The sequence below is a fragment of the Oceanobacillus jeddahensis genome (assembly GCF_000750635.1).
GTDB lineage: Bacteria > Bacillota > Bacilli > Bacillales > Amphibacillaceae > Oceanobacillus > Oceanobacillus jeddahense.
In genome coordinates, this window is sequence record NZ_CCDM010000005.1 from 57,672 (window position 1) to 115,342 (window position 57,671).

48 protein-coding genes (2 of these 48 cut by a window edge) are annotated in these 57,671 nt (G+C 37.7%); 37 read left to right on the top strand and 11 right to left on the bottom strand.

Features of this window, described 5'->3' with window-relative positions:
- From BN986_RS18950 to BN986_RS18975, 6 genes are all read left to right on the top strand, one after another.
- On the top strand, nucleotides 1-1,998 hold the 3' portion of the coding sequence (locus BN986_RS18950) for an efflux RND transporter permease subunit (protein ID WP_187378588.1). Its footprint begins 78 nt before the window's first position; 1,998 of the gene's 2,076 nt are visible here — the last part of the coding sequence; its start codon lies off the left edge, out of view; its stop codon occupies nucleotides 1,996-1,998.
- A complete protein-coding gene (locus BN986_RS18955) occupies nucleotides 1,982-3,787 on the top strand; it encodes an X-X-X-Leu-X-X-Gly heptad repeat-containing protein (RefSeq protein ID WP_040983091.1) in 1,806 nt (601 codons plus the stop codon). Before BN986_RS18950 ends, BN986_RS18955 begins: the two co-directional genes overlap by 17 nt.
- Before the next feature lie 533 nt (nucleotides 3,788-4,320).
- Nucleotides 4,321-5,034, top strand: coding sequence for a FadR/GntR family transcriptional regulator (locus tag BN986_RS18960; RefSeq protein WP_040983093.1), 714 nt, complete (start codon nucleotides 4,321-4,323; stop codon nucleotides 5,032-5,034).
- Between the two features lie 295 nt (nucleotides 5,035-5,329).
- Complete coding sequence (locus BN986_RS18965; RefSeq protein ID WP_040983095.1) at nucleotides 5,330-6,073, top strand: (Fe-S)-binding protein; 744 nt, start codon at nucleotides 5,330-5,332, stop codon at nucleotides 6,071-6,073.
- A complete protein-coding gene (locus BN986_RS18970; RefSeq protein WP_040983097.1) occupies nucleotides 6,070-7,494 on the top strand; it encodes a LutB/LldF family L-lactate oxidation iron-sulfur protein in 1,425 nt (474 codons plus the stop codon). Before BN986_RS18965 ends, BN986_RS18970 begins: the two co-directional genes overlap by 4 nt.
- Complete coding sequence (locus BN986_RS18975; protein WP_040983099.1) at nucleotides 7,494-8,198, top strand: LutC/YkgG family protein; 705 nt, start codon at nucleotides 7,494-7,496, stop codon at nucleotides 8,196-8,198. Before BN986_RS18970 ends, BN986_RS18975 begins: the two co-directional genes overlap by 1 nt.
- A gap of 61 nt (nucleotides 8,199-8,259) precedes the next feature.
- On the opposite strand, the gene BN986_RS18980 is transcribed toward BN986_RS18975, so the two are convergent.
- Entirely contained in the window at nucleotides 8,260-9,039 is a 780-nt protein-coding gene (locus BN986_RS18980; RefSeq protein WP_040983101.1) for a ChbG/HpnK family deacetylase, read from the bottom strand.
- Between the two features lie 350 nt (nucleotides 9,040-9,389).
- Between BN986_RS18980 and BN986_RS18985 the strand changes: the two genes are divergently transcribed.
- From BN986_RS18985 to BN986_RS25840, 6 genes are all read left to right on the top strand, one after another.
- The gene (locus BN986_RS18985) at nucleotides 9,390-10,061 is read left to right on the top strand and encodes a flagellar brake protein (protein ID WP_040983103.1); all 672 of its coding nucleotides are present in this window, start codon (nucleotides 9,390-9,392) and stop codon (nucleotides 10,059-10,061) included.
- A 242-nt stretch (nucleotides 10,062-10,303) separates the two neighbouring features.
- Entirely contained in the window at nucleotides 10,304-10,429 is a 126-nt protein-coding gene (locus BN986_RS27935) for a hypothetical protein (protein ID WP_262362486.1), read from the top strand.
- A 464-nt stretch (nucleotides 10,430-10,893) separates the two neighbouring features.
- Nucleotides 10,894-11,412 (top strand): GNAT family N-acetyltransferase, encoded by a 519-nt coding sequence (locus BN986_RS18990; protein WP_040983105.1) that lies wholly within the window; start codon nucleotides 10,894-10,896, stop codon nucleotides 11,410-11,412.
- Nucleotides 11,413-11,618: 206 nt separating this feature from the next.
- On the top strand, nucleotides 11,619-12,386 hold the full coding sequence (locus BN986_RS18995) for a class I SAM-dependent methyltransferase (RefSeq protein WP_040983107.1): 768 nt from the start codon (nucleotides 11,619-11,621) through the stop codon (nucleotides 12,384-12,386).
- A 156-nt stretch (nucleotides 12,387-12,542) separates the two neighbouring features.
- Nucleotides 12,543-13,433 carry a cupin domain-containing protein gene (locus BN986_RS27445; RefSeq protein WP_244445049.1) on the top strand — a complete coding sequence of 297 codons (891 nt, stop codon included), beginning with the start codon at nucleotides 12,543-12,545 and terminating at the stop codon, nucleotides 13,431-13,433.
- Between the two features lie 187 nt (nucleotides 13,434-13,620).
- Nucleotides 13,621-13,986 (top strand): hypothetical protein, encoded by a 366-nt coding sequence (locus tag BN986_RS25840; protein ID WP_052400934.1) that lies wholly within the window; start codon nucleotides 13,621-13,623, stop codon nucleotides 13,984-13,986.
- Nucleotides 13,987-14,036: 50 nt separating this feature from the next.
- On the opposite strand, the gene BN986_RS19010 is transcribed toward BN986_RS25840, so the two are convergent.
- Nucleotides 14,037-15,038, bottom strand: a complete 1,002-nt coding sequence (locus BN986_RS19010; protein ID WP_244445050.1) for an AEC family transporter — start codon at nucleotides 15,036-15,038, stop codon at nucleotides 14,037-14,039.
- Between the two features lie 53 nt (nucleotides 15,039-15,091).
- On the opposite strand from BN986_RS19010, the gene BN986_RS19015 reads away from it, so the two are divergent.
- Nucleotides 15,092-15,544, top strand: a complete 453-nt coding sequence (locus BN986_RS19015) for a GNAT family N-acetyltransferase (protein WP_040983111.1) — start codon at nucleotides 15,092-15,094, stop codon at nucleotides 15,542-15,544.
- A 49-nt stretch (nucleotides 15,545-15,593) separates the two neighbouring features.
- On the opposite strand, the gene BN986_RS19020 is transcribed toward BN986_RS19015, so the two are convergent.
- Nucleotides 15,594-16,907: a lysine N(6)-hydroxylase/L-ornithine N(5)-oxygenase family protein gene (locus tag BN986_RS19020; protein ID WP_040983113.1), complete on the bottom strand. Its 1,314-nt coding sequence runs from the start codon at nucleotides 16,905-16,907 to the stop codon at nucleotides 15,594-15,596.
- 252 nt (nucleotides 16,908-17,159) lie between these two features.
- Here BN986_RS19020 and BN986_RS19025 point away from each other — a divergent pair, with 252 nt between their 5' ends.
- From BN986_RS19025 to BN986_RS19035, 3 genes are all read left to right on the top strand, one after another.
- Entirely contained in the window at nucleotides 17,160-17,498 is a 339-nt protein-coding gene (locus BN986_RS19025; protein WP_040983115.1) for a hypothetical protein, read from the top strand.
- Nucleotides 17,499-17,727: 229 nt separating this feature from the next.
- Nucleotides 17,728-18,189, top strand: a complete 462-nt coding sequence (locus tag BN986_RS19030; protein WP_040983117.1) for a DUF5946 family protein — start codon at nucleotides 17,728-17,730, stop codon at nucleotides 18,187-18,189.
- A gap of 62 nt (nucleotides 18,190-18,251) precedes the next feature.
- Nucleotides 18,252-19,013: a MerR family transcriptional regulator gene (locus tag BN986_RS19035; RefSeq protein ID WP_040983119.1), complete on the top strand. Its 762-nt coding sequence runs from the start codon at nucleotides 18,252-18,254 to the stop codon at nucleotides 19,011-19,013.
- Between the two features lie 525 nt (nucleotides 19,014-19,538).
- On the opposite strand, the gene BN986_RS27155 is transcribed toward BN986_RS19035, so the two are convergent.
- Complete coding sequence (locus BN986_RS27155) at nucleotides 19,539-19,724, bottom strand: hypothetical protein (protein WP_148417173.1); 186 nt, start codon at nucleotides 19,722-19,724, stop codon at nucleotides 19,539-19,541.
- A 495-nt stretch (nucleotides 19,725-20,219) separates the two neighbouring features.
- On the opposite strand from BN986_RS27155, the gene BN986_RS19040 reads away from it, so the two are divergent.
- The 3 genes from BN986_RS19040 to BN986_RS19050 all read left to right on the top strand — a co-directional run bounded on the left by BN986_RS19040 (nucleotide 20,220) and on the right by BN986_RS19050 (nucleotide 25,426).
- Nucleotides 20,220-21,173 (top strand): hydroxyacid dehydrogenase, encoded by a 954-nt coding sequence (locus BN986_RS19040; RefSeq protein WP_040983121.1) that lies wholly within the window; start codon nucleotides 20,220-20,222, stop codon nucleotides 21,171-21,173.
- Nucleotides 21,174-22,038: 865 nt separating this feature from the next.
- Nucleotides 22,039-23,397, top strand: coding sequence for an MFS transporter (locus tag BN986_RS19045; RefSeq protein ID WP_052400936.1), 1,359 nt, complete (start codon nucleotides 22,039-22,041; stop codon nucleotides 23,395-23,397).
- 34 nt (nucleotides 23,398-23,431) lie between these two features.
- Nucleotides 23,432-25,426 carry an oxidoreductase gene (locus BN986_RS19050; protein WP_040983123.1) on the top strand — a complete coding sequence of 665 codons (1,995 nt, stop codon included), beginning with the start codon at nucleotides 23,432-23,434 and terminating at the stop codon, nucleotides 25,424-25,426.
- A gap of 365 nt (nucleotides 25,427-25,791) precedes the next feature.
- Here the strand turns inward: BN986_RS19050 and BN986_RS19055 are convergent, their stop codons facing one another.
- Together BN986_RS19055 and BN986_RS19060 are read right to left on the bottom strand one after the other, a co-directional pair.
- Nucleotides 25,792-27,804 (bottom strand): oxidoreductase, encoded by a 2,013-nt coding sequence (locus tag BN986_RS19055; protein ID WP_040983125.1) that lies wholly within the window; start codon nucleotides 27,802-27,804, stop codon nucleotides 25,792-25,794.
- A gap of 432 nt (nucleotides 27,805-28,236) precedes the next feature.
- On the bottom strand, nucleotides 28,237-29,025 hold the full coding sequence (locus BN986_RS19060) for an aspartate/glutamate racemase family protein (protein WP_040983127.1): 789 nt from the start codon (nucleotides 29,023-29,025) through the stop codon (nucleotides 28,237-28,239).
- Between the two features lie 1,875 nt (nucleotides 29,026-30,900).
- Between BN986_RS19060 and BN986_RS19065 the strand changes: the two genes are divergently transcribed.
- From BN986_RS19065 to BN986_RS19100, 8 genes are all read left to right on the top strand, one after another.
- Nucleotides 30,901-31,596: a CoA transferase subunit A gene (locus tag BN986_RS19065; RefSeq protein ID WP_040983129.1), complete on the top strand. Its 696-nt coding sequence runs from the start codon at nucleotides 30,901-30,903 to the stop codon at nucleotides 31,594-31,596.
- Nucleotides 31,571-32,221: a 3-oxoacid CoA-transferase subunit B gene (locus tag BN986_RS19070; RefSeq protein ID WP_040983131.1), complete on the top strand. Its 651-nt coding sequence runs from the start codon at nucleotides 31,571-31,573 to the stop codon at nucleotides 32,219-32,221. Before BN986_RS19065 ends, BN986_RS19070 begins: the two co-directional genes overlap by 26 nt.
- A gap of 64 nt (nucleotides 32,222-32,285) precedes the next feature.
- On the top strand, nucleotides 32,286-33,131 hold the full coding sequence (locus BN986_RS19075) for a 3-hydroxyacyl-CoA dehydrogenase NAD-binding domain-containing protein (RefSeq protein ID WP_040983134.1): 846 nt from the start codon (nucleotides 32,286-32,288) through the stop codon (nucleotides 33,129-33,131).
- A gap of 9 nt (nucleotides 33,132-33,140) precedes the next feature.
- The gene (locus BN986_RS19080) at nucleotides 33,141-33,923 is read left to right on the top strand and encodes an enoyl-CoA hydratase/isomerase family protein (protein WP_040983135.1); all 783 of its coding nucleotides are present in this window, start codon (nucleotides 33,141-33,143) and stop codon (nucleotides 33,921-33,923) included.
- 12 nt (nucleotides 33,924-33,935) lie between these two features.
- Nucleotides 33,936-35,087, top strand: a complete 1,152-nt coding sequence (locus BN986_RS19085; RefSeq protein WP_040983137.1) for an acyl-CoA dehydrogenase family protein — start codon at nucleotides 33,936-33,938, stop codon at nucleotides 35,085-35,087.
- Nucleotides 35,088-35,099: 12 nt separating this feature from the next.
- Nucleotides 35,100-36,290 (top strand): thiolase family protein, encoded by a 1,191-nt coding sequence (locus tag BN986_RS19090; RefSeq protein ID WP_040983139.1) that lies wholly within the window; start codon nucleotides 35,100-35,102, stop codon nucleotides 36,288-36,290.
- A 183-nt stretch (nucleotides 36,291-36,473) separates the two neighbouring features.
- Nucleotides 36,474-37,427: an NAD(P)-dependent oxidoreductase gene (locus BN986_RS19095; RefSeq protein ID WP_040983750.1), complete on the top strand. Its 954-nt coding sequence runs from the start codon at nucleotides 36,474-36,476 to the stop codon at nucleotides 37,425-37,427.
- A 211-nt stretch (nucleotides 37,428-37,638) separates the two neighbouring features.
- A complete protein-coding gene (locus BN986_RS19100; RefSeq protein WP_040983141.1) occupies nucleotides 37,639-38,397 on the top strand; it encodes an IclR family transcriptional regulator in 759 nt (252 codons plus the stop codon).
- 966 nt (nucleotides 38,398-39,363) lie between these two features.
- Here BN986_RS19100 and BN986_RS19105 read toward each other — a convergent pair.
- From BN986_RS19105 to BN986_RS19115, 3 genes are all read right to left on the bottom strand, one after another.
- Complete coding sequence (locus BN986_RS19105) at nucleotides 39,364-40,860, bottom strand: aldehyde dehydrogenase family protein (RefSeq protein WP_040983143.1); 1,497 nt, start codon at nucleotides 40,858-40,860, stop codon at nucleotides 39,364-39,366.
- 115 nt (nucleotides 40,861-40,975) lie between these two features.
- The gene (locus BN986_RS19110; protein ID WP_040983145.1) at nucleotides 40,976-42,139 is read right to left on the bottom strand and encodes an LL-diaminopimelate aminotransferase; all 1,164 of its coding nucleotides are present in this window, start codon (nucleotides 42,137-42,139) and stop codon (nucleotides 40,976-40,978) included.
- Nucleotides 42,140-42,647: 508 nt separating this feature from the next.
- The gene (locus BN986_RS19115; protein WP_081922267.1) at nucleotides 42,648-43,850 is read right to left on the bottom strand and encodes a sugar diacid recognition domain-containing protein; all 1,203 of its coding nucleotides are present in this window, start codon (nucleotides 43,848-43,850) and stop codon (nucleotides 42,648-42,650) included.
- A gap of 697 nt (nucleotides 43,851-44,547) precedes the next feature.
- On the opposite strand from BN986_RS19115, the gene BN986_RS19120 reads away from it, so the two are divergent.
- The 10 genes from BN986_RS19120 (at nucleotide 44,548) to BN986_RS19165 (ending at nucleotide 55,971) form a co-directional block, all read left to right on the top strand.
- Complete coding sequence (locus BN986_RS19120; protein WP_040983149.1) at nucleotides 44,548-45,714, top strand: NAD(P)/FAD-dependent oxidoreductase; 1,167 nt, start codon at nucleotides 44,548-44,550, stop codon at nucleotides 45,712-45,714.
- A gap of 174 nt (nucleotides 45,715-45,888) precedes the next feature.
- Nucleotides 45,889-46,323, top strand: coding sequence for an aspartate/glutamate racemase family protein (locus BN986_RS19125; protein ID WP_052400938.1), 435 nt, complete (start codon nucleotides 45,889-45,891; stop codon nucleotides 46,321-46,323).
- A gap of 433 nt (nucleotides 46,324-46,756) precedes the next feature.
- Nucleotides 46,757-47,863: a YkvI family membrane protein gene (locus BN986_RS19130; protein ID WP_052400941.1), complete on the top strand. Its 1,107-nt coding sequence runs from the start codon at nucleotides 46,757-46,759 to the stop codon at nucleotides 47,861-47,863.
- Nucleotides 47,864-48,000: 137 nt separating this feature from the next.
- Complete coding sequence (locus BN986_RS19135) at nucleotides 48,001-48,774, top strand: electron transfer flavoprotein subunit beta/FixA family protein (protein WP_040983151.1); 774 nt, start codon at nucleotides 48,001-48,003, stop codon at nucleotides 48,772-48,774.
- A gap of 27 nt (nucleotides 48,775-48,801) precedes the next feature.
- A complete protein-coding gene (locus BN986_RS19140) occupies nucleotides 48,802-49,779 on the top strand; it encodes an electron transfer flavoprotein subunit alpha/FixB family protein (RefSeq protein ID WP_040983153.1) in 978 nt (325 codons plus the stop codon).
- Between the two features lie 178 nt (nucleotides 49,780-49,957).
- Nucleotides 49,958-50,734 carry an NUDIX hydrolase gene (locus BN986_RS19145; protein ID WP_052400943.1) on the top strand — a complete coding sequence of 259 codons (777 nt, stop codon included), beginning with the start codon at nucleotides 49,958-49,960 and terminating at the stop codon, nucleotides 50,732-50,734.
- Nucleotides 50,735-50,773: 39 nt separating this feature from the next.
- Nucleotides 50,774-52,225 carry a nicotinate phosphoribosyltransferase gene (locus BN986_RS19150; protein ID WP_040983155.1) on the top strand — a complete coding sequence of 484 codons (1,452 nt, stop codon included), beginning with the start codon at nucleotides 50,774-50,776 and terminating at the stop codon, nucleotides 52,223-52,225.
- A gap of 157 nt (nucleotides 52,226-52,382) precedes the next feature.
- A complete protein-coding gene (gene nadE, locus BN986_RS19155; RefSeq protein WP_040983157.1) occupies nucleotides 52,383-53,210 on the top strand; it encodes an ammonia-dependent NAD(+) synthetase in 828 nt (275 codons plus the stop codon).
- Between the two features lie 238 nt (nucleotides 53,211-53,448).
- Nucleotides 53,449-54,960 carry a xylulokinase gene (gene xylB, locus BN986_RS19160; protein ID WP_040983159.1) on the top strand — a complete coding sequence of 504 codons (1,512 nt, stop codon included), beginning with the start codon at nucleotides 53,449-53,451 and terminating at the stop codon, nucleotides 54,958-54,960.
- Between the two features lie 69 nt (nucleotides 54,961-55,029).
- Nucleotides 55,030-55,971: an AEC family transporter gene (locus BN986_RS19165; RefSeq protein ID WP_040983161.1), complete on the top strand. Its 942-nt coding sequence runs from the start codon at nucleotides 55,030-55,032 to the stop codon at nucleotides 55,969-55,971.
- 583 nt (nucleotides 55,972-56,554) lie between these two features.
- Here the strand turns inward: BN986_RS19165 and BN986_RS19170 are convergent.
- Nucleotides 56,555-57,076, bottom strand: coding sequence for a VOC family protein (locus BN986_RS19170; protein WP_040983163.1), 522 nt, complete (start codon nucleotides 57,074-57,076; stop codon nucleotides 56,555-56,557).
- 275 nt (nucleotides 57,077-57,351) lie between these two features.
- Nucleotides 57,352-57,671, bottom strand: partial view of a MarR family winged helix-turn-helix transcriptional regulator gene (locus BN986_RS19175; RefSeq protein ID WP_052400945.1) — the 3' portion only. The gene runs 94 nt beyond the window's last position; 320 of the gene's 414 nt are visible here — the last part of the coding sequence; its start codon lies off the right edge, out of view; the stop codon is at nucleotides 57,352-57,354.

A 57,671-nucleotide genomic window follows, 5' to 3' on the forward strand; every position in this document is an offset into this window, starting at 1 on the left:
GCAGGAATCCTGTTTGTTGATGTGAATTACAATATGCAGGATTATTTACCGGATGATGCAGAATCAACACAAGCCTTAGAAGTGATGGAGGAGGAATTTTCAAGCGGTATTGCAAATGCCAGAGTTATGGTGGGTGATGTCTCGATTCAGGAAGCGATGGAATATAAACATGCTCTGGAAGAGATAAATGGCATCACAGAAGTCCTCTGGCTGGATGATGTCGTTGATATTCGAACACCGGTTGAAGTGTCCGACACAGATACAGTGGAGACGTATTATAAGGATGAAAATGCCCTCTTTTCCGTCACGATTGCCAGCGGAGAAGAAGTCGAGGCAACCAATGCTATTTATGATTTGGTCGGCGAAGAAAATGCGATTTCCGGAGAGGCTGTCAATACAGCAACAGAACAAGAAATGACAGGGACAGAGAGCATGTACGCGGCAGCATTGCTTGTTCCGATTATTATCATTATCCTTATCTTGTCTACCAGTTCATGGATAGAGCCGGTATTTTTCCTGACAGCCATAGGGGTATCCGTATTAATTAACTTAGGAACGAATATATTTATCGGCGAGATTTCGTTTGTTACCCAGGCAGTAGCTCCGATACTGCAGCTGGCAGTTTCCTTGGATTATGCAATCTTTCTTCTGCATAGCTTTCAGGATTACCGAAATAAAAATTACAAACCAGAAGAAGCAATGAAATCAGCTATTAAAGAATCATGGCCGGTAATCAGCACGAGTGCTTTTACCACTATTTTTGGCTTTATGGCATTGATGTTTATGCGTTTTGAGATTGGTTCCGATCTAGGGTTAAACTTAGTGAAGGGGATAGTGTTAAGTTTTATCAGCGTGATCATCTTCCTACCAGCCTTTACATTGGTATTTTATCGTTGGATTGATCGGACGCAGCATCGTGCGTTTGTTCCAACCCGTTTTGAAGGGGTTGGGAAAAAACTGCTGAAATTAAGGCTTCCTGTCCTTATCCTTGTTTTATTACTGCTTGTTCCAAGCTTTTTAGCGCAAAGCAGTACGACATTCACATACGGGATGGGAGAACCGCCCGAGGATACCCGATTAGGAACAGATGTAAGGCAGATTGAAGAAGTTTTTGGAGAATCGACTTCGGTTGTGTTACTCGTTCCTAATAACGATATAGGGAAAGAGGAGGAAATGGTTCAAGTCTTGGACAATGTAAATCATGTTTCTTCTGTTATCAGTTATGCAACAATGGTCGGCAGTGTTATCCCGCAGGACTTTTTAGAGGAAGAGGCAACAGAACAATTTCTTTCCGAGCATTATAGCCGGATCATTATTAATACGGAAGCAGGTACAGAAGGAGATCTTCCTTTTGCGATTGTAGAAGATGTTCGGGAAATTGCTTCCGCTTATTATGGAGAAGATGCATTAACATTGGGAGAAAGTGCATCACTATATGATATGAAAAACATTGTTTCTCAGGATAATCAGGTGGTAAATATCTTAACCATTCTTGGGGTAGGGATTGTAATTTTAGTTAATTTCCGGTCGATTTCTTTCCCAATTGTCTTATTATTGGTTATTCAGGCGGCGGTCTGGATGAATCTGGCCATTCCTTATTTTACCGGAACACCGCTTGTCTTTATCGGTTATTTGATTGTTAGTACAGTACAGCTGGCAGCAACCGTAGATTATGCGATATTATTGACGGAGACTTATAAAAATTATAGAAGATATATGCCAAAATGGAAGGCGATCAAAATGACATTGGATGATAAGATTTTTTCCATTGCTGTTTCGGCGTCCATTTTATCCATCGTCGGTTTTGTTTTATGGATGACTTCTTCCAATCCAGTTGTCGGTTCTATCGGCTTATTGTTAGGAAGAGGGGCGCTCTTGGCATTTATTCTTGTTATCACCTTATTACCTGCATTGCTTGTATATGGAGATACATTGCTTCAAAAGACATCGATAGGGATGAAGTTTCACAAGGAGGAAAAACATGAGGACAACAATTAAATGGATTTGGCTTGCGCTGGCTCTATTCTTTATTCCTTTTATAAATACAGCTGTTGCGGAAGAGTCTTCTGAGGAGAAAGAGGAAGATGCGGAAACCGAGGAAAAAAATGAGGTTATTTATGCGAATTTAGAAGCAAGTGGTGCATTAGAAAATATATACGTCGTCAATGCATTTGAATTGAATAAAACAGGAATTATTGAAGATTTCGGCAACTATGAATCTATCAAAAATTTAACGGATACGAGTGAGATTGAACAGGACGGAAATACCATTCGTATGGACGCGACGGCAGATACTTTTTATTATCAGGGAGATCTTTCTAAGGAACTTCCATGGGATTTCACGATTACTTATTATTTAGATGGGGAAGAAGTAGATCCGCAAACGGTTATTGGAGAATCAGGGCAAGTAGAAATTGAAATAAAAGCCGAGAAAAACGAAGAAGCCGAGAGTGTTTTCTTTGATAACTATATGCTGCAAATATCACAGGCATTAAACACCGATTACTTCTATAATATCGAAGCAGAAGACGCGACCGTAGCGAATTCTGGAAAGAATAGACAAATTGCATTTACGGTGATGCCCGGAGAAGAAGAAACCCTGACGATTCATGCGGATACTGATCAATTTGAATTAGAAGGGATGGAAATCTCAGCATTGCCTTCAGCTGTTTCTGTTGAAGGTCCGGACACAGATGCATTGACAGAGGAATTTGAAAGCTTAACAGACGCAATTGGTGAAATCAATGAAGGAGTGGGTGAGCTTGGAGATGGAATCAGTGGGTTGTCGGGTGGCTTAACCGATTTGGAAAACGGCTCTTCCGAATTTCAAAATGGTTTAAATGAGTTAAACAATTCCAGTGGTGAATTAACAGGCGCATCAGAAGAAATTAATAATGCATTTCAAGCGGTGCAGGAAGAAGTTAGTCAAATTACAGGTGTTGATGGAATCGACCAATTAAGCGGTATGACAGAAGCAGCATCGAATATGGCGGCAGGAATGGAAGAATTAGCTAACGAGTTAGATTCGTTGTCAGCAGGCTACGGGGATGCGAAAGAAGCGTTGCAGACAGCTATGGATGAAATACCGGAAGCAACCTTAACAGAAGAGGATTTCCAAGAATTATATGATAGTGAGCTCGATTCGGAGATGGTTGATGAATTGGTTGGCACCTATGAAGCTGCCCAAAATGCGTTAGCTGTCTATTACGAATCAGTGGAATCATTTGATGCAGTGGAGCCGGCTTTGTCTGAATTTCAGACCTCTGCCAGCGATATTTCCAGCAATATCCGTGATTTTTCCAGTGATTTAGAGGAATCCGTCGGACAAATAGATATTGATGAAGGACTGGATGAATTTATTACAAGCGTAGATACCATGGCTGAAAATTATAATCAATTTCATGAAGGCCTGGTTTCCTATACTAATGGTGTAAATGAACTGAGTACCTCTTATTCGGATATTCATACGGGAATTGGAGAAGCATCTTCAGGAGCAAGTGAACTTGCAACAGGGGCTGATGAATTACAGAATGGAACGAGTGAATTATATGATGCAACTCAAAATATTCCTGATGAAATGCAGGAAGAAATTGACGAGATGATTTCTCAGTATGATAAATCTGATTTCGAACCAATTTCCTTTGTGTCGGAAGAAAATAATGAAGTAACCAATTCAGTCCAATTTGTTATTCAAACAGATAGTATTAAACCAGCGGATGATACGGAAGAAGTAGAAGAAGATGAAGAGAATGAAGGGTTTTGGGATAGGTTATTGAATTTGTTTTAAAGGAAGAGAAGGACTGTCACACAATAAAGTACTTTATTGTGTGACAGTCCTTTGATTTATTGATGTCAATAAGTGTTTATGCTAGAGTTCATTATCATCAATAATATCCTCTGTATCATATATACCAGGTTCAAATTTTTTATTAAATAATTTCTCTGTCATGGCATTAAAAGTATATAGAGATAAAATTTACAATTTTCTATTGAATTTAAAAAACAAATGGAGTAAACTCTTAACATAAGGTCATCTGATGACCTTATTTATTTAATTATAGCTTGTTTATTTTAAAGAAGTTATATACTCCAGTTATTATTACTATATTTCACATGGAAATAATTTTAATAAATCAGGACCTTCACATTTGTTTGCAGTACCAAATAGAATACATATGTCTCTATCTATTTTGGCTACAAACTATGGTTACAGAGGAGATGATGCTTTTAATCCAAATTTATAGTGGAGTAAAATGCTTGACTTTGCAAACCTCTAGCAATGAATTAAAATAGATGCACGTACTAGAGGAGTTGACACTAATGAAATATAAGCGAATAAAAACTGAAAAAATATATGAACAAGTTGCTGATTCATTGATAGCTATGATTAAAGAAGGAAGTTTGAAATCAGGAGATAAACTAGATTCCGTGGAGCAATTATCGAAAAGTTTTGGCGTTGGGCGTTCTGCCATCAGGGAAGCGCTTAGCGGACTGCGTTCGATGGGATTAGTTGAAATGCGTCAAGGAGAAGGAACATATGTGAAAGCGTTTGATGCGGAACGTTTTACCCTGCCTGTAAGTACCGCATTTCTAATGAAACAAGATGATGTGAAAGAATTGTATCAAGTCCGTAAAATTTTAGAAGTCGGCACAGCAGCATTTTCGGCAGAGAGTCATACAGATAAGGACCTGGAGAAAATGGAAGAAGCATTACAGCTGATGGCAGATGCAAAAGGTAATGATCGAATTGCTGAACAGGCAGATGCAGATTTTCATTTGGCTGTAGCGCAGGCAACACAAATGAATTTATTGATTCATTTAATGGGAAGCGTTTCTGAACTGATGTCAGAAACCATACGTGAAACACGTCGAATTTTATTATACACAGAAGACCGGTCAAATATTTTATATGATGAGCATGAGCGTATCTATCAAGCAATTAAAAATAGACAAGCTGATCAAGCAAGAGAAAGAATGTATGAACATCTAGAAAATGTAGAAAAAATGCTGTTTCAAAAACTTGATAAGAATTAATTACCTCATTTGTCACGGAGAATCACCCGTAAAACTCCCGCCTCAAAATCAAAGAGGGAAAATACATTTATTTAGGGGGGAGATCAGGTGAGCTAACTCCCTGAATCACTCAGGCTAATTAAGTGGGAGAAGAGCAGCAGACTAAATTCGGACATCCTGGGACTGGGGCTAGGATTACTCGCCCCACCGAAAAACCATTGCGATTACTCGTCCCGTCTTAAAGCGTTGTGCGTCGGAAACTTTTACTGAATGAAGTTTCGTTTTATGGCCGGTACCAATAGAAGAGGTGGAAAAAATGAAAGTATCTTTGTTCATTACATGTGTAAGTGATATTGTTTTTGCAGATGTAGGGAAGAATACAGTGGAATTATTGGAGCGATTAGGTTGTGAAGTAGATTTTCCAGCAGCGCAAACCTGTTGCGGACAGCCTGCATATAATAGTGGTTATCTTCAAGAGGCAAAAAAAGCAATGAAGCAGATGATAAAAGCCTTTAAAGATTCAGAATATGTGGTTGGTCCTTCTGGTTCATGTGTTGGAATGCTCAGAGAATATCCGCATATATTTAAAGGTGATCCAGAATGGGAACAGCCAGCTATTGATTTAGCGAATAAATCCTATGAAGTGACGCAATTTATTGTGGATATATTAGGTGTAACAGATGTGGGTGCTGCATTTGAAGGAAGAGTAACCTACCATCCATCCTGCCATATGACCCGTATTTTGGGAGTAAAGGAAGCGCCAACCAAGCTGTTAAAAAACGTCAAAGGAATCGATTTTGTAGAGTTGCCAGTAAAAGAGGATTGTTGTGGATTTGGTGGTACATTTGCTGTGAAAAATGCAGACATATCTGGAGAAATGGTAAAAGAGAAATCACAGCATGTATCCGAAACAGAAGCGGAATATCTCGTCGGGGGAGACATGGGCTGTCTGATGAATATTGGTGGACGTATGCGCAGAGAAGGAAAAAACGTTAAAGTCATGCATATTACAGAAATCCTAAATACACATGCCAAAGAACAAGGAGGAGCAACCGCATGAGCATAAAAATTAGCGAAACTCCTTATAAGGAACGAATTGGGCAAGGTATTGACAATGATTTTATGAGACAAGCAGTTTCTTCTGCACAAGGAAGATTTCGGAACGGCCGCTTAACGCAGGCAGAAGAGCTGGGTAATTGGGAAGATTGGCGTCAGCTTGGTTCAGAAATCCGTTCTCACACATTAGAAAACATTGATTACTATTTATATCAGCTTAGTGAAGAAGTAGAAAAGCGTGGCGGAAATGTATTTTTTGCAGAGACAGCAGAGGAAGCTAATGCATATATTGAAAATGTTGTTAAGAAGAAAAATGCAAAAAAAGTCGTTAAAACGAAATCAATGGTCACTGAGGAAATTGGTTTAAATCAAACATTGGAGCAAACAGGAGCAGAAGTGGTGGAATCGGATTTAGGAGAATGGATTCTGCAATTGGATGAGGATCCTCCATCCCATATTGTAACTCCCGCCCTGCACAAAAACAGACAGCAAATTCAAGATACTTTCCGGGATAAGAAAGGCTATGATAAGTCAGATACACCGGAAGAATTAGCTTCTTTTGCTAGAGAACAGCTGCGACAGGATTTCTTATCAGCAGATGTAGGCATTACCGGCTGCAACTTTGCGATAGCAGAATCCGGTTCCGTGACACTTGTAACAAATGAGGGGAACGCGGAAATGGTAACTTCCCTGCCAGACACGCAAATCAGTGTAATGGGGATGGAAAGGCTTGTTCCAACCTGGGAGGACATGGAAGTCTTAGTCAGTTTGCTGACCAGAGCTGCTGTCGGCCAGAAGCTGACCAGTTATATTACAACCATCACAGGTGCACGGCTGGATGAGGAAATCGACGGACCTGACGACTATCATCTGGTGATTGTTGATAATGGACGTTCTAAAATTTTAGGAACAGAATTTCAATCAGCGCTTCATTGTATTCGTTGCGCTGCTTGTATTAATGTATGCCCTGTATATCGTCATGTTGGCGGCCATGCTTATAATTCCATTTATCCAGGCCCGATCGGAGCAGTATTAACACCGCTTCTTGATGGCTATGAGGATCATAAAGAATTACCATATGCATCCTCTTTATGTGCAGCTTGTACAGAGGCTTGTCCTGTGAAGATCCCATTACATGAGCAATTAATCCGTCATCGTGAAATTATTGTAGAAGAAGAGAAAAAATCTCCTGCTTCTGAAAAAATCATGATGAAAGGTTTTGCGCAATGGGCATCGAACCCGGCGGCTTATAAATTAAGTACGAAAGTTGCGAGGACCGCATTAAAGCCATGGACAAAAGAGGAATATGTTGAACATGGTCCGGGACCGTTAAAAGGATGGACGGACGTCCGTGATTTTCCAGCACCAGGCAAACAGTCCTTCCGCAGCTGGTGGAATCATCGCCAAAAAGGAGGAAAGGCATAATGGCTATTCACAATCTTGACTCCTTTTTAAGTAACCTTGCAGCAAACCTGGGCCGGCCACAAAAAAGAGAAGGTGTAAACCGGCCGGAATATAGTGTTCAGCCGCAGCATGAGGTTTTTAAAGATTATTCGACCGAAGAGCTTATTGAAGTGTTAAAAGAGCATTGTAAAGTGATTCATACCGATTTCGTCCGTACAGACAAAAGTGATTTGCAAATGACATTGAAGAAAATATTAGATGGCTATGAAGCAGCTTCGATTATTGCTTCGAATGATAAGCGGAATCAGGAATATGGGCTGGATAAGGCTTATGAAGAATTTTCAAAAGAGGTGGACGTACATGTGTGGGACGCAGGCCTCGGCAAGGAAAATCAAGTCATTGCCGAAAGAACAGATGTGGGAATTTCTTTTAGTGATATCACACTTGCGGAATCGGGAACAGTTGCTTTAATGACTAATAGAGATAATGGAAGGTCAATCAGTTTAATGCCGACATGCTATATTGCCATTATTCCTAAAGAAACGATTGTACCGAGAATGACGCAGGCAGCAAGAAAAATTCATCAAGATAATGAAAAAGGGATTGTTCCACCTTCCAGCGTTTGTTTTGTCACAGGACCGAGTAATAGTGCGGATATAGAAATGAATTTGATTGTCGGTGTGCACGGGCCGGTAAAGGTAACTTACATTGTAGTAGATGACTAAGATAGGATTTTCATAGAAAAAGCTTCTTCCCAATCTGATGGGAGAAGCTTTTTCGCTCTACTTAAAGTTCTTTATAAGAAATTAAATCAATATGCTTATCATCGAGCTGTTGCCTGATACGATGATCTGTAAGCATGGCAATCTCTTGCGTGCGGGGAATCAGTAAAGAGGAATGGTTTAAAATATAATCGTCTAAATATCCTGGATGGAAAATGAGCATGTCCACACCGTCTTCATGCAAATTATCAAGTAGTTTTTCCAACGTGTGATAAGGATTATAATCTGCTTGCATGCTTTCCATCATCATATAGACTTTTGTATCATTTACCATAATAAAGGATTCATTACTGGTAAGATCATTTGGACTGGCCCCTGTTGGTAATCCAGAATAAGTTAGTTCATGGGTATCCGCAAAATACGCTAATGCTTTGAAAAATTGATTACTCGCAATCGCATGACCCTCAAAATAATACGGTTTCTTGCCAAATAATTTAAGAAACTTATGATATTGCGCTTCAATTTCAATAAGAGCTTCTTCAAATACTACAAAATCTTCTTCAGCAGTACGGTATACTTTCGATGATTTGAAATAACCATCTTCCTGCACCAGAGACGGGATTTTTTCAGGATCGGCTAAAGGTTTGCCGGCGCAAATATTGGTATGCTGGCCGAAAGCAACAGGTTCTTCTTTTAATAAATTTACTCCATGCTCTGTTGAAGGCATATTTACCATAACTCCGACACTAGAAATTAAGCCGTCTTTAACAGATTTTTCGATACCGTAGTTTACCGCTTCTGAATAACCTAAATCATCTGCTCGAAATAATACTTTTTTATGCATTGATTTCACTCCCTGTCTGATAATCTATTTTACTTTTGCTTCTAGGATATAAGTTACAATGGTTGATACAATAAATCCAATGATGCAGGAAAGTAGTCCATAAATGTTATTTACAATTATGCCATTAAAGAAGTAATAAGAAAACGAAATGTCCATGTTTTTAACCAATATTAGATTTTTCCTGCAAAAATAATAAAATTCTAATTTTTATTACAAAAGTTTAAAAAAACGGTATAATTAGGTCATAATGATCCTGTCCAAAGAACTATATATGAAAATAGTGATGAAGAAATTCGGATTAAGAAAAAAGAATATTTGTTTTTCTAAATAACTGGAGAAGAGGTAATTTTATGGGTGAAGGTGAAAAAGAATACACAGGGTTTTGGGATGGCCAATTACTTGAAATTATAACATCGGAGGAAAAAACTTATTTTACTCAACTTATTGGGAACAAGTCTGATATGTTGATTCAACGGCCGGTAAATAAGCAAAATGTGCCAATGCTTGTGGAAAACGGGATGGCAGTAACAGTATGTTTCTATGACCATGAAAAAGGTTTAAGTAAATTTAATACACAGCTGCATCTTCATTCAAATGGAAAAATAACAATAGATAAGCCTAGTAGTGATGCAATAAAAGTAGTACAAAGAAGAGAATTTTTCCGTGTGAAAGCTATGGAAGAAATGCATCTGACATTACCTGCTGCTGAAGATACAGATGAAAATTCGGGGGGAACTGTAAAAGTTACTACCCATGATATTAGCGGCGGCGGGGTAGCTTTTTTTAGCCATTCTAAAATAGTTGAGATGGATGATGAAGTAACGGGAATATTATATTTGAAAATGAAAAAGGATACGCAAAAAATAGCGTTTAAGGGCAGGATTGTGAATGTCATGAAACAGCCTAATCAAATGATTAAAAATGCAATTCAATTTATCGATATGAGAGAAGGAACACGGTCAAGAATTGTGCAATTCTGTATCACAAAGCAAATTGAAATTCGTAATAAGTTGAAGGGATAGATACTGGTATCTAAGAGAAAACAGATCAGGGATTTTATTTTTTTATTTCAAAAGAAGGAATTTTTAAATTTCATGTCGAATATACAAAGAATATAAGGGAGGTTATAAGGTAGTTGACATAAATGGATTTAATTACCATTAAAACCATTATTTATTTTCAAGATGCTATAGTCTAACAGTTCCAGCTTTAGATGAAGTAAAACAAATTAAGGCTAAAGAGTTGGTAAAGGAGCTGAAAGAGAATGGTGCTGACAGAAGAGATTCGAATACTACCGACCTCGGATGAAGAAAGAAAGCTGAAGCATGAGTTCGTCTTAATTGAACAAGCAGGATGGGTACGGACAAGTGAGCAGATACCAATATACTAAATAGAATAGAAACTTGAATGAAAAAGCCAACCAGTGGAATTTGGGAGTTCAATTTACTGTATGTTCCAAAAGCCCCGGTAGAACGTTAAACAACAATTTAATAGATTTAAAAATACCAGAAAATGGAGAACCGATGTGCAGGTTGCAGCACATTGTTTCTTAACGCTATAAAGAGTGGAAGAAAAACGATTTTTTGAATAAATATAAAATGGTAAAGGAGGGAAGCCGATTTGTCAAAACATGCAACATTCTAAAAATCAAAAAGCCATTACAACATCTGCACGGATAGAGAACAAATATCTACCTTAACGCCACATATGCATTGAATAATAAATAGCCTGATAACTCCCCAAAATGCATAACTTTAAGTGGTGGGTAAGAGGATAGGAAGAAATACAGCTATCCATTCAGATTGTTATAAAGAAGCTTATTGATTTTTATAGGTTTTGGACAACGGCAGATTTATGTCGCATAAAGTTGGATCAATCAATCAAGATCTACATGTGTATATTGCACAAAAGGAGGATATGAAATCCGTTCTCCACCTGTTGAAGGGCGTGACAACATGGTTGAAAAAAAGTCGCTTGAAACAGTGGGAGTTTCTTGATCAGGATGAAGAAGATCCGGAAGTAAGACAATCTGTGGAAGATGGAGCTACCTTTGTTGTTAAAGAAGGTGATGAGATTATTGCTACATTTACATTAAATGAAATGCAGACACCCTGGGATAAGAATATTTGGGGACAGTCCAGTGAGGATGCTTTTTATATGCACCGGTTGTCCGTGGATTATGACCATATTGGACGGGGATTAGGTAGACCAATTGTCGAGTGGATGGAAGCTTATACAAAGACACAGGGAATGCGCAGAATTCGTTTAGACTGTGTGGAGAGCAATAAAAAGCTAAATCAAATATATAAAGGCTTTGGTTACGATTATAAAGGTACTAATCATGGGCATTGCAGATATGAAAAGATTTTATAGTAATTGTTAATCCCATTGTTTTTCCGTAACTTTATAAAATAATTAATGTATCTAGGATTTCTGACGGTATACCTTATCTATCTTTAATTAGAATGAGGTTACTGTCAGATACATAATGTTCAGGTATAAAGCATGTTTGTAATAGATATGCTTATTTTATGGTTATGTTACAAGTTAGATTTGGAGTGTAGAAAGGAAGTGTATTATTGAAACAAAACAAATATGATAATCATCCATTTTTTCAGGCATACGCTGAAATGGACCGGTCTAAAAAAGGGTTGGAAGCGGCTGGAGAATGGCATATTTTAAAAGAGATGTTACCAGAATTTAAAGGGAAAAAGGTCTTAGACTTAGGCTGTGGATTTGGCTGGCATAGCCGTTATGCAAGAGAACAAGGTGCGGAATCAGTGATAGGAACGGATATATCTGAACGGATGCTTGCACGTGCGATTAAAATGACCCATGATTCAGGGATTGTATATTTGCATCAAGCTATAGAGGATATGGATTTTACTAAGGGGTCCATGGATATTGTTATTAGTTCACTTGCGCTTCATTATATCGAATCATTTTCTCGTATTTGTGAAAAGATAAATACTGTATTGAAACCGGGCGGGAGCTTTGTTTTCTCTGTAGAGCATCCCATTTTTACTGCCAGAAAAGAGCAGGACTGGATATATGATCACACAGGTAAGAACCCGATATATTGGCCAGTAGATAATTATCAAGTGGAAGGAAAGAGAGAAGCTTCTTTTTTAAATGAAACAGTAATAAAGTATCACCGTACTGTATCTACATTTATGAATGATTTAATTCAAGCAGGTTTTGACATTTTACGTGTAGAAGAGTCTGTACCATCAAAGGATATGCTTGAGAAAATACCGGATATGAAGCATGAATTGCGAAGACCGATGTTTTTGATGATTGCAGCGGAAAAGAAAGATGTAAAAATTAGCAAGCCTAAAGAAATATAAGCAGAAATGATAAGTGATATTTAGATAGAAGGTAATAGGATGGTGATTAAGAAGATGTTTTTAAATGTCTTCTCTTTTTTTTATTTTTTGAGTTCCATTTTTTATGTATAGGCATATGCTGATAGGAGATTAAGGAAAGGTAGGTAACAGAACCGTATGTATTATCATCCTATTTATCAGCAGCAAATGAATCGAGTGAATTCACATCTGAATCAAGGAAATCCGTATGATGAACAGACTGCTACCATGATAAAGGAAACATTACAGCGTGAGGCATCATCGATTCCGATGTATTTTCAAGTAGCGGAGCAGTTTCGGCATGACCCATCTATGCAGGGGCTTGTGTATGCTGTGCAATCCAGAAATCAAATTGCCGCAGGTTTGGAGCAGGCCTATCAATATTTTACTGGTCAACAGCCAGATATTAGACAGTCAACGCGTACCCAAGAAGCGAATGACACTGTTGAATCTATTTATAATCATGCACTTCAAGGTTATGAAGAAAATTATCGTAAAAGTGAGCAAATAAATGAACCTTTCTCCCGGCAGTTGCTTTATCAGCTGGCGATGACAGATTATCAAATTGCAAACCATTTAGCAGGATATGTAGAAAATCATCAAGGATATTCCATGACCTCCCGGGTTACGGACCATGGAGGAAATCCGTTTGTAATTGATATTGAAAACGCAGCAGAAGCAAACACCAATTATCGAATTGCTCTGTGGACAGGGGATCATTTGCAGGTTACTTTAATGAGTATCCCAGTAGGAGAAGATATCGGATTAGAGGTACATCCGGATACCGATCAATTTATACGGATTGAAGAAGGAAACGGAACGGTACAGATGGGAAATCGGCAGGATAACCTGACCATCCGGCAACAGGTGGAAGAGGACAGTGCGATTATGGTTCCTGCTGGTACATGGCACAATATAACAAATACCGGAGACGAGGATTTAAAGCTGTATACAGTTTATGCACCTCCCCATCATCCGTTTGGAACAGTAGAAGCTACAAAGCAAGAAGCAATGCAAGCGGAAGGTTAGACGTTGTGTGTTGGGACAGCTAGCTAATATTTTTAATAGTAGGAAGTCGTTCTTTCAAAGGACGGCTTTTTTTACTAATTTAAGGAGAAGCGAATTTTAGTTCCATAGCACCTGTTGACTATGGGAATTCCATGTTAGAATTCCTAGTATATTTGAAAGTAATGAAAATGGTGGAAGGAGTACGTAAATGGAGGTTTACATAAGTAGAAGCACAGGTCCACTGGGCGGTTTGTCCAGTATAAAGGTGAAAGTGAATGGAGAAGATCAGGGGAAACTAAAAAATAATGATGTAACTGTTGCTATCGCCGAGGGAGACACCGCGGAAATTGCTGTCAATCAATCCTTTTTCCGCAGCAAACCTATAACGGTAAGTGATGGGGATAATGTAGAAGTGACTTTAAATCCGAAATTCTCTCCTTTTTATATTGGCGGCGTGCTTGCTATTATACTGGGTGGATTGATGAAAATACCTTTGTTTCTTGTCGTTGGAATGGTTTGTCTAGTTATTGTATTGGTAATGTCCTCAAATTGGTTTGTCATCACAAAAAAATAAATGAAGGCAGACGTACAATAATAAAAGTTCGTCTACTTTCATTTATTTAATCAACTAATCCAAAAGGTAGACAGCCAAGCAATAAGCGGAATGGTTCCCAGGGCAAGTAATGTGGAAAATACCGATGCAATGACTGCTTCTTGTTCTTTATTCGTATAGCGTGAAAATAAAACAGCAGAAAGCATAAAGGTCGGCATGCAGGCAAGAATGACTAATATATTTTTGAGCAATGTTTCTAGTGGCAAGAAAGATAGAACTATCATTACCATGATTGGCAGAATAAGCAGTTTCCACACTAAAGGCATCCATAATTCACGGAAAAATAACGGCTGTTTGCTGCGGAAGAGATCTGGCAGACTAAAACCGACATAGAGCATTGCCATTGGAGCAGCTAGTGCAGAAAGCATACTGGCCAAATCCTTCATTAAAACAGGAGCTTCCCAGCCGCTGAAAGCAAAAATAAGTCCAAAACTGATAGCAATTAACGGCATATTTACAAGTGCTTTTAATTGTCTCCATTCAAAGCGATCATCACTCTGCAATAAATAGATCCCTAAGGAGAAAACAACTACATCCAGCCCCGCATCAAAAATAGCAGCGAGCAAGCCGCCAATCGGTCCAAAAATAGCAGCACATAATGGAATTCCAATAAAACCAGAATTTCCAATAGCAGCAAGTAAAGCGAGCTGTTTTGATTTTTTCACGGAAAAACCGATGATTTTTCCAAATAAAAAACAAATACCGACAGCTAAAACATTAAAGCTGACACTGAAAATAAACATCAGAATAACCTGATGCAATACATCATCTGTTAAATTAGTATTGAAGACGCCATTTAAAATAATAAATGGAACAGCGACGTTAATAATCACGCTCATAAATAACTGTTTTGCTTCATATGTAATCGTGTTTTTCAGAGCTACCAAGGCTCCAATAAATAAAATAATTCCCATCATAATGACGGTTAATACGACAGTGGTGACATCCATTTCAATCTCCTTTGAATCTGATAAGTTGGTATACTTAAATTGCAATGTATAATTTCTAATCATAGAAGAATCACTAGAAAGAAACAAGACTATTTTATAAAAAAGGAAGTGAAAAAATGATTCGTAAACTACATACAGAAGAAGCTTTACCGATGAACCTGTTATTACTTGCCGATCCGTCAGAAAGGTTGGTCCGGGACTATACTACCAGGGGGACTTGCTATGTATTGGAGACAGAAGAGAAGGTGGTAGGGGTGTATGTTCTTCTACCGACAAGACCAGATACAGTTGAACTAGTGAATGTTGCTGTCGATGAAGTGTATCATGGACAAGGCCTGGGAAAGCAGTTAGTATTGCATGCGATCCAGGAAGCAAGACAACAAGGATACCGTACGATAGAAATTGGTACCGGCAATTCCGGGGTCAGCCAATTAGCACTTTATCAAAAATGCGGTTTTCGAATGACTTCCATTGACCGGGATTTCTTTTTACGTCATTATGAAGAGCCGATTTTCGAAAATGGCATGCAGGTTGTTGATATGGTAAGGCTGGAAATAGACTTGATATAGCAAAAGATGCCAAACGCTGATCAAACATGCTTAGCATCTTTTTCTAGATTTATGATTTTTTCATTTCAAATTGTTGAAAGACTGCTTGCTTCGGTGTTGAGTAAATTTCTTTGCCTGCAATGGAATTAATGATTTTTTGGTTGCGTAATACGGATAATCCTAAGTTTGTTGCACTGGAACCATGAGAATGCTCAATATTGGTTAACGTATACAATTGATTTTCACGGTCATCTTTAAAAACAAGCCGATAATCTGATGTTACTCGAAATTTTTTTTCATCCTCCCATTCTATCTCCTTATAGAATTTATCCAGCCAGTCCGGAAGATGCGGCTTATATCCTGTTGCCAGAATTACCTTATCAGCAGGGTAAGTAAAGTTTTCTCCTTTCTGCCACTGTTCACAATCCAGAGTGTAGGCAGATTTTTTGGGATTTGCATTGGGCTTAATCGCATTTACTGCGGTATTCGTTTGGATGGTGATTTGCTGTAACGGTGATTCGATAGAGCGGTTATAAAGCAGCTCATAAATCTTTTCCAGAAGATTTGGATCTACGCCATTACGGATAGTACTTAAGTTTTCAAGCGATTCCATCCTATCCTCCAATGCCAGTTTATGAAAGTAATCAACATATTCCGGGGAGAATACTTCCTTTCCCAGGCCAGTATCTTCCTTTTGAAAAATTCCGCTGGAACGGGTAAACCAGGTTAAATCATAACCGTTGTGTTTTTGGTCTTTTAATAAATCATAGAATACTTCTGAAGCGCTTTGACCAGAACCAACGACTGTAATGGAATTTCCTTGTTTTAAAGTATCCGCTAGATACGTATAGCGGCTGGTATGTGTAATATCCTCTTCTGGGAACCCTTGCAGTGCTTCAGGAATATTCGGGATGCTTCCCGTTCCTAAAATAATATGTTTTGCGTAAAAGATTTCTTCGCTATTACCATTTGTAGACTGGGCAGTAACCGCGTAATAAGATTTCCCAGGTACCATCTCTACATCTGTTACACATTGTCCGAATTGGCAGTTGTCAAGCCTGGAAGAAACCCATTTACAATACGTATTGTATTCTTCTCTTGGAATGGTAAAACGGTTAAAAAAGAAAAATTGATACATCCGGTTATGCTCGTGGAGATAATTTAAATAAGAAAAGCGGTTGGTGGGGTCTGCTAAGGTTACAAGATCTGCAATAAAAGGTGTCTGCAGATCCATTCCCTCAATCAGCATTCCAGGATGCCAATCAAAGGAAGCTTCCTGTTCCAAAAATAAGATATCTATTTCTTGCAAATCATTTGTTAAAGCAGCAAGGCTTAAATTAAATGGTCCAATTCCAATACCGACTGCATCGTATACTTTGTTCATTGTTGTTCCTCCGATTATATTTTTAGTTTGAATTGTCTATATAGCTTTGGTACGTAAAGAATAATTGTGTCTTATTGAGGTGATTCTTACATAAAAGATTTACTAAAGAAAAGAAGCATATTACCTTTTTTCCCCTATTCCCTTGAAAATAAACGCTGAGCCTTCTCATCAAATTCTCATTTTTCTCTAAGGACATTATAAACATCTATCCAGTAAACTGGTAATTGTTAAGAAATCAAGGAGGTTTTACCAATGAAGACAATTTTATTATCTACAGCAGCAGGAGCATTATTAGTTACTGGCATCTACGCTAACACAGGAGAAGCGGAAGAAATCACAACAGATAATGAAGCAGTAGCTATGGAAGAGGGAACAGGCGCAAATGCACAGGAAGAAATGGAAGTTATTCAAAATGAAATTCCATCAGAAAATGATTCTGTGCAAGTGGTGGAGGATAACCCGCATAAGCGTATTTTATTTATTGGTGATGATGCCAATCAGAAAAAATACAAAACGATTTTTATCAAAGATACGAGCCGTTTAAAGATTATTGATTTAAATGGCGGACCAATTTTTAATGACATCATTTAAAATAATTATAGTACGAACCCATCTTAAGCAGTTTAAGATGGGTTTTTTCAATTAAAATAAAAAAAAGATTGACCTTGACGCAGCGTAAACCTATATACTTCATTTTGACAGGACTTTGAAATAAAGAATGGTGAGCGAAAGAAAATAAATGAGCAGTTCAAATATGATATGGAATTATATCAATTAGGATATAAAGCGGCTAAAAGTGTACATGATGGAGGACGAAACAATGGTTGATAATAATACAGTGATGGAAGATGGTAAATGTATAGAATGTGGAGCTAATCAAACAGAAGGGCATTCATGCTATGAAATGTTTCAGTTTCCATTGATTTGGGAGCATAATGACCACGAGTTATATGCTTTACATTTTTGGCTCGTTTCATGTTACATGATTCAACATCCATCTAACTATACGAAGGATGGCTATCATCTTTTGATAAACCTATTTACAAAAGCTTACGATGGAAAGTGGGATACAGAGTATATTCTCTTGAAAAATCGGGAACTTGCATCACAGATAAAGAAAATAACTAATCCTGTTCCAAATAAGGAAAGAGAACGTATATCTGAAAAATGGTCAATGACAATTGAATATGTATTTAAGAGTGGAGAAACGAATGCAATAAACTCAATAAATAAATGGACAGAGCATATTAGAATGGACTTAAAAGAAAAACAAGGATGTTGATCCAATAATATGTTTTGCTCAAATTTTTATTTCAAGGTAACCATTGAAAGGAGGAAACTGGAATGAAATATACTGTCAAACAAGTAGCAGACATGTCTGGTATCAGTACACGCACACTCCGGTATTATGATCAAATTGATTTACTAAAGCCAGCGAAGCATTCCGATTCAGGATATCGCTTATATGAAGAGAAGGAATTAAATCGGCTGCAGCAAATTCTGCTCTATCGTTCTTTAGGAATGAAGCTGGAGCAGATTCAATCGGTACTGGATGACCCTACGTTTCATACGCTCACTGCACTAAAAGAGCATCAACGCAAACTGGAAGTTGAAAAAGAAAAAATAAATCAATTATTAGCTACTGTGAAAAAAACAATTCAATATACAAAGGGAGAGATTAAGATGACAGCGGAAGAAAAATTTGAAGGATTTAAGAAAGAACGTTTGGAAGAAAACGAAAGGCTGTATGGGGAAGAAATCAGAGAAAAATATGGTAAGGAAACGATTGAAAAATCGAATAAAAAGTTTATGGATCTCAGTGAAGCAGATTTTCAGGAAATGCAAAGAATAGAAGATGAATTATTTAAGAAACTGGAGCAATTAACAACGACAAAGGATTTAGAAGTACCGGAAGCAAAAGAAGTGTATGAGCTTCATAAAAAATGGCTGATGTATTCATGGCCAAATTATTCCGCAGAAGCGCATAAAGGCTTGGTACAAATGTATTTAGTAGATGAACGATTTGCGAAATATTATAATAGTCGTGCTGGGAAAGAGATTGTTTCTCTTCTGCATGACGCAGTTGTTAAATATGCAAAGGATTAATGCTACTGGAAAAATCGGGGAGAAGGAGCTCCCCGATTTTTTACGTTCGGGAATCTTTAGTTGGAGCTATTAAGCCATTATTCAATGTTAGACTCTCCATAAGAATTGATATTTTCGATTGGCAAAAGACTAAGCCAATCGAATTCTCATTGAGACCATCCGAAGTCTCTTGGCCGCAATGCTAGATCATGTGAGTTTACCAGGAAATATTATAAAGAATATAATTTCGGTTTCTGAATAGGATGTAGTATTTTGATATCCGCCAATATATCTCTTATGTACAATCCATTTTAATTATAGAATAGGATGTTTATTCTCTTGATAATAAAAGCCAAAAATAATTTTTTATAAAAGCACAAGGTGAAAAAATAATTGAACATGTGATTATTCATTCATTTTTGTGCAATTTAAACATATCATTGCAAGTGATTAAGTGTTATAACTATATAACTAATTACTCAATCAACTATCGCACCTAAGAATAAGCATATATATCTTGCTGTTTTAGGATTATCAAGTTCTTCTTTATTGTGCTTGCTTTTTAGTTAAATCAGCTTTTTTTGAACGAATGATAGTGCATAGCTCCGCTCCGGCCAACCACTCCGCTTTCCGACGTACAAATGTTTTCGATGGGGCGAGTAATCGCAGCCCTAGTACGTCCTGTACGTCGGAAAGTAAAATGGTCCGCCGCAGCGGTATTTTACACTCCACCTTCTATTCTTTGTCAAGGGAGTTATCGAAGGAACGACCAACTCCTATTTCTATAGAAATGAAGTTTCTTTTTAAGGTGCGAAAGTTGAGTTAATTATAATATAAATAAGTGTAACAAGGCGGTGAGAAAGTGAGTACGAAGAGTCTGGGTCCTGAAAAAACTGTTGGAAAGAGCATGAGATAAAACAAATAAATATGGTGTACCTAGCGTTATTTTCCTGTTGTAGAAAAAGAGGACATTAAGGTAATTTACTATAATTGGCGGGGGGATTTATCACGGAGAACCTTCCGTAAAACGCCCGCTGAGTGAAGTTTTGTTTTATGGCTGGCTATTTTGCACAAGAATTTTATTCAAGTATATAACATAATTTGGTTACTTTTATAGATGTAAATGTTCTGTTGGCTATGAGAAGATTTATTGAACTTGTCAAGCGTATTAATGTTAGTTGAACCAGTTGAGTCTCTGATACTGCGATAAAAAGGAGAGAACGTTAAATGAAAATATTGGTAACGGAACTAATGTGGGGAGATGGGATTGAAGAACTTAAAAAGAGAGGATATTCCGTGGATTATGATATGGAACTAAGCAGGAAAAGAGAGGAATTGCTTATCTTACTACCTGAATATGATGCACTTATCGTACGTAATGAAACAAAGGTGGATAAGGAATTTCTTGAGACCGCTAAAAAAACACAGGCTATTGGACGTCTTGGTGTTGGGTTGGATAATATCGATTTACAAGGTGCGAAAGAGCGAAATATTCCAGTCATCTCTGCCAGAAATGCAAATGCGACCTCTGTTGCCGAATATGTGATGGCAGCGATGCTTGATGCTTCTCGTTCATTGTCTGAAGCAGATGCTGATGTCCGTCAAGGAAATTGGAATCGTAAATTTTTCACAGGAAATGAACTAGGAAACCGTACACTTGGTCTTGTCGGTATGGGCGAAATTGCTCATCGTGTCGCAAAAAGGGCAAAAGCATTTGGCATGAATGTGATAGGCTTTGATCCGTTTGTGGCACCGTTCGATCATGTAGTACAAGAAACAGGGATCCGTCAAGTAAATAAGTTGGAAGACCTTTTAAAAGAATCCGATTTTATTTCTATGCATGTACCATTAACGAAATCAACAAAACATCTGATTAACCGGAAAAATTTCTCTTTAATGAAACAACATGCCTATCTGATTAATACCGCAAGAGGGGGCATTATACATGAACAAGACCTTGTAAACGCTGTTGAAGCCAATCAAATAGCAGGTGCCTATCTGGATGTACTTGAAAAGGAACCAATAGAAAAAGATTCTCCGCTTGCGCTGGTAAAATCTATCCGTCTATCTCCGCATATTGCCGGATTAACAATAGAGGCGCAATCCCGGACAGCTATGTTAATCGCAGAGGAAATTGACAGAGTGTTGAAGGGTGGTCACTCACTTTGTAGGGTGAATTAATTCATGTGCTAACTTCGTGTGAGAAAAAGCAGTTTGTCAAAAATAGGGTTGAGCTATTTTTTATTGTTTCAAATTTATTCTTATACGTACAGGGATCGGACAAATATAAACTATAATCAAGATCACTCTAAAAAACCCTATTAAACCAAGATTTAATAGGGTTAAGTTTACTGAGAAAACTGTTTTTTGCTGGGGTAAGACACATCTTTACAGCATCGTTCTCTAGTTAATTTAATTTATATTTCTGGCATTTACTATTTCCCCCATAGGTTTGACCAAGGATAGGGAAGTCAGAAAACATTTCCTACAAATGCTAATTTAACAAGTGGACATTCTAATTATGATCATACTTTTCCTTTATTAATTGAAAGAATTTTATGGATGATTTATAAAAATTAGGATACATAACATTGTTAAGATACTCTAAAGTTTTCTCCGCTAAAAGTTTCGAATTACGAAATTCATTCATTTAAGTGAATTCTTGTGCAATTTGCACTAATTTTCAAATTCACTCCTAACCCATACCCAGTAATAATTCTCATATTACAATACTCTTCATTTTTATGAATATTTAATAAATATCTAATTTTTTCATAAAAATTTTGTCTATTATGAACATTGTGTGTATTAATAATTAGTGTGTAGTATATATTTAATATTTTCAACAATAGTATGAATTAAAATGGGGTGTTTAAAATGTTCTAAAATTATAGATATAATTATTAATATTTTTGTAAGCGTTTTCTAAATATTTGACAATAGTTTAAATGGAAACAATGATTTACATCAAATTATAAATTCAATTTAATAATAAATTTAGTAACGAGGCAAGGGAAAGGTTTATAAAATGCTAGGAGGTTTTCATATGAGTACTAGAAAGGTATCAATTGAGGATTTACCTCTTAATAAATTTCACTGGAAGATAACCATTTATACAGCTGGTGGTCCATTTTGTGATGGTTATATTCTAAGTGTTATTGGAATAGCTCTCGTCATGATGATTCCTCAACTAGGTCTTTCTTCTTTAATGGTGGGGTTAATAGGGACTTCAGCATTAGTTGGCATTTTCTTTGGCGGCCTAGTTTTTGGGTATATCACTGATCTAATAGGTCGTAAGACTATGTATGTGATAGACTTACTTGTTTTCGTAGTAGCATCTGTCCTCCAGTTTTTCGTAGGAGAAGGATGGCAGCTTCTCATTTTAAGGTTTATTCTTGGCGTTGCAGTTGGAGCCGATTATCCTATAGCGACTTCCCTTTTGGCTGAGTTTACACCACGAAAACATCGTGGTTTCATGTTATCATTCTTAGTTCTTGGTTGGTGGTTGGGTGCTGTTACTGCTTATATAGTAGGGTACCTGCTAATGGGTCTTGGTGAAAATAGTTGGCGGTGGATTTTGGCAAGTAGTGCGGTTCCTTCAGTTATTGTACTTCTACTTAGAGCAGGTACTCCTGAGTCACCTAAATGGCTGGTTAGTAAGGGACGAATAGAAGAAGCGCGTGAAAATTTACGAAAAGCTTTTGGGGAAGAGGCTGATATTGGAGACATCCCTAGTGACCCGCCTAAAACATCATTTTGGGGGATTTTTAAGAAAGGGTATGGAAAACGAACAATATTTATGAGTTTGTTTTGGATGATGCAAGTTATTCCCACTTTTGCCATAATGACATTTGCTCCGACAGTTTTGTTTGCGTTTGGAGTAAGTGAAGATGCTGCAACACTTGGATCCGTCGTAACCAGCATTTTTTTCCTGATCGGGACTATAATTGCAGTGTTTATGATAAATAAAATAGGGAGAAGACACATTCTTATTTGGCCATTTCTGATAACAGGTATAGTGTTAGTAGCTCTTGGATTAAACCCTACAGCACCATTAATCATTATTGTCTCACTATTCGCTGTTTTTGCTATATTCAATGGGGGATCAAGTGTACTTCAATATGTTTATCCTAATGAACTTTTTCCAACTGAAGTTCGAGCAACCGCAGTAGGTTTTGGTACAGCTATGAGTAGAGTTGGAGCAGCAGTAGGTACGTTCTTACTTCCAATTTCAATGAGTGGTATAGGTGTAGGACCTACAATGATCATTGCGGGTATAACCTGTTTTATCGGGTTTATTGTTTCTTTGTTAATGGCCCCAGAAACGTTACATCTCACTCTTGAAGAGTCTAGTAGAGTGAAGACTGAAAAGGACAGTGAAATATTAAATAAAAAAACTCTTTAAATAATTATAAACTTAAGATTTGGAGGTTGTTTTAATGTATAAAGAGAAAAATGTTGGTAGCAAAACAAGTTTTAAAAATTTGTATAGCCCACTAAAAATAGGAAGTAGAGAGGTGAAGAATCGTATAGTGTCTACTGCTCATGCTGTAGGTTTTGATGATGGTGTATTAAATGAGAAGCATGTTCGTTATCATGAACGAAAAGCGAAAGGTGGAGCTGGGTTAATTATGACTTTTGGGTCTGCAAGCGTATATAAGGAATCATCTGCTTCATATGGTTCTGTGAGCCTGTGGAATCCTGAAAACGAACCCTACTTAAAGGATCTTGCAGATCGAGTACATGCACAAGGAGCATTAATTATGTCCCAAGCTACTCATATGGGACGGCGAGGTACATCTGTTGTTGATGGACGCCCAGTGCATGCACCATCTGCTGTTCCAGAGGGAGTTCATCGAGAGATACCGCATGTGATGCGAACGGAAGAAATACCACCAATAGTTAGAGCTTTTGCAGATTCAGCAGTACGGTTAGAAAGGTGTGGATGGGACGGTATTGAAATCACATCCTTTGGCGGACATCTAATCGAACAATTTTGGAGTCCCAAAATCAATAACCGTACTGATCGTTACGGTGGGGGTTTTGAAGGACGTATGCGCTTTACTGTTGAAGTAGTGAAAGCAGTAAGAGAAGCTGTTTCAAGTAATTTTATCATTGGATTTAGAATGGCGGGTGATCTCCATACAAAAGACTTAGGTCTTGATGAAACAGATATGCTTGAAATTGCTAAAAAGCTAGATTCATTAGACTGTATAGATCTATTCAATATTAGCGGTGGTACAGGTGCAACATACCGAGCTCAAGCTGCTGTAGTGCCTGGAGATACTTTCAAACGTGGCGTATTCAACCACTTAGCTAAAAGAATGAAAGAACAACTTTCGGTACCTATTATAGCTGCTGGGCGTAATCTAGATCCACATCAGTCGGAAGCTGCTTTAGTAGCTGAAGACTGTGATCTTGTAGGTATGACAAGAGCTATCATAGCTGATCCAGATATGCCAAATCTTGCACAAAAGGGAGAACTATCTAAAATCAGACCGTGTATAGCTTGTAATGAGGGCTGTATCGGCAGAGTTTACAGTGGGATGTCGATGATTTGTACAGTCAATCCTGCTATAGCAGATGATTCGCTAGATGATTTCGAGCCTGCAAAAAAGAAACGTCAAGTAGTTGTTGTAGGTGGTGGTCCGTCGGGGATGGAAGCGGCACGAGTGGCTGCAATACGCGGGCACAATGTAGTTGTTTTGGAACGTAAAGGAAGTCTTGGAGGCAAGGTGTCAACTGCTTCGATTGCTAAGGAACGTCCGCACTATGGCAGACATATTGAATGGCTTAAAAAGGAACTGGAAAGGTTAAATGTTGAAGTGCACACTAACACAAAAGGAACTATAGACAGTATATTGGAATTCCATCCAGATGCCGTTGTCCTTGCTATTGGATCAACACCCATACTTCCACAAGAAGTAAATGAGGAAGATGCACGTTTTGTTACAGATATAGATCTTTTAAATCGAAAAATCAATGTAGGTTCTGATAGTAAAGTATTAATCTATGATCGGGAGGGTAAATACAGAGGAGGAAGCATAGCAAATTTCGCAGCAAAAGAAGGAGCTCTCAAGGTTGAACTTGCCACGCCTATTTGGTCTGTTTGTGAAGATCTTGATGAAATGCAAAAAGCTGAAATGTACCGACTTTTAGCTAAAAATAATATAAAGCTCTCACCTAATCAATACCTTTCTAGTCAAGAGGGAGACCGCTTTTTTCTGCAGGACATTTGGTCCGGAGATGAGCGGACTTTGGAAGAAAAAGAGATTATTGTCTTAGTAGGTTATGAATTGGGTGATAATAAACTGTATGAGGAGCTTAGTTCCAATGCGCCGAAAATGGAAGTTCAACTTATTGGAGATGCTGTTTCACCTAGACGATTAAGTGATGCAGTTTCTGAAGGAGTCCGTGTGGGGAATGTTTTATAATAAATAATGTTCAGCAATTAAACTATGTATTTAATGTATTGCTCCAATGTTGATTTACATTGGGGCAATTTATTTTTAATTTATAAATCCTATTTAAAAAGTTCTTAATTACTTCTAAAAAAGGTAATCCTTTTTGGGAATTGTTTACCAAAGAAGATTCTCATGAATGCGAAGGAGGTTGAGCTCATTTGGGGTTAGTTTGATAAAGATACTTAAAACTCTGCTTACATTTTCCATGTTTCCAGGAGTTTTCTACAAAAAGAGACGACATTCATTGCGTCGTCTCTTTTTGTAAATTTATGTTTTTTAACTATATAGTTCTTTATATTATAAACCAACTCTAGATGTAAAATGTTATTTATTTTTTATAGTTCCCGAGCTAATTTCGCTCCTTCATTTGTAGCCGATTCAACTGTCCGGGGTGCAACGGCATCTCCTAAGATATGAACATTGTTAAATCCATCCTCAACAAGCTCTTTATAAAGTTTATCATCTGATTTATTTCCTAGCCAGGGTACAAGTACGTCAACTTTTTTAATAGTCTCTTTTTCATTTGAATATATATTTTGGATCACCAATTCATCCTTATTAATAGACTTTAACTCACTGTTAGGCTTTAATATTGCCCCCGATGACAACAATCGTTTATATAATGGTGTTCTTAATGTTGGGTGGATATCTTCGGCAATAGTAAAAAAAGGTGAAACAATTTCTACTTTAATATTTTCGTTAATCAGATATTCAGCTGCGCTGATTGCTGTTTGGCTTCCTGCCTCTCCTCCTGCCTGATCCCAAATCACTGCCTTGTTAATGTTAGTAATTTTTCCGTCTAGTATTTGATGAGGTGTAACTAATTTTACTATAGGACTTTCATATATTTCTAACGATGGTAGCCAAGGTTCCGATCCTATTTTAAGGGGATTTGCACCAGTTGCTAAAATTATTTCGTCAGCATCTAAGTCCAGGAGCTCTTCTTTAGAGATTTCGGTGTTTAAGTTTAAGTTTATATCTAATTTGTCTATTTGGCTTTCGAACCATCTTAAAGATTTTTGCAGTTCATTCATTGTAGGAGTGTCTCCCCAAAGTCTTAGTTGTCCTCCAAGTTGTTTATCTTTTTCATAGATCTCCACTTTATGGCCACGTGTTGCAGCGACCCTTGCAGCTTCCAAACCTGCAGGACCTCCTCCTACAATTATTACCTTTTTCTTGTTTTTAACAGGTGAAATTGGTCCCAGCTTTTTAGAACGACCCGCTTCAGGGTTATAAAGGCATCGAACAGGTTTGCTTTGAAGAATTTGTTTAATACAGTAATTAGCTCCAACGCAAGGCCTGATATCTTCAGTTCTGTTTTCTTGAATTTTTTTTACAATCTCGGGATCAGCTATATGACCTCTAGTCATAGCGACCATATCTGCATATCCTTCTGCAATAATTTTTTCAGCTAACGATGGGTCTGTTACACGACCTACTGCAAAAACTGGTATATTTACTACATTTTTGATTTCTCTGGCCAAATTTGCGAAAAGGCCATGAGGAGCTGGCGTCGCAGGCCAATGTTCCCATCTTTGAAAGTAATCTAAATTTGTTCCTGAAATAACATTGAGATAGTCAACTTTATTTGTTGATTCTAATCTCTTAGCTATTTCTTTAGCTTCTAAAATATTTATACCACCCTCAACTTTTTCATCGGCAGAAAAACGAATACCAATAATAAAGGTATCGCCAACATGATTATAGACGGAATCAATTACCTCAAGTAGAAATCGCATACGATTTTCTAGATTTCCACCATACTCATCTTTTCTATGATTTGCAAAGCCTGAGAGAAAAGAGGAGATTAGCATACCATGAGCCCCAGTTATTTCAACTCCATCAAGCCCACCATCTTTTGCTCTTTTAGCTGCTTCCCCAAAGGATTCAACTACTTCTTGAATTTCTGAGAATGTCATCTCATGAGGGGTCACCCTCATTATTTCTGAAGCTACAGGCGATGGAGCCCATGCTGGTTCATCTAATACTCCAGTCCATCCAGTAGCTCCAAAGTGTGTCAATTGTGCTAAAATCTTTCCCCCTTTTTCATGTACTGCATTTGCCAACTTTTGATATCCTGGGATTATTGATTTATCATGATTGACTAGACAATTATATTCATTCATTCCGGTTGGGTGTACTGACTGTGCACCTGTGATTTGTAATCCTGCTCCTCCAGAGGCTATGTTTTGATGATATTGAATATACTCATCTGTAGGTAACCCGTTTTCTGCAAGAACTGGTTGATGGGCTGATACCAAAATTCTATTTCTTATAATTTCCGGTCCAATCTTTAAAGGTGCAAGAATATGACTGAATTTCTTTTCTGATATTTCGTTACCAATCATTTACAAAACCTCCATCTTAAAATTAATATAAACAAGAAAATCGTATAATCAAATAATTCTAATCTTATCCAACAATTATTTCATAAGATTACATGATACCTTTTTGCAAAATCCATGTACTAAATGCATCTCACATCAATAGAATTAACCATCTCCTTTTGATATAACCGCTATCAAAATTTTCTTAACCTATAATTGTTTGATAAATGTTGAACAATATATCATATCAAAAATCTATTTATATAAATAAATTTCATCCCATTCAACTTTTATCACGGAGAATCGCCCGTAAAACTCCCGCCTCAAAATAAAGAGCGAAAATAAATTTATTCAGGCGGGAGATAACGGGCGCTAACTCCCTGAATCACTTAGGCTAATTCAGTGGGAGAAGGGCGAAAACTCCCACTGAATGAAGTTTCTTTTTATGTCAAACTATACAAAACCATGATAGGGTTTTTGAGATGTGGCAAGATGTACCCAATTAATCAAGCTAATAAAATCATATACTGGTAGCCCAACATTTCTTTGTATATCCGAAGCATAAGGCGGCAAATCACTACATTCTAGTAAAATTGCTCCTATATCTGGATTGTTATTTATCATCATCGTCGCCGCATCGATAACTTCTTGTTTTACTTTCTCATTATCAAAGCTCCCTTTGTTCTTAATAATCACTGAGAACTCTGGATATTCACTCATATCATGTATAACACATCTATCAGAATCGTTGACACCACAATTTTTAAATAGCTTAGAGGTCATACCTTTTTCATAAGCTGTCAAAATACCTATCTTGTTATTTGATTTTAAGCCTGTAAAAATCATAGGTATTTGTGTAATACTTGATAGGTAAACTGGTATATTTACCGAGTCGGCTACCTCTTTTTGATAATTTCCAAAAAATCCACATGCTGAGGAGATGGCACGAGCCCCTTCTTCTTCCAGCTCCTTAGCTGCTTTAATAACATTATCAAGCATTTCAGGATCTCCATTAAGAATCTTCATGGTTTGCGAATTTTTCACTTTTTTTAGTCTGACTGGAAAATCATAAGTACTTAAATTTGCAACATTTCCAGGTATTACTGGATACCAGCAATTATCAATGTATAAGATGCCAACTGAATATCCCGAGATATATTGTCCTTTTTTTTGAGTAATGATGGAAGAATTAGTGGAATTATCAATAAACCCATATTCTATATTCTCTTTTGTATTCCTCATCAATGATCCTCCTTTTATAGAAATTATTTAAATCTAGAAATATATGTTGACATAATAGCTCCTTTGATAATCAGTTTTCTTTCAGCAAAACGTTAAAACGGAGAGGACTCAAAATTACCGTTTCGTAACACTTTATACGTATCAGTTCAGATATTCCCTTTCTAACTGTCAGCTGCATTCCATTGCCGCCAAACTAAACTGCCATAAAAAAATATCCATTCATTTTAGAAGTAAGCAAAAATTGCATTCTGATCCTCTGTATTATGATTGTAAATACCTGCCTGCTGCTGATGATTCCTACCTGTTAAAAAATGGGAATCTGTTAACCAATACTATAAATAATTGATGTTCCTTTGCGCGAAAATACCTTCTGCTGGATCACTTTTTTTGGGAACCCATTTTTAAAAGGATCTATAATAAACCATTTCTCAACGTCAGTACTCTATATTTAAAGGGATAACTGCTTAAGACAATTTATCACGGAGAACCGCCCGTAAAACTCCCGCCACAAAATAAAGAGCGAAAATAAATTAATTTAGGCGGGAGATAACGTGCGCTACCTCCCTGAATCACTAAGGCTAATTCAGTGGGAGAATGAAGGAAGCAGACTAAGTTCGCGACGTCCTGGGACTGCGGTTACTCGTCCCACCGGAAACATTTGGGACTGGGGCTGCGATTACTCGCCCCATCGTAAAGAGTTGTGCGTCGAAAAACTCCCACTGAATGAAGTTTCGTTTTATTGTTCTAGTTTTAACAACTGGTATCGCCTACTTTCATCACCTGTATTCTTTCTAGCATCTGAAATTTATTTTTTTACGGAAAGTTAATATGTCGCAACAATAGGATCTGTGACTTTTTTAGTTATAACTGCATGTATATCGTATACCCTGTCTAAATATTTGTTTTATCTTAATTCAGATATATGATGAAGTCTACAGTTGAATTGCACAAAAAATAGTAGTGATTTTTTGCTTAACGAAGAAAAAAGCCCATAATTCATGTGAAATCTAATGTTAAGGTATGATTTAGTGCTATTTATTAGACTTGTGTAATATGCCCAAAATCATTTGACGGCGGTTACAAAACTTGCTGAATATGAATTTGAAATCATTTTTGAAAAAGAAGAATAGTATGATATGTATGTCGATATACTAGCGTTGCATAAAAAAATCATTATAGTTTACCAAATATTCTGCTTTAGAATGATTTCACATTTATTAATTATACGGAACATTTAGTTTATTATTTACAAGAATCGGAGAAGAAGAGGGACATTAGTGTTCACTCCTTCTTGGTTTAATAGTTTGGTGATTCTGTGTGAATCGCAGAATGAACATTGGGTATAAATCTAATCAATTCGGTGTTTCACGGCAAATTTTTCGGTTGACAACATAGACTTATAGTAAAGGCTGGAACAATTGATTCCGAGCAAATTAGCCTGTTCCGAGATAGATAGGTCTGCATTATTCTATTCCACCAATTCCATGTGTTTTTTAGTTATTATAGATGCTTGAGCCACAATAATTGCGTGGTTAAATTTCCGGATTCTGCACACAAGTTTTCAACCTGTGCTTTAAATTCGGCTGTATAACTTTTTCATTTCATATTCCTATCTTAAACATCTCCTTTTTCAATCTAGATTCTTGGATCAATTATATTATTTCGATTGAAAAAAATAAATATTTAAAAAATTATTGACTTTTCATAAGCTCTTAAATACAATATTAAATAACAAAAATAGAATGACTATTCCGTAAAATGGAATGACATAATGATTATTTTTATTTTACAAACAAGAAGATTTTTACCACAAGGCTCATAGCTTCAAAGTATCACAGAGTGCATTTGTAAATCTAAAAAGGAGGAGGGAAATGAATGAGTAAGGTGATTGGAAAGACAGAATTATCTGCACTTATAAATGACGGAGATACTTTACTTGTTGGCGGGTTTGGCCTATCGGGAACGCCATTCACCCTGATTGACGAATTGGCTAATCTGGGAAAAAGAGATTTAACAGTTGTCAGTAATAACCTTGGGGAGAAAGATAAAGGACTGGGAATCTTATTGCACACAGGCTGTCTGAAAAAAGCAATGGGCTCTTATTTTACATCTAATCGAGATGCGGTTAATGAGTGGTCCAGGGGAAACCTGGAGATTGAATTAGTTCCACAGGGAACGCTGGCAGAAAGAATTCGATGTGGCGGTGCGGGGATTGCCGGGTTTTATACGAAAACTGCTGCTGGAACACAAATTGCTGAGGGAAAAGAGGAAAAGATTTTTGATGGGGAAACCTACATCCTGGAAAGGGCAATAAAAGGGGACGTATCTTTAATCAAAGCTTTGAAAGCGGATACAAAAGGAAATTTAATCTATGACCACACCGGCAGAAACTTTAATCCAGTCATGGCTACAGCAGGAAAAATTGTGATTGCTGAAGTGGATGAAATTGTTGATATCGGCGAACTCGATCCTCTCGAAATTACGACACCACATGTGTATGTTGATTATCTTGTGATGAATGAATACGAAAAGATAGGAGGGAAATATGTTGTCCCAACTAGATCGAATTAACATTGCAAAGCGAATCGCAAAGGAATTGCCGGATGGTGCCTCGATTAATCTTGGGGTTGGTATCCCAACGTTGATTCCGGATTATCTGGGTGATAAAAAAGTAGATTTACATTCGGAGAACGGACTGTTGGGGATGGGGCCGACCCCGGATGAAGAGAACATTAACATGGATTTAATAAGCGCAAGCAAGAAACCAATTACAATGGCTGAAGGCGCAGCATTATTTGATAGCTCAGATTCATTTGTAATGATTCGTGGCGGCCATATAGATATCGCTGTAATGGGAGCGCTTCAAATAGATCAATATGGAGAGATTGCGAATTGGGCTATACCGGGCAAGGATATTTTAGGGGTGGGCGGAGCAATGGATTTGGTTGCTGGTGCAAAAAAAATTATTATAGCTTCCAGTCACACAGCAAAAGATGGAAAACCGAAATTTGTTAGCAAATTGACATTCCCAAGCAGTGGTAACGGAAGAGCAGATATGCTTGTCACAGAGCACGCCGTTTTTAAATTTACAGAGAATGGTCCTTACCTTGTGGAACAATTGTCAGGCTTAAGTATTGATGAATTAAAAGAAATAACAGGCGCAGATTTTACTTATAAAAATACAGCGATAAAGTAGGAAGAAATTTTTGTTCTGTGTCGTTGTCAAAGCAACCTATCATGAATGAAGAGAAGGTGAGTACATGAATAGAGTAACCATAGTAGGATCCGGTGTTATGGGCAAGGGGATTGCATACGCTTTTGCTATTAGCGGATATGAAGTGTATGTCAATGATTTAAATGAAGATATTTTAACCAAGGCAAAAGATGATATTAATACATTACTTGATGGCAGTTTTGAAAAAGGCTTTTTAAAAAAGGAAGTCTATCAAAGTGCAAAACATAATCTAGTATATGAAGCAGAATTGAAAAAGGCGGTAGAAGGTTCTGGTCTTGTCATCGAAGCAGTATTGGAAAAAATGGATTTGAAGATTGATATATTCAAACAGTTGGATGAAATTTGTCCACCGGAAACCGTGCTGGCAACAAATACATCTACCATGAGCCCGACGGAAATTGGCACGCAGACATCCAGACCGGATAAGGTGGTAGCCATGCATTTCTTCAATCCTGTGCATAAAATGAAGCTGATTGAAGTGATCCGTGGACTGGAGACTTCTGATGAAACAGTGAAATTCATCCACGACACAGCTGAAAAAATGAATAAAACAACAGTGGAAGTGAATGAATTCCCAGGGTTTGTTACTTCACGTATGAATTGTCTAATTGGAAACGAAGCTATGAATCTATTGATGGAAGGAGTTGCATCGGCAAAAGATATTGATAATGCTATGAAGCTTGGGCTAAACCATCCCATGGGCCCATTAGAACTTGCTGATCTTGTGGGGCTCGATACGCGATTAAGAAATATGGAGTACTTATATAAAACACTGGGAGAAAAATATCGTCCATGTCCGCTCTTGATTAAATATGTAAAAGCAGGCCGCTTAGGTAAAAAAACTGGCAGTGGCTTTTATGAGTATAACTAGGAGGTAAAAATGAGTAATCATAATAAAAGTGTGAAAACAGAAATTGGTCAGGGAATTTTTTGGCTGACGCTTAACCGTCCGGAAGCTCGAAATGCACTCGATGCCAATATGCTGAATGAAATCGAAAAGGCGATCACGGATGCAGAAGCGAATAAAGATGTCAAAGTGATTGTTATTCAGGGGGCTGGTGAAAAATCATTTGCAGCGGGTGCGGATATCCGTCAGCTAAATGAAAGAAAATCGCTCGAAGCACTCGTGCCAGGTATGCAAGGGATATATAACAAAATAGAAAATTGTTCAAAAGTAACGATTGCAGCGGTTCGCGGCTTTGCTTTGGGTGGAGGGTGCGAACTTGCAATGTCCTGTGATATTCGACTGGCAACGAAAAAGGCAAAATTTGGTCTGCCTGAATTAAGTCTAGGGATTGTTCCGGCAGCAGGAGGTACCCAGCGCCTTTCACGTATGGTTGGAAAAGGCAGGGCACTAGACATGATATTAACCGGAAAAATAATTGATGGGGAAGAAGCTGAACGAATCGGTCTCACATCTTATTTTGTGGAAGAGGAAGAACTGCAAGAAAAAATATTGGAAGTAGCTGAAAAAGTATTGAAAAAAGGACCTGTGGCAGCAATGCTTGCCAAGCATGCTGTGCATAAAGGCTATGACATTGATCAAGATACAGCCATGTGGATGGAGAAACTTTCCCAGGCTGTAGCATTTGGCACAGAAGATAAGCATGAAGGAACACTGGCTTTCCTTGAAAAAAGACAGCCAGAATTTAAAAACAGATAAGGGGATATCATAATGGATTTTAACTTCTCAGAGGATATCGAATTTCTAAGACAAAATGTTAGAAAGTTTGTTAAGGAAGAAGTAGAACCGGTTGCTATGGAAATTGAGGAGAAAAACGAAATCCCGGAAAAAATTGTGGAGCAATCTAAAGAAATGGGACTGTTCAGCTTAGGAATCCCGGAAGAATACGGCGGACTTGGTCTGGATATGGTGGGAAAATGTGCGATTTACGAAGAACTTGGAAAAACACATAATGGCTATACCACATTGATTGGTGCGCATACCGGAATTGGTTCTGTTGGTATTGTGGAACTTGGAAATGAACAGCAAAAGAAAAAATATCTTCCTAAATTAGCCACAGGGGAATGGATTGGCTCCTTTGCGCTTACTGAGCCGAGCGCCGGTTCAAATGCTGCAAATATGAAGACAACGGCTAAGAAAAAAGGCGATAAATACATCATTAATGGTTCCAAACATTATATTACCAACGCGGTAGATGGGCATGTTTTCACAGTAATGGCAGTAACCGATCCTTCCAAAGGAGCCAAAGGGATTACATCTTTCATCGTTGAAAAAGATTTTCCTGGTTTCATCCTTGGGAATGTGGAAGAAAAAATGGGTCTGCGCGGTTCTCATTCAGCAGAACTTTTCTTTGAAGATATGGAAGTGCCTGCAGAAAACGTGCTGGGTGAAGAAGGACGCGGCTATGTGAATGCCTTGAAAATTCTTGCTAATGGCCGGGCAGGTTTGGCAGCCCGAAATCTTGGATCCAGTAAACGTTTATTAGAGCATTGTCTGGATTATGCTCAGGAGCGCGAGCAATTTGGACAGCCAATTATTGAAATGCAGGCGATTCAGCATATGCTGGCTGAAATCAGCAAAGAAATCGCAGCACTGGAAGCGTTAACCTATAAAGTGGCATGGATGACCGATCAGAAACAGCGGGTAGTCAAAGATGCAGCTATTGCCAAATTATACGGATCGGAAGTATACAACAAAGTTGCAGATCTTGCTGTGCAAATTCACGGCGGTATTGGCTATATGAGGGATTATCCGATTGAACGCTATTTTCGTGATGCACGTATTACAAAAATCTATGAAGGAACATCTGAAATTCAGAAAAATATTATTGCAAACGAATTAAAGCGCGAAATGAAAAAATAGGAGTGATATAGTTTGAATGAATCATATATTATTGGATCGGTAAGAACAGCCGTTGGAAAAATGGGCGGGACATTGAAGGATGTCACAGTGGATTATCTGGCTGAAAAAGTGATTCGTGAATTGATTGAGCGACATGGATCAGGTATTAAAGCAGATGAAGTAATTCTTGGTCAGGCAAAACAGAGTGCTGACACCTCTAACCTGGCACGTCTAGCTGCCTTGCGTGCGGATTTGCCAACAGATGTTAGTGGATATACAGTACACCGTCAGTGCGGGTCCGGACTGCAGGCAATTAATAATGCAGACATGCAGATCAAACTTGGTTTGTCAGACGTAGTTATTGCAGGTGGAGCAGAGAGTATGAGTACAGCTCCATACTATTTACGAAATGCCCGATTCGGCTATCGGGCAGGAAATGGGGTCTTGCTGGATCCAAACACTGAAAGCCAGCCATGCTCACAGCCAATGGAGAAATACGGAAATCTAACGATGGGGTTAACCGCTGAAAATTTAGCAGAAAAATATAATATATCCCGTGAAGAACAAGATGAATTTGCCCAGCGGAGTCAAATGTTAGCAGATGATGCGATTAAATCTGGACGGTTTGAAAAAGAAATCGTTCCATATGAAGTAAAAGAACGCAAAAAAACGTTTACCTTTCATACAGATGAGCATCCGTTCCTTACTTCTCCGGAAAAGCTTGCTACGTTACCTGCCGTATTTAAAGAAAATGGCACAGTAACACCGGGTAATTCAAGTGGAAGAAACGATGCTGCGTCTGTAGTACTCATGATGAATAAAGAGAAAATGGTTGAATATGACTTAAAGCCAAAAGCAAGAATTGTTGCACAGGCTACAAGCGGAGTATCTCCTGAAATTATGGGAATTGGGCCGGTAGAATCAACCTATAAAGCGTTAAAACAAGCAAACCTTTCGATAGCTGACCTTGGCCTCATCGAATTAAACGAAGCATTCGCTGCACAGTCTCTGGCTGTGATTAGAGAAGCAAAAATGGATATCGATAAAGTTAACGTGAACGGGGGAGCCATTGCTTTAGGGCATCCAATTGGTGCTACAGGAGCCGTTCTCATGACAAAATTGCTGCACGAAATGGAGCACAGAGGGGAGAAATTTGGTTTAGTCACTCTTTGTATTGGTGGTGGTCAAGGTATTTCGACTATTATTGAATACCTTGACAATTAAAGTGTTTGCCAGTTTCAGTACAACTGCGGTGCTTCATTATAAAATAGAGGTACTGGCCGGGGCTGGAGTTATAAACGTCACCCGGATAAGGATAACTGAAAATAATGGAAACACTATTTAAACGGATAAAGATACGGAGGTGCGGTTCGCTTGGAATCGATACACATACTACAAATTCTTTCTATGTATCATGAGGATGGGGAAAAAGTTCTGAAAAGAAATGCAAAAATAACTAAATTGGAAACATTTAATGAACAAGAAATTATTGATTTTTTGAAAAGCAACAAAGTGGATGGAATTACCCTGCGTGCACCAGCCAGAATCACCCAGGATATACTCGATGCCTGTGAGGGGGTGAAGGCGATTTCCGGAGCGGGGGTCGGACTGGATAATATCGATGTAGCATATGCAACAAAGAAAGGTATCCCTATCCTTCATGCTCCAAAAGTAAATACGATTTCTACAGCGGAACATGCGGTCAGTTTGATTCTTGCTGTTATGAAAAATATTGTCCAGTTTAACAAGGAAATGGAAAAAGGAAATTACGCCTATCGTGACGGAAAATATACAAAAGAACTAAACAGGAAAAAATTAGGTCTTATTGGGTTTGGCTCTATTTCTCAAGAAGTAGCGAAAATAATGAAAAATGGTTTTCAGATGGAAGTACTCGCCTATGTACGAAGAATTCCGGAAGATAGGAAAGAAATAGCGGATTCAATCGGTGTAGAACTTACAATGAATATGGAGGAAGTTTTCCGAAAATGTGATGTAATCAGTCTTCACATTCCATTAAATGAAAATACAGACGGGATTATTGATAAAACTTATTTTGATATAATGAAGAAAGATGCTGTACTAATCAATACTGCCCGCGGGGGCGTCATCAACGAAGAAGACCTGGTAACAGCATTGGAAAATAATCAATTCTATGCTGCTGGAACAGATGTCTTCCGGAAAGAACCGGCACCAGCAGATCACCCATTTCTTATGGAGGAGAAAATTACTAAAACGCCCCACGTGGGCGGAATCAGTCAGGAAGCGGCACAACAGATGAGCGTGACGGTGGCAACCAATCTGTTAAAAGTGATAAAAGGAGAAAAAGTACCGACAATCGCGAACATAGATCAGCTTTCTTAATGAAAAGAATCCACTATGTAAATGGAAAAGAGGATACAGGGTGTTGAGCAAAGATACGTTTATTTGTCAAAGAGCGAAATAGGCTTGCTTATTCAACACAAGTATTTTGGATGGTAAAAAGAAAAATTGCGGGTAAGAAATACGAATTTCTTCCTTATAAATATAATAACTTAGTAAATCATAATTTTGACCATGACTGGAGAGATCAGCATTGAGTAAAAGTTTAGTAAAAGCAATTAAAATATTGGACTGCTTTACTGTAAATCCGGAAATGACAATTAATGAATTAGCCGAAACAGCAAATATGCCTAAAACAACCGTATTTCGTCTTGCTTCTTCTTTGGAAGAAGCAGGACTGTTAGTAAAAGAGAGAAAATCCAGTCATGAAGTTACATATCGGATGGGTCTGAAATTACTAACCTTTGGTAAACACGTAAGTGAGCAGCTTAAATACAATAAAGTAGCCCTGCCGCACATGAAGAAATTAAATGAAGAAGTTGACGAATTGGTTCATATAACTGTTTTGGAAGGAAACGAGGCAGTATATGCGGAAACGATTGACAGCTCTAAGCCGGTTCGCCTTGTTGTGAAGGTTGGCAGAAGATCTCCCTTATATGCGGGATCGGCACCAAAACTGTTACTGTCCAGTATGACAGATGAGAAGATTGAAGCATATCTTGACGAGGTTGAATTAACTAAATTAACAGATAATACACTGGATAACAAGGAAAGGTTGAAGGAAGAAATCCAAAAAATAAGAGAAAAAGGTTATTCTATTAGTCATTCTGAGCATTTTAAAGACACTGTTGGATTTTCCTATCCAATCTATAATCATCAAAAGGAAATGGTAGCAGCCCTGGGGGTGAGCATACCGGTGTTGGATTATTCTGAAGAAAAAGGAAAGGTGATTTTAGATAAACTTGAGGATACTGCGAAACGGATATGGGATGAGTTGGGGTATACGGTTTAATTAATTAAGATTATAAACAAATGGATTGTATTTTTATCACGGAGAACCGTTCGTAAAACGCTCACTGAGTGAAGTTTCGTTTGATTATATTTTACAAAGCCGTGTCCACTGACTTTCTTTTTAATTATTTCTTAAAACTCAACTATCGCACCTAAGAATATGCATATATATCTTGTTGTTTCAGGGTTATCAAGTTCTTCTTTATTGTGCTTGCTTTTTAGTTAAATCAGCTTTTTTTGAACGAATGATAGTGCATAGCTTCCGCTCCGTCCAACCACTCCGCTTTCCATGGGGACGGCTTCAGCTAACTTGAAAAGAAACCCGCTTTTCAAGTGGATCTTCAGCTCGCCCTGTTCCCATAGGATTCTGCGTGGTTGGACTCCGCTTAATTAGGATTCTACAGCGAATATAAGAAATAACATCCTGTTGGGGTGGACGAAATAGTATCTCTACCGCTTGATGACACGATCATTCCGTTATTACAAAGGGGTGGCTTAGCAGTTCGAATCATAAAAGCATGGATAATTAATATCAGAAATAGCTTTCATTCACAGAAAGAAATCTTAGCGGAACATTTTACCATGCACCACAAAAAATCTCTTCTGTCTGAAATACCTTTTATTTGTTCAGCTATTCCACGTATAGAACATCTAACTAGCGGAGGCGGACCGTTTTGACTCCTGTGGGATCAGCACCATCTGAAGATCCACTTTTGCCAAGCGCTCTTCTTGGCAAAAGTTAGCTGAAGAGCGTGCCCCTAGGAAAGCAAAACGGTCCGCCGCAGCGGTGCCTTACACTACACCTTCTATTCTTTGTCAAGGGAGTTATCGAAGGAACGACCAACTCCTGTTTCTATGGAAATAAAGTTTCTTTTTAAGGTGCGAAAGTTGAGTTAAAATATAAAAATGCTGACTCTAAAGTTAAAAGAGTCAGCATTTTTATATTGAAAACTTTGCATTTGCTCTATTAATCTACGTCAATTTGCGCACGCTGCAGTTTACCGCTATAGTCAACATAAATGGCACGCCACTCAGTAAATACGTCAAGAGCCTGAACGCCCGAATCTCTATGCCCGTTGCCTGTGCCTTTTGTTCCTCCAAATGGGAGGTGAATTTCTGCACCGGTAGTGCCAGCATTTACATAAACGATTCCTGTATCCAGATCACGTTGTGCTTTGAAAACACGATTCACGTCATTGGTGAAGATGGAACTCGATAGCCCATAAGTTACACCATTATTTACTTCGATCGCCTCTTCAAAGCTTTTCACCGGAATCAATGAAACAACTGGTCCAAAAATTTCTTCCTGAGCGATTCGCATATCAGCTGTTGCGTCAGTAAACAGGGTAGGCGCGAAATAATTTCCATTTGCATTGTCGCCCTCCGTCAGTTCATAACCGCCAGCCAATAATTTGGCGCCTTCATTTTTTCCGATTTCGGTATAGTTTTTGATTTTTTCCAGACCTGCTTTATTAATAATAGGACCAACTTTAATTGATTCGTTCAGGCCATTACCTATCGTTAATTTTTCCATTTCCGCAAGCAGGCGCTCTTCCAATGTTTCTTTGACAGCTTCATGTACAATAACGCGGCTGCATGCCGTACAGCGTTGTCCACTTGTTCCAAATGCACTCCAAATAATGCCTTCCACTGCCAAATCCACATCTGCGTCATCCATTACGATAACGGCGTTTTTCCCGCCCATTTCCAAGGAGACTTTTTTCAACTGCTTTCCACCTTCACTGGCTATATGTCTTCCGGTATCATTGGACCCTGTAAAAGAGATAACTCTGATGTCATCATGGTGAACCATTGCATCGCCAATTTCAGAACCCGCACCAAACACGACATTTAATACTCCCTCAGGCAAACCGGCTTCTTCAAATATTTTTGCTAGTTCGAATGCCATAATCGGTGTTTCGGTTGCAGGTTTCCAGATGACAGCATTCCCGGCTACGATAGCAGGAAATGACTTCCAGGTAGCGATGGCGATCGGAAAGTTCCACGGTGTAATTATTCCAACAACACCAACCGGAGTGCGCTGACTCATTGCAAATTTATTCTGCAGTTCTGCTGGCGTGGTTTGCCCGAATAGTCTACGCCCTTCTCCAGCCATATAAAAGGCCATATCGATTCCTTCTTGTACTTCTCCACGTGCTTCTTCAATAACCTTGCCGTTTTCCATTGTCAATAATTGGGAGAGACGTTCTTTACGTTCTTTCATTAGATAACCAACTTGATAAAGTACTTCAGCACGTTGTGGTGCAGGCACCAGCCTCCATTCTTTTTGTGCTTTTTTTGCTGCTGCTGCGGCATCATCAACAGACTTTGCGCTGGATAAAGGTACTTGAACTAGCTCTTCTCCTGTTGCCGGGTTAATTACTGCTTTAGAAGATTCTACTTCCATCCATTCTCCATTAATAAAGTTTGCAAGTTTATTCGTTTTCAAAGATACATCAGGCATGTAACCTACCTCCTAAAATTTATTAAATCTATTTCTTAATCCGTTTCAATAACTTTTAAGTATTCATTTTTTAGCGTTTCTTCCCCTGCTTTAGTTAATGATTCTTCACACTTCTCTATAAATCAAGCTGCTTTAATCGGTGTATGACTTCATCTAACCGGTCTTTGTTTACGGTTAAGGAGATCCGGATAAAGCCCTCTCCGGAAGGGCCAAACGCTGTGCCCGGTGTAACGATAATACCGGCCTCATCTAAAAGTTTTGCAGCAAAGCTTCTGGAACTATATTCAGAAGGAACTTTTGCCCATAGAAAAATAGTTCCTCTTGGCCTTTCAGTAAAAATGCCAATTTCGTTTAAAGCTGCGTGCATTTTCTCCATACGCTCTAAATAGATACTATTATTTTTCTTTACCGCAGCAAAGTCACTTTTCAGTGCTGCAGCTGCAGCTTTTTGAATAGGAAGAAACTGACTTGTATCCAGATTACTTTTTAATGTCGCTAAAGCCTGAATAACTTTTCTGTTTCCTACTACATAACCAATCCGCCAACCGGTCATGTTAAAACTTTTAGATAACGATCCAAATTCGACAACAATATCTTTTGCATTTGGAACTTGAAGAACACTCGGAGCTTTATAATCATCGAAAGTGATTAGGTCATATGCTGCATCATGAGCAAGAATAACATTATTTTCTAAAGAAAATGCAACCGCTTCCATAAAAGTATCTAATGTTACCGTAGCTGCTGTTGGATTACTGGGATAGTTAAGAAACATCAGCTTTGCTTTTTGGACATCGCTTTTTGCAAGCTTATCAAATCTTGGGACATAGCCGTTTTCGATGTCTAATGGCAGGCGGACATTTCTCCCGCCGGCGAGATGAATTCCTTTATCATACACTGGATAACCAGGATCCGGTGATAATACTGTATCTCCAGGATTAATAACCGCTTGAATAAGGTTGGCAATTCCTTCTTTAGAACCTATTAGTGCTAAGACTTCTGTCTCCGGGTCCAATTCTATGCCGTAGTGTTTTTTATAAAAGTCAGCAACTGCTTCCCTGTATTCAGAGCACCCGCTATAAGTTGAATATCGGTGGTTAGCAGGTTTTTTTGATTCCTCCGCCAGCTTTTCATATATAAAAGCTGGAGTAGGTAAATCCGGCGCACCAATTCCAAGATCAATGACATCTACCCCATTCTCTTCCAATTGTTTCTTCTTTCTCTGAAACTCGGAAAATAAATAAGGTGGTAAATTTTTCACTTTATCGGATATAAAAGTCATCGATAATCCTCCTATCATTAACCTGTTAACTTATGTCACAAATCCCGTCAACAGATCAAAGAGATCAGAAATTTATTATTCTTTCAATAAAATATTGAATACATATTAGCGGGGGCAAATTTTGTTTTGTAATCCTGTGTTATGAATATATATAGTCAATCACCTCTTTCAAATTAGTCAATTGGCTATTTGTCTTCATTTATAACGTAATGTATTGTTAAAATATATAGTTAAAATGCCTAAAAATAAAATGGGAATCTCATTGTTCTGCATCATTTCAGATATGACAATATATATTTCAAGATTCTTATACGCTTAAAAAGTGAGTGATAAAAACATATGGACGGACTAGTATAATTTGCACAAAAGATTGTAAAAAACAAAAAGTATTTTCTTTTACAATTGATAAGAGCGGCGAGAATGGATGCACTACAGGGACTTTATGGACTCTAATTGAAGAACGTTAAACAAAGTATTGGCACAGGCAGGTTTCGTCTCCCGGTCCCAACTAAGGCATTCGCGAAAGGCTTGGAGCATGCCTGGTTTTCTTGAGTACTGTATAGAGAATCATACAATCTTGAAAATTACTGGTATTGAGAGAAGTCATTTCTTCAATCTTGTTCAGTCTGTAAATTAGTGTGTTTCTGTGAAGGAATAATGCTTTTGCCGTTTTACTGATATTCATATTATTTTCGCAATACGTAATAAAGAGTTCTGCCATTTCACTAAAACGATCATATTCTAAAAACGGTTTTATCCGAAAAGTAACTTTCTCATGGAAGCTGTCGGGAATCTGAAGAGGAAATTGTTCCAAGATGATATTCCAATTATAGTTCGTGAAAATATTAAGATGCATATCGCTTTCTTTGGTAAATCTTATCAGTCTTTCTGCTTCTTGATAGGATTGATTGACCTCCTCTATGGATGATGACAAACTGCCGGCTGCAATCAATGGATTATTTATGGAATATATCTGGAGTAAATTGATTAATTCCGTACTTTGATCGTGAAAACATTGTAATATACTTCTATATTCTTCTTTCGAATTAACCTGCCTTATAACTACCATTTTCTCTGTGTTTAAAAAAGTGCAAATCATCTCATCAGGACCACCATAAGCTTCTTTTGTACAGCGCACAAGATTTTCTTTTAAATGGTCTATAGAGATATGTTTTTTTGCAGAGGTTAACAATGAATTCCCAATATCAATGACGATGCAAAAGTTCATTTTTCCATAGGTTATACCTAACATCTTACAATAATGCTCTACCCGATGTTTTTCTACGACTTCATTTAATAAAATATATTGGGCAAATGTCTCTTTTGTTTTTACTTCCATATCGGCAATTTGCTGACGAAAGGTTTGCTGCCACAACATTTCAACATAATTTTTTACCAATAGTCCATACGGTTTCACTTGTTCTGGCGGGCCAATGACTCCTAATACACCAACTGTTTTATGGTCAAATTGTAAGGGGAAGGCAATTCCCTCCAGCACATTTTCCATTTTTTCTATTTTTGTTTTATCGAATATTACTGAAGTGTTTTTTTCAATTACTTCTCTGGAAGGGAAATGCATTGTTCCAATCCGGTCGAGTTGAGTAGAACCAATAATATACCCGTGATTATCACTTAAGCTGATGGCAAATGGAGATATTTTCGCAACCGCTTTCACAACTGTTTGTGCAAATTGGACTAACTCTTTCATCATCGTCAATCCTTTCTACTTCAGAATATTAAACTACAAACATTTTATCAGAATTATTTTAATTTCGAAAGGTTCGGAATTCAAAATGTATCTATGTAATTTTGAATTGTTTTATCGTGTAATAACTGAGTGTATCACTCTCCCTTCAAGAAATAAGGGAAATATCATTTCCAAGTGGAAGATAAGGCGGCTAATAACGTCACGGTGATTTAATAAATAACTCTTTTCATGGGGGAGTTATCACAGTTCTAATCTCATTTTTTCAGTTGATGTGAAAATTCAGGTCTGCCTCAACAGATATATATGAAGTTTTATGTCTGGGAATAACCAGTTTACATGTTCATTCTTATGGATTTTATAATCAAATCATGTGTTGATTTTTTACAGTAAACTCTGTCTACTCATTTATGCATGTTTTATGTTTTTGGCAATTTACTAAAAAAAATAAAATTCATATTTTGGAAGCGATTTCAAAACATTTGTTTATTTTAACTAAAATTTAAAGCAGCTTTCACAGTGTATTTATCAGTGCGTTCATGGATCATCACTCTCCTTACGTAGATATAAAGTATTTTTATTGTAGGGAAATAACAGATTATTTTTAGGCGTTTTGTCTATATAATTCATAAATATAATACGGTATAACTAATCACAATTATAGTTATGAATTGTCTTACAACATAATGAAGAGGTGATTATTATGGCAAATAAAACTGATATTATTATCGTTGGCGGTGGTGTGATAGGGTCGAGTATTGCTTATAATTTATTAAATGATGGATATACAGGCGAAATTACAGTATTTGAAAAGGATAAATTGTATGAATTTGCTTCAACACCAAGAAGTGCTGGCGGGATCAGACAATTATTTACTACAGGGATTAATGTACAGATCGGCCGATACGGGCTGAAAAAATATACAACATTTGCAGAGGATATGGCAGTAGGGGACGAAAAGGCAGAAATTGATTTTAAACAGAGGGGGTACCTCTTTCTTGCTAAACATGAAAATCTTGATTATTTAAAGAAACAAATGGAGATGCAGCAGAGCTATGGTGTCCCTTCTAAACTGCTGTTAAAAGAAGATTTATTGTCGATAATTCCAGAGCTGCATAATGCAGATTTGCAGGGGGGACTTTATTGTGCGGAAGACGGGTATCTGGATCCTTATTCAGTCATGCAAGGTTATGCTCGTAAAGCAAGGGAACTTGGAGCAAGCTACATGTATGAAGAAGTAGAAAAGATACAATCAAATAGAGGTAAAGTGACAGGCGTCCAATTGAAAAATGGGAATACGTATGAAGCTCCCATCGTTATTAATTGCGCCGGCCCATGGGCTCCAAGTTTAAGTGAAAGTGCAGGATTACCCATCCCGGTCATCCCTCTTAAAAGACAAATCATTCAATTTGAGATTGCTGAGCCGCTAAAAAACGAGCTGCCATTAACGGTGGACCCCACCGGAGTTTATTTTCGCCATGAGGGTACATCCATCATTACCGGATATGGTGAAAAAGTAAAGCCGGGCATTGATTTCAAGTGGAATCGTTCATTTTTTGAAGAACAATTGTGGCCGATACTGGCGGAGCGGGTACCTAATTTTGAACGGGCAAAGATTACTGGAGGGTGGGCAGGAATATACAGTCATAATACGGAGGATCAAAATGCGATTATCGGAGAGCATCCCAAAATGGGTGGATATTTTATGGCTGTCGGTTTTAGCGGGCATGGGATGCAGCAGGCACCTGCAGTTGGAAAGGGAATATCTGAGCTGATACGTACCGGAGAGTATGAGACTATCGATTTAACACCACTTCGTTTTGAGCGGTTTGCTGAAAGAAAACTGGTTACCGAGGGGGCTATTGTGTAATCGCCTTGTTCCAGAGTTAATATGAAAGTTTCAATGGAGATCCCGAGATACTTGAAAATGTTGTTAAAACAGCCAAGGAGCTGGAAGAAGAGGGCGCCCGTGCCATTTCTTCAGCATGTGAGTTTTTGAAATCACCAAAAATAGGTAGAAGAAGCTGTTAATATACCAGTATACTTGTCCAGCCTTATTAAGATTCCATGGGTTAAAACAGGCTTGAAATTAAATCAAAAAATTGGAATATTAACAGCATATGCTGCAGGTATGAAGAAAAATTTATTTGAAAACTGTGGTGTATATGATTCAAAGTCTTATATCATAGCCGATTTAAGTTATTTATCTGAGTTTTCTGTGATTATAGAAAATAGAGGATCTTTTAATCATGCAAAAGTAAGGCAAGAAGTGGTTACAGCTTCTCTTGATTTAGTATATAAGAATCCGGATATTGGAGCTGTTTTATTAGAATGTAGTGATTTACCACCGTATACAAAGGATATACAAAGTCATGTACAGCTCCCTGTTTATGACTTTATAACATTAATTAATTGGTTCACCATTCTACTAGTCATAAACCATATCATGGTTTTATTTAATCATCTAAATATGGAATGAATCATATTATTGAAAAAGCATTTCTTGCGTAATACAAGAGAATTTCTTTTACTTTGTATGATGAATATCCGAATTATTCGGAGAGGAAATCAAATATTCGTTTTGTACAAAGAGCATAGGCGACAGAAGAAATTTATTATCATATTTGTTCTATATAAGTGTCCCTCGATATAGAACAACAGTTAATAAAACAATACAAGGGTATTTTGTTAATAAAAAGCACATATCAAAAAGAGAGCGCTGTCATGGCAAAGGGGTGGATTTAGATAATTTTTGAATAGTCCGATTAAAAAAGTTGTTCATTATCACGACTAAACCATCTTCATTAGAAAACTAAAACGCGATGAGAAAGAGGTACAGGAGAACATAAGTCAAGATGAACCGATGTGCGCTAAATTTGGTTCAGATGTGTTTATAGGGGGGGATGTTAAATATGAAAAATAGTCTTCGCATTGCTGGTGCCTATCTGGGTTTAGTTGTTGGAGCAGGCTTTGCTACAGGGCAAGAAGTTATTCAATACTTTACAAGTCTTGGGATCTGGGGAATGATTCTAAATTTAGTTATTGCTTTTGTTTTACTACCTTTTTTCGCCTATCAAATTATAAAATTAGGTCAAAAACTACATGTTACTTCTCATAAAGAAGCTGTTTACCATATTTGTGGAAAATACCTTGGCATCGTTGCGGATATATTGCTTATCTTCTTTATGTTTGGATTTGGAGTAGTCATGATTGCCGGAAGTGGATCCCTTTTTTTACAGCAGTATGGTATATCTCCAGCAGTCGGCGGGTTATTATTAATGATTTTTGTGATTTTGACGCTATTTCTTAATACGCAAAAAATAATCTCAGTTATAAGTATAGTCAGTCCGTATATGGTGACACTTATTTTTATTATAATGTCCTATTCTATGATTACTGCCAGTGATATTACCATTGCTGAACAAGATAGTATTGCACTCTCCCAGCCTTCAGCGACTTCCCATTGGTTATGGAGTGCTCTAAACTACGTATCATTGGTCGTTGCAATAGGTTTTCCGATTATCGCAGTGATTGGTACTACTGAAAAAAATAAAAAAGCGGCCAGAACCGGGGCTATTATTGGTGGTATCGTCTTTGCCTTTTTGATCACGCTTATGAGCTTTGCTCTCTATATAAATATCGATACATTACAAAATACTGATATTCCGACACTGATGATGGCCGCTAAGATTTCACCGATTATCGGCTTTTTGGCATCCATCGGTATATTATTGATGATTTTTAATACAGCGGTTCCTATGTTTTACTCTTTTACTGCCCGTTTTATCCAGGTGGGGACTCTAAAATATAGAATAGCTGTAGTTGTCATTTGTTTTATTGCTTATGTATTTGGCTTTGTTGGCTTTACCGATCTGGTTAATAAAATTTTCCCATTGATTGGATATTTGGGATTAATTTTACTTGGAGCAATAATAGTTAATATGTTTAGACTCCGGATTCAAGAATCCAGACTACAGGCGGATATGTTGTACGAAGAGGAGAAGGAAAATATTAAATAAACGGAACAGAAGAAAAGGAACGTTATCGCGGTGCTTTTCCCGGAAAGAATACCTAAAAAAAGCACGACAAAGGATTTCGGCGATGATAAACCTATCCATGTACCTCGTAATCATAATTTTGAAAGGAAGGATAATACATGAATATCTACGTACTATTAAAAAAGACATTCGATACAGAGGAAAAAATTTCTGTAACTGGCGGAGTAATTGAAGATCAAGGTGCGGAATTTATTATTAATCCCTATGATGAATATGCGGTGGAAGAAGCAATTAATCAACGGGATATTCATGGTGGAGAAGTTACTGTCATTACGATTGGTGACGAAGATTCTGAGAAGCAACTGAGAACTGCTCTGGCAATGGGCGCTGATAAAGCAGTATTAATTAATACGGAAGAAGATTTGGAAGAAGGAGATCCGTATACAACAGCGAAAATCCTGGAAGCTTTTTTTGAAAATAAAGAGGCTGATTTAATCTTAGCTGGCAATGTTGCTATTGATGAAGCCAGCGGTCAGGTCGGGCCTAGGCTTGCAGAGCTTTTGGAGATATCCTATGTAACTACCATTACGAGTCTTGAAATCGATGGAGATACGGTAAACATTGAAAAAGATATGGAAGGTGATGTAGAAATAATAGAAACAGCACTGCCTATTTTAGTAACATGCCAACAAGGATTAAATGAGCCCCGTTATCCATCGCTTCCCGGAATTATGAAAGCGAAGAAGAAACCATTAGAAGAATTGGAAATAGACGATCTTGATCTTGATGAAGACGATGTAGAAGCAAAGACAAAAACAATCGATATATATTTACCTCCTGAGAAAGAAGCAGGAAGGATACTTGAAGGGGATGTAAAGGGACAAGTACAAGAATTAGTATCTCTACTCAAAAATGAAAAGAAAGTACTGTAAATACAGTAGAAGGAAAGGAGAAATAAAATGAGTAAAATACTAGTAATTGGTGAAACAAGAGATGGGGAATTACGTAATGTATCATTTGAAGCAATTGCAGCGGCAAAAAAAATAAACGCTGATAAAGAAATTGTTGGGATTGTCATTGGAGATGATAATTTAGATGCTTTAGCTAATGAATTAATCTACTATGGTGCAGATCGGGCTGTAACAATAACGCATGAAAATCTAAAAAATTATACATCTGAAGGTTACGGTCAGGCTATTTTAGCTGTTGTTAAAGAAGAATCCCCTGATGGAATTGTCATGGGACATACTTCGATAGGAAAGGATTTAACCCCCAAGCTGGCAAGTAAATTAGAAACAGGATTGGTATCAGATGTAGTAGATATTGAAACAGATGAAGAAGATGTCATATTTAGCAGACCAATATATTCTGGAAAAGCATTTGAAAAGAAAATTATTACAGATGGAATTTCCTTTGTAACGATAAGACCTAACAATATTCCGGCCTTAGAACGAGATGAATCAAGAACTGGTAAAGTAGAGACGAAAGAAGTGGATATTGCAGGTCTTCGCATCATTGTTAAAGACATAATCCGCAAAGCATCTGAAAGTGTAGATTTATCAGAGGCAAATGTGATTGTAGCTGGTGGACGTGGTGTAAAAAGTGCTGACGGCTTCAAACTACTCTATGAACTAGCTGATATATTAGGAGGAGCAGTTGGTGCATCACGTGGCGCTTGTGATGCTGCATATTGTGATTACTCCTTGCAAATCGGACAGACAGGTAAAGTGGTTACCCCTGATTTATACATTGCGGTTGGGATATCAGGAGCCATCCAACATCTTGCAGGGATGTCTAATTCGAAAGTAATTGTGGCGATTAATAAAGATCCGGAAGCAAATATTTTTAATATTGCAGATTATGGTATTGTTGGTGATTTATTTGAAGTTATCCCAATATTAGAAGAGGAATTTAAGAAAATGCTTGTCACTTCCTAAGTATTTTAAGAAAAAGAGGTGCTTTCATATATGGCGCCTCTTTTACGTGCACCCCCATTTTTAATTGACATAATTCCAGATCTTCAACAGTTGACACCTCCATTCATTTAGTTATAATATTTAGTAATTATAAAATTACAAATTACTTATCTTGCTCTCTGTTGGAGGTGAATATATAATGGGAGGAAAAAAGAAGTATACTACACCAGATGGTTATACAAGTGATATTGCAGTGTTTACCATTGTTTCTGAAAAAAATGATGAAGCAGTACAGCGTAAAAAAGAACCTCCTAAAAAAAGATTGAAGCTTTTACTAATTAAACGGGCTAAAATAGATGCTGAAGGTAAGCCTAATATTGAAGCGGATAAATGGGCTTTGCCTGGCGGGTTTGTTGATGCAAAAAGAAGGGAATCTGCATTACAGGCAGCCGCACGGGAGTTAAAGGAAGAAACAGGAGTTGAAAATGTATTTCTGAAACATCTTGGGACATATGATACGTGGGGAAGAGATCCTCGCGGTTGGATTATATCGAATGCCCATTATGCAATTGTGCCGGAATTTCAGCTTGAAAAAAGAGCAGCAGCAGATGATGCCGCAGAAGTGGAGTTATTCTCATTAGAAGAAATAAAGCAGCTTTCTTTAGCATTTGATCACCAACAAATCATTGCAGATGCTATTGCTTTAATTGAATGGGATATGCTTCATTCAACCATTGCAAAAAACTTTCTGCCCAAGGAGTTTACGCTATCTGAATTGCAGCGTGTTCTGATGACTGTATCGAACCATTCCAGAATTACAAACACATCTGTATTTTTTGGAAAAGCTCCGAAATTACCTTTTTTAGAAAAAGTTGTCGATCTTCAGGGAAACTTAAAGAAAACGGAACGGAATTCATTCCGGCCGTCCCAATTATATCGATTTAACGATTATGTTGTTTCTTCATCTATTTGGTAATAAAATAGAAAGCGTATAAACCACAGGAGGAAATCAGAAATGAATTATATAGATGACAGTTTAATGCTACATACAGATCTTTATCAAATAAATATGGCGGAAACCTATTGGTATGACGGTGTTCATAATCGTAATGCTGTGTTTGATTTATATTTTCGTAAGCTCCCTTTTGGCAATGGCTACGGGTTGTATGCCGGATTAGAAAGGGTTATTGAGTATCTGCATAATTTTCGCTTTAGTGAATCAGATTTAACCTATTTAAAAGAGCTGGGTTATAAAGATGATTTTATTGCCTATTTACGTGATCTTCGGTTTACAGGCTCTTTGAAATCGATGCGTGAAGGAGAGGTTGTTTTTGCAAATGAGCCAATTATTCGTGTGGAAGCACCGTTAGCAGAGGCACAGTTGTTAGAGACGGCCTTATTAAATATTGTGAACTACCAAACACTTATTGCAACCAAAGCTTCTCGTATTAGACAGTTGGTCAGAGATCAGCCGGTAATGGAATTTGGTACAAGAAGAGCACAGGAAATGGATGCAGCGGTGTGGGGGACAAGAGCAGCATATATTGGCGGCTTTAGCGCAACTAGTAATGTTCGTGCCGGGAAATTATTTGGAATTCCTGTATCAGGAACCCATGCGCATTCGATGGTTCAAGCTTACCGTGATGAATATCTTTCCTTTAAAAAATATGCAGAGCGTCATCGTGAATGTGTTTTTTTAGTAGATACATACGATACACTTAATTCAGGCGTACCCAATGCGATTAAAGTAGCGCAGGAATTAGGAAATAACATTAATTTTAAAGGGATTCGGATTGATAGCGGCGACTTAGCTTATTTATCGAAGGAAGCCAGAAGAATGATGGATGCAGCTGGATTTACGGATGCAAAAATTTATGTCTCGAATGATTTAGATGAATATACCATTGCAAGTCTTCAAGCGCAGCATGCGAAAATTGATGTGTGGGGAATTGGAACAAAATTGATTACAGCATACGATCAGCCAGCCCTTGGAGCCGTTTATAAGCTTGTATCCATTGAAGATGAACATGGGGAAATGGTTGATACCATTAAACTGTCTGGCAACCCGGAAAAAATGACAACCCCTGGGAAGAAAAAAGTTTATCGGATTATTAATAAAGGGAACCATCATACAGAAGGTGACTATCTGACTTTAGAGGATGAAGATCCTAATCAGGAAGAGGAAATTATGCTCTTCCATCCTATTCATACGTATTATAAGAAAATGGTTTCTAATTTTGATGCAGTGAATCTTCATGAAGATATTTCAGTGGATGGAGAAATTGTCTACGAATGTCCTAGTCTGCTGCATGTCCAAAACTATGCAAAGAACCAGCTTCAGCTTTTCTGGGATGAATATAAACGTACAAACTATCCAGCTGAATACCCTGTGGATTTAAGTATAAAACTATGGAATAGTAAGATGGAGCATATTGAAAGTGTGAAGAAGCAAATAAAACAAGATTAAAATCGTTCGTTTTTATTAAAAAAGGATAGATGCTTGCACAAAAGGATAAAATACCAAGCAGCTTTTTATTACAGTGAAATTTTCGTGCGCTACGTGAAAAAACTGCCGATTCACAAAAATAGGTGGATATGGAGTTCTAATAAAGGAGTGTTTAGGAATGGGTGAATTACAGCAAACCATCATTAAAGCATTAAACGTACAACCTGAAATTGATCCCAAAAAAGAGATTCGCATCCGTATTGATTTTATGAAGGATTATTTGCGGAAATTTAGTTTTTCGAATGGCTTCGTTCTAGGAATATCAGGTGGACAAGATTCTACTTTGCTTTCGAAATTAGCTCAATTGGCGATTGAAGAATTGAATGAGGAGCAGGAAGGAAATACGTATCAATTTATTGGCGTCGAGCTTCCATACGGAAGACAAGGTGATGCGGATGACGTAGCAGATGCAATTGAATTTATTCAACCTACAAAAGTGCTGACGGTTAATATTAAAGCAGCTGTCGATGCAAGTGAGAAATCATTACGTGATGCAGGAGTTGCTATTAGTGATTTTCTAAAAGGAAATGAAAAAGCAAGAGAGCGTATGAAAGCACAATATAGCATTGCGGGAATGCATAATTGTTTTGTATTAGGTACGGACCATGCAGCTGAAGCAGTTACTGGGTTCTTTACAAAGCATGGAGATGGTGCATGTGATCTTGTACCGCTGGAAGGGTTAAATAAGCGCCAAGGAAAACAACTATTGAAAGAATTAGGTTGTCCGGAACACCTCTATTTGAAAAAGCCGACTGCCGATCTGGAAGATGACCGGCCGGCACTGGCTGATGAAGAAGCATTAGGTGTCACGTATGAAGAAGTGGATGATTATTTAGAAGGAAAAGAAGTGTCTCAGGAAGCGAGAGAAGTCATTGAGGGGCACTATATCAAAACCATGCATAAACGGGAGCCGATTGCCTCTGTTTATAATGATTGGTGGAAATAACTGGGAGAGAAGACGGGTCTTGTATTCGTCTTTTTTCCACTTTAAGAGGGAGTATAAAGAATTCAAGGAATAAAATATAAGTGTAACGGTTTTGATGGGCGAGTAAGCGCAAAAGCTCTTCGGTGGTGCGAGTAATCGCAGCCCCAGTCCCAACTAAGGTATTCGCAAAAGGCTGGGCGAATGCCAAGTTTTCTTTATTTTAGAACTTCTTATAAGCTAGAGAAAGGGTGATCACAAAATGAAGTATGTTATTGGTGTTGACTTAGGGACAAGTGCTGTAAAGTTGCTTTTAGTGAATCAGAAAGGAAAAGTGGTGCAAGAGGTATCGAAGGAATATCCATTAATGCAAGAAAAAGCAGGGTATAGCGAACAAAATCCGGAAGACTGGGTAGAGCAAACCATAGCTGGTCTTTCAGAGCTTGCAGAAAGTTTTTCTGGAGATCTGTCTGATATTGAAGGAATCAGCTTCTCTGGACAAATGCATGGGCTTGTTTTATTAGATGAACAAAAGGATGTTATTCGCCCGGCGATTTTATGGAATGATACTCGTACAACTGCAGAATGCCAAGAAATTACCGAGCGTGTTGGAAAAGATACACTTTTGCAAATACCAAAAAACATTGCATTAGAAGGATTTACATTACCTAAAATCTTATGGGTTAGAAAGCATGAACCGGAAAATTATGCAAAAGCAAAGCTGTTTTTACTGCCAAAGGATTATTTGCGTTTTCGTTTAACTGGCCAATTACATATGGATTATTCGGACGCTGCAGGCACCCTATTATTAGATATTGAGGAACGATTGTGGAGCAAGGAAATCTGTGAAGCGTTGGATATTGATCCTGATCTGTGTCCTCCCCTAATTCCTTCACATGAAGCGGTTGGAAATATCAATGAGGAAATTGTAAAGAAGACAGGGTTACCAGAAGAAATAAGCGTGTTTGCAGGTGGAGCCGATAATGCCTGCGGTGCGGTTGGTGCAGGTATTTTAGAACAAGGAAAAACAATGGCCAGCGTAGGCACTTCAGGCGTTGTATTATCTTATGAAGGCGCTGGAGATAAATCGTTTGAGGGAAAGGTACATTATTTTAATCATGCTGCTCCTGATGCTTATTATACGATGGGAGTAACACTTGCTGCAGGTCACAGTTTATCATGGTTTAAAGATACTTTTGCGGAGAAAATAGAATTTGATGATTTATTAAATAAAGCGAATGATGTAGCCATTGGGGCAAACGGACTTTTATTTACACCTTATATTGTGGGAGAACGTACGCCTCATGTAGACGCTTCGATCCGCGGCAGCTTCATTGGAGTCGACAGTTCTCATGAAACCAAACATTTTACAAGAGCTATTATAGAAGGAATTACGTTTTCTTTAAATGAATCTTTAGAAATTTTTAGAGAGAATGGAAAAGTTATTGATAACGTCATCGCCATTGGAGGCGGTGCAAAAAGTGACATGTGGTTGCAAATACAGGCAGATGTATTTAATGCGACGGTAATTAAGCCAAACAGCGAGCAAGGCCCTGGAATGGGTGCCGCGATGTTGGCTGCCTATGGTTCGGGATGGTTTGAATCTCTGCAAGAATGCGCTTCTGTATTTCTAGAGGATGCAAAAACAGTCGATCCTGTCCCGGAAAATGTAGAGAAGTATAAGGAGCTTTTTACTTTATATCAATCTGTTTATGCTTCAACAAACCAAATAAATAAGAAGTTAATGAACTATCGAAATAATGATGAAAAGTAGTTATTCATCACATGTTTCCCACCTTATGAATAATCTGTAATGGTATGTTAAAGAGGAAGGTGGAAGGGCATGGATACATTATTTACACTAGCATACGAGATTGGTTCTCTTTATGTTATTGTTGCAATCGGCTGGATTATAAGACGAAAGGGTCTGATCTCTGAACATGGTCAGCGTGCGTTTACAACATTATTATTATATATTGCTTTACCTTGTCTTATCATTAGTTCTATGCATATGCCCTTCCAATATGAACAAGCCTACGGTGCACTTATTATGTTTGTCCTTTCCATTTATATTATGGGAGGGACCCTTTTTTTAAGCCGGTTTATTACCAGAAAATTAACGCTGCCAATAAATCGAAGGGCAGTATTTGAAAATGTGATCCTGTTTGGGAATCAGGGATTTATCGGCATGGTTATTATTTTGCAGCTGTTTGGGCAGGAAGGAGTTCTTTTTGCTTCGGTATTTAATCTTATTTATTACGTTTTAATGTGGACATATGCGATTTATATTATGAATCCGGAAGAGCTCCCTGATTCGAAAGCAAAGTTTATTTTAAAAAATCCCGGCTTTTTAGCAACAATAATTGGTTTTGTGTTATTTATCTTTCCTGTTCAGATTCCCGCTTTTATCATAGAACCAGTAGCAACTATTGGCCAGATGACCGTGCCTTTATCCATGATTATGATTGGCATGATGATTTCGACGGTCACTTTTTCTAAAGCAATTGTGTATATGAAGGATATTTTTGTTTATATTGCTGTGTTTATCCGGTTATTTATGTACCCCATTGTTTTTTTTCTGCCGTTGTTATTATTTAACCTTCCTTTTGAATTATTTATGATAGCATGTTTGCTTTCCGCGACACCAAGTCCGGCAACGATAAGCATGTATGCCCAAGTATATGGGGGAGACATGGAATTTTCGGCAGTGGTTGTCTTTTTCTCTACACTCCTATCGGTGGTCAGTATTCCGATTGTCTATTTAGTGTTTTTGTTGCTAATGTAGCTTCGGTCAATGGAATATTTCTGATTCATTGATAACGATTGATTGAATGGGGAATTACCTTTACATCAAAATTATACTTTTTAATATTACTCAACTTTCGTACGTTAAAAAAGTAACTTTATTTTTATAGAAACAGGAGTTGAACGTTCCTTTGATAACTTCCTTGGTCGAGAATAGAAGGTGAGGTGTAAGGCACCGCTGCGGCGGACCGTTTTGCTTTCCTAGGGGCACGCTCTTCAGCTAACTTTTGCCAAGAAGAGCACTTGGCAAAAGTGGATCTTCAGATGGTGCTGATCCCTCAGGAGTCAAAACGGTCCGCCTCCGCTAGTGAGGTATTCTATACGTGGAAAACAACTCAACCAATAGATGTTTGATCAGATAGAACATATTTTTCGCGACTTTCTGGTAAAAGATTCTTTTCGTAACGATCCTGCTAACACTGCAACTTTTGTCATTTTTAACACACTCCTATTTGTTATTAAAATGAAACACACCCTACTTATATATTTTCAAGTGCATCGTTATCAAAACGAATGCACTCCATACAAGATTTCAAACGAAAATGGGGACATGTAGATCCATTTTATGGTGTAAATCTTTTGGCTTCACTATCTTCAGGATAATCTAATTGATTTGGATTATAGCTTATTAACTCAATTATCATCCCCCATGGTGCGCGACCATAAACAAATTCTCCCGCTCCGTTTTCTACATCACCTAATAGCTCACCTGGTTCTGTTAATAATTCTCCACCTGCTTCCACAAAATGCTTCGCTGTTTCCTGGATATCATCAACATAAAATGCGAGGTGCTGCACACCAAGATCAGAAGCAATAACAGGTTCTCTTTGTTCGGTATCTTTAAAATGAAAAAGCTCTATACCGGAACCATTTTCAAAAGAAAGAATACGTATATGAATAACTTTAGCACCTTTGTTAAGACCTAATGTTTTTTCAACATCTTCTCCCTGCTGCGGTTCATCGCCTAATTTCTTATTATCATAAGAAATTTTTGCATGAAAAGCCTTTTTAAAAAACATAGTAGCTTCTTCCACATCTGGTACTGTTACTCCTACGTGGTCAATACCGCGTGTTAACTTTGCCATGATATAATCGCTCCTTTTATTTCGTGTTCAAAACATGTATATCAACTCATTATATTTGCGTGTGCATACATATTAAATCCATGCTATTTCATAGTCAAGTAATAAATTGAAACTTTATTCAGTGGGTTTTATCATCCCCACTGAATAAGGATCAAAGGCTATGTTCGCGACGGCGTGTCGAAACACCTTTGTCACTTACAGCCAGTTACACTGTGATAAAAGCTTTGAAACATGAATGACTTCGTTGGTTGCATTTGAAATCAGTTATCGTCTTCTTAATCAACAAGTCTTTTTATATTTTGCATGTCTTTCTCGCTCATTTGTTTTTGCAAGCTTTGACTAATCAGAGACTGCATCTCTTGAATATATTGTTCCCCCTTTTCAAGAAGAAAAATATCAACCGATCTTTTATCACTGGTATCTTTTTGACGTTCCACCAACGGCTCTCCCCGATACCGTTCCAGCCTTGTAACTAAACGTGATAAAGCGCTGTGACTAAGGCCTACCTTAGGAACTAATTCTGATAAACGCATCTTTTTTTGTTTTGAATGTGCCAAGTAGTACATAAGGTAAAACTCTTTTATTCCTAATTGGT

What these genes read in the sequence shown, in the direction of transcription:
- BN986_RS27935 (WP_262362486.1), top strand. Translation starts at nt 10,304, where the DNA reads ATGGTGCTGACAGAAGAGATTCGAATACTACCGACCTCGGATGAAGAA.
- BN986_RS19075 (WP_040983134.1), top strand. Translation starts at nt 32,286, where the DNA reads ATGAATAGAGTAACCATAGTAGGATCCGGTGTTATGGGCAAGGGGATT.
- BN986_RS19165 (WP_040983161.1), top strand. Translation starts at nt 55,030, where the DNA reads ATGGATACATTATTTACACTAGCATACGAGATTGGTTCTCTTTATGTT.
- BN986_RS19030 (WP_040983117.1), top strand. Translation starts at nt 17,728, where the DNA reads ATGGTTGATAATAATACAGTGATGGAAGATGGTAAATGTATAGAATGT.
- BN986_RS19110 (WP_040983145.1), bottom strand. Translation starts at nt 42,139, where the DNA reads ATGACTTTTATATCCGATAAAGTGAAAAATTTACCACCTTATTTATTT.
- xylB (WP_040983159.1), top strand. Translation starts at nt 53,449, where the DNA reads ATGAAGTATGTTATTGGTGTTGACTTAGGGACAAGTGCTGTAAAGTTG.
- BN986_RS25840 (WP_052400934.1), top strand. Translation starts at nt 13,621, where the DNA reads ATGGAGGTTTACATAAGTAGAAGCACAGGTCCACTGGGCGGTTTGTCC.
- BN986_RS18985 (WP_040983103.1), top strand. Translation starts at nt 9,390, where the DNA reads ATGGGTGAAGGTGAAAAAGAATACACAGGGTTTTGGGATGGCCAATTA.
- BN986_RS18980 (WP_040983101.1), bottom strand. Translation starts at nt 9,039, where the DNA reads ATGCATAAAAAAGTATTATTTCGAGCAGATGATTTAGGTTATTCAGAA.
- BN986_RS19145 (WP_052400943.1), top strand. Translation starts at nt 49,958, where the DNA reads ATGGGAGGAAAAAAGAAGTATACTACACCAGATGGTTATACAAGTGAT.
- BN986_RS19095 (WP_040983750.1), top strand. Translation starts at nt 36,474, where the DNA reads ATGTATCATGAGGATGGGGAAAAAGTTCTGAAAAGAAATGCAAAAATA.
- BN986_RS18965 (WP_040983095.1), top strand. Translation starts at nt 5,330, where the DNA reads ATGAAAGTATCTTTGTTCATTACATGTGTAAGTGATATTGTTTTTGCA.
- BN986_RS19050 (WP_040983123.1), top strand. Translation starts at nt 23,432, where the DNA reads ATGTATAAAGAGAAAAATGTTGGTAGCAAAACAAGTTTTAAAAATTTG.
- BN986_RS27445 (WP_244445049.1), top strand. Translation starts at nt 12,543, where the DNA reads ATGTATTATCATCCTATTTATCAGCAGCAAATGAATCGAGTGAATTCA.
- BN986_RS19130 (WP_052400941.1), top strand. Translation starts at nt 46,757, where the DNA reads ATGAAAAATAGTCTTCGCATTGCTGGTGCCTATCTGGGTTTAGTTGTT.
- BN986_RS19120 (WP_040983149.1), top strand. Translation starts at nt 44,548, where the DNA reads ATGGCAAATAAAACTGATATTATTATCGTTGGCGGTGGTGTGATAGGG.
- BN986_RS19105 (WP_040983143.1), bottom strand. Translation starts at nt 40,860, where the DNA reads ATGCCTGATGTATCTTTGAAAACGAATAAACTTGCAAACTTTATTAAT.
- BN986_RS19140 (WP_040983153.1), top strand. Translation starts at nt 48,802, where the DNA reads ATGAGTAAAATACTAGTAATTGGTGAAACAAGAGATGGGGAATTACGT.
- BN986_RS19060 (WP_040983127.1), bottom strand. Translation starts at nt 29,025, where the DNA reads ATGAGGAATACAAAAGAGAATATAGAATATGGGTTTATTGATAATTCC.
- BN986_RS19020 (WP_040983113.1), bottom strand. Translation starts at nt 16,907, where the DNA reads ATGAACAAAGTATACGATGCAGTCGGTATTGGAATTGGACCATTTAAT.
- BN986_RS19015 (WP_040983111.1), top strand. Translation starts at nt 15,092, where the DNA reads ATGATTCGTAAACTACATACAGAAGAAGCTTTACCGATGAACCTGTTA.
- BN986_RS18975 (WP_040983099.1), top strand. Translation starts at nt 7,494, where the DNA reads ATGGCTATTCACAATCTTGACTCCTTTTTAAGTAACCTTGCAGCAAAC.
- BN986_RS19045 (WP_052400936.1), top strand. Translation starts at nt 22,039, where the DNA reads ATGAGTACTAGAAAGGTATCAATTGAGGATTTACCTCTTAATAAATTT.
- BN986_RS19150 (WP_040983155.1), top strand. Translation starts at nt 50,774, where the DNA reads ATGAATTATATAGATGACAGTTTAATGCTACATACAGATCTTTATCAA.
- BN986_RS18955 (WP_040983091.1), top strand. Translation starts at nt 1,982, where the DNA reads ATGAGGACAACAATTAAATGGATTTGGCTTGCGCTGGCTCTATTCTTT.
- nadE (WP_040983157.1), top strand. Translation starts at nt 52,383, where the DNA reads ATGGGTGAATTACAGCAAACCATCATTAAAGCATTAAACGTACAACCT.
- BN986_RS19055 (WP_040983125.1), bottom strand. Translation starts at nt 27,804, where the DNA reads ATGATTGGTAACGAAATATCAGAAAAGAAATTCAGTCATATTCTTGCA.
- BN986_RS19065 (WP_040983129.1), top strand. Translation starts at nt 30,901, where the DNA reads ATGAGTAAGGTGATTGGAAAGACAGAATTATCTGCACTTATAAATGAC.
- BN986_RS19040 (WP_040983121.1), top strand. Translation starts at nt 20,220, where the DNA reads ATGAAAATATTGGTAACGGAACTAATGTGGGGAGATGGGATTGAAGAA.
- BN986_RS18990 (WP_040983105.1), top strand. Translation starts at nt 10,894, where the DNA reads ATGTCGCATAAAGTTGGATCAATCAATCAAGATCTACATGTGTATATT.
- BN986_RS19025 (WP_040983115.1), top strand. Translation starts at nt 17,160, where the DNA reads ATGAAGACAATTTTATTATCTACAGCAGCAGGAGCATTATTAGTTACT.
- BN986_RS18960 (WP_040983093.1), top strand. Translation starts at nt 4,321, where the DNA reads ATGAAATATAAGCGAATAAAAACTGAAAAAATATATGAACAAGTTGCT.
- BN986_RS19085 (WP_040983137.1), top strand. Translation starts at nt 33,936, where the DNA reads ATGGATTTTAACTTCTCAGAGGATATCGAATTTCTAAGACAAAATGTT.
- BN986_RS19010 (WP_244445050.1), bottom strand. Translation starts at nt 15,038, where the DNA reads ATGATTAGAAATTATACATTGCAATTTAAGTATACCAACTTATCAGAT.
- BN986_RS19115 (WP_081922267.1), bottom strand. Translation starts at nt 43,850, where the DNA reads ATGATGAAAGAGTTAGTCCAATTTGCACAAACAGTTGTGAAAGCGGTT.
- BN986_RS19035 (WP_040983119.1), top strand. Translation starts at nt 18,252, where the DNA reads ATGAAATATACTGTCAAACAAGTAGCAGACATGTCTGGTATCAGTACA.
- BN986_RS19070 (WP_040983131.1), top strand. Translation starts at nt 31,571, where the DNA reads ATGTTGTCCCAACTAGATCGAATTAACATTGCAAAGCGAATCGCAAAG.
- BN986_RS19135 (WP_040983151.1), top strand. Translation starts at nt 48,001, where the DNA reads ATGAATATCTACGTACTATTAAAAAAGACATTCGATACAGAGGAAAAA.
- BN986_RS18970 (WP_040983097.1), top strand. Translation starts at nt 6,070, where the DNA reads ATGAGCATAAAAATTAGCGAAACTCCTTATAAGGAACGAATTGGGCAA.
- BN986_RS19080 (WP_040983135.1), top strand. Translation starts at nt 33,141, where the DNA reads ATGAGTAATCATAATAAAAGTGTGAAAACAGAAATTGGTCAGGGAATT.
- BN986_RS19170 (WP_040983163.1), bottom strand. Translation starts at nt 57,076, where the DNA reads ATGGCAAAGTTAACACGCGGTATTGACCACGTAGGAGTAACAGTACCA.